Annotated in this window: 30 protein-coding genes and 1 riboswitch; of the genes, 20 read left to right on the top strand and 10 right to left on the bottom strand. The window is 48.9% G+C overall.

Annotated features, from left to right (window positions below):
- The 6 genes from gltB to Q0986_RS15875 all read left to right on the top strand — a co-directional run.
- Window positions 1–2,950, top strand: a 2,950-nt coding sequence (gene gltB / locus Q0986_RS15900) for a glutamate synthase large subunit (RefSeq protein WP_299412411.1), incomplete at its 5' end; no start/stop codon positions are given.
- Complete coding sequence (gene surE, locus Q0986_RS15895; RefSeq protein WP_299412406.1) at window positions 2,950–3,645, top strand: 5'/3'-nucleotidase SurE; 696 nt, start codon at window positions 2,950–2,952, stop codon at window positions 3,643–3,645. The genes gltB and surE, both read left to right, overlap by 1 nt.
- Before the next feature lie 119 nt (window positions 3,646–3,764).
- Entirely contained in the window at window positions 3,765–4,091 is a 327-nt protein-coding gene (locus Q0986_RS15890; RefSeq protein ID WP_299412403.1) for a hypothetical protein, read from the top strand.
- A gap of 79 nt (window positions 4,092–4,170) precedes the next feature.
- A complete protein-coding gene (locus tag Q0986_RS15885) occupies window positions 4,171–5,676 on the top strand; it encodes an AAA family ATPase (RefSeq protein ID WP_299412400.1) in 1,506 nt (501 codons plus the stop codon).
- A 126-nt stretch (window positions 5,677–5,802) separates the two neighbouring features.
- Entirely contained in the window at window positions 5,803–6,156 is a 354-nt protein-coding gene (locus Q0986_RS15880) for a DUF1257 domain-containing protein (protein ID WP_010473055.1), read from the top strand.
- A 159-nt stretch (window positions 6,157–6,315) separates the two neighbouring features.
- Complete coding sequence (locus Q0986_RS15875) at window positions 6,316–8,730, top strand: sucrose synthase (protein WP_299412391.1); 2,415 nt, start codon at window positions 6,316–6,318, stop codon at window positions 8,728–8,730.
- 80 nt (window positions 8,731–8,810) lie between these two features.
- On the opposite strand, the gene Q0986_RS15870 is transcribed toward Q0986_RS15875, so the two are convergent.
- A complete protein-coding gene (locus Q0986_RS15870; protein WP_299412386.1) occupies window positions 8,811–9,440 on the bottom strand; it encodes a V4R domain-containing protein in 630 nt (209 codons plus the stop codon).
- A gap of 538 nt (window positions 9,441–9,978) precedes the next feature.
- Between Q0986_RS15870 and Q0986_RS15865 the strand changes: the two genes are divergently transcribed.
- From Q0986_RS15865 to cobW, 3 genes are all read left to right on the top strand, one after another.
- Complete coding sequence (locus Q0986_RS15865) at window positions 9,979–13,017, top strand: hybrid sensor histidine kinase/response regulator (protein WP_299412382.1); 3,039 nt, start codon at window positions 9,979–9,981, stop codon at window positions 13,015–13,017.
- 53 nt (window positions 13,018–13,070) lie between these two features.
- Window positions 13,071–13,212, top strand: a riboswitch (cobalamin riboswitch).
- Window positions 13,213–13,324: 112 nt separating this feature from the next.
- Window positions 13,325–13,909, top strand: coding sequence for a HupE/UreJ family protein (locus Q0986_RS15860; RefSeq protein WP_366918603.1), 585 nt, complete (start codon window positions 13,325–13,327; stop codon window positions 13,907–13,909).
- Window positions 13,910–13,936: 27 nt separating this feature from the next.
- Window positions 13,937–15,010 carry a cobalamin biosynthesis protein CobW gene (cobW, locus tag Q0986_RS15855; protein ID WP_299412376.1) on the top strand — a complete coding sequence of 358 codons (1,074 nt, stop codon included), beginning with the start codon at window positions 13,937–13,939 and terminating at the stop codon, window positions 15,008–15,010.
- A gap of 5 nt (window positions 15,011–15,015) precedes the next feature.
- Here cobW and Q0986_RS15850 read toward each other — a convergent pair whose 3' ends face one another.
- Both Q0986_RS15850 and Q0986_RS15845 read right to left on the bottom strand, forming a co-directional pair.
- A complete protein-coding gene (locus Q0986_RS15850) occupies window positions 15,016–16,050 on the bottom strand; it encodes a type II secretion system protein J (RefSeq protein WP_299412373.1) in 1,035 nt (344 codons plus the stop codon).
- Complete coding sequence (locus tag Q0986_RS15845) at window positions 16,047–16,958, bottom strand: type II secretion system protein (RefSeq protein WP_299412369.1); 912 nt, start codon at window positions 16,956–16,958, stop codon at window positions 16,047–16,049. Before Q0986_RS15845 ends, Q0986_RS15850 begins: the two co-directional genes overlap by 4 nt.
- A 466-nt stretch (window positions 16,959–17,424) precedes the next feature.
- Between Q0986_RS15845 and Q0986_RS15840 the strand changes: the two genes are divergently transcribed.
- Window positions 17,425–18,642, top strand: a complete 1,218-nt coding sequence (locus Q0986_RS15840; RefSeq protein WP_299412366.1) for a DUF790 family protein — start codon at window positions 17,425–17,427, stop codon at window positions 18,640–18,642.
- A 15-nt stretch (window positions 18,643–18,657) separates the two neighbouring features.
- On the opposite strand, the gene Q0986_RS15835 is transcribed toward Q0986_RS15840, so the two are convergent.
- Window positions 18,658–19,167 (bottom strand): PH domain-containing protein, encoded by a 510-nt coding sequence (locus Q0986_RS15835; protein ID WP_299412362.1) that lies wholly within the window; start codon window positions 19,165–19,167, stop codon window positions 18,658–18,660.
- A gap of 208 nt (window positions 19,168–19,375) precedes the next feature.
- On the opposite strand from Q0986_RS15835, the gene Q0986_RS15830 reads away from it, so the two are divergent.
- Window positions 19,376–20,140: an SDR family oxidoreductase gene (locus Q0986_RS15830; RefSeq protein ID WP_299412358.1), complete on the top strand. Its 765-nt coding sequence runs from the start codon at window positions 19,376–19,378 to the stop codon at window positions 20,138–20,140.
- A 107-nt stretch (window positions 20,141–20,247) separates the two neighbouring features.
- Here the strand turns inward: Q0986_RS15830 and Q0986_RS15825 are convergent, their stop codons facing one another.
- Window positions 20,248–22,536, bottom strand: coding sequence for a GAF domain-containing protein (locus Q0986_RS15825; protein ID WP_299412356.1), 2,289 nt, complete (start codon window positions 22,534–22,536; stop codon window positions 20,248–20,250).
- Window positions 22,537–23,239: 703 nt separating this feature from the next.
- Between Q0986_RS15825 and Q0986_RS15820 the strand changes: the two genes are divergently transcribed.
- From Q0986_RS15820 to cheB, 8 genes are all read left to right on the top strand, one after another.
- Window positions 23,240–24,628 (top strand): CheR family methyltransferase, encoded by a 1,389-nt coding sequence (locus Q0986_RS15820; protein WP_299412352.1) that lies wholly within the window; start codon window positions 23,240–23,242, stop codon window positions 24,626–24,628.
- A 1,093-nt stretch (window positions 24,629–25,721) separates the two neighbouring features.
- On the top strand, window positions 25,722–26,876 hold the full coding sequence (locus Q0986_RS15815) for a response regulator (protein WP_299412348.1): 1,155 nt from the start codon (window positions 25,722–25,724) through the stop codon (window positions 26,874–26,876).
- A gap of 65 nt (window positions 26,877–26,941) precedes the next feature.
- A complete protein-coding gene (locus tag Q0986_RS15810; RefSeq protein WP_299412344.1) occupies window positions 26,942–28,042 on the top strand; it encodes a chemotaxis protein CheW in 1,101 nt (366 codons plus the stop codon).
- Window positions 28,043–28,142: 100 nt separating this feature from the next.
- The gene (locus Q0986_RS15805; protein ID WP_299412341.1) at window positions 28,143–29,498 is read left to right on the top strand and encodes a methyl-accepting chemotaxis protein; all 1,356 of its coding nucleotides are present in this window, start codon (window positions 28,143–28,145) and stop codon (window positions 29,496–29,498) included.
- A 90-nt stretch (window positions 29,499–29,588) separates the two neighbouring features.
- Window positions 29,589–32,087, top strand: coding sequence for a hybrid sensor histidine kinase/response regulator (locus Q0986_RS15800; RefSeq protein WP_299412338.1), 2,499 nt, complete (start codon window positions 29,589–29,591; stop codon window positions 32,085–32,087).
- A 2-nt stretch (window positions 32,088–32,089) separates the two neighbouring features.
- Window positions 32,090–32,503: a response regulator gene (locus tag Q0986_RS15795; RefSeq protein ID WP_299412334.1), complete on the top strand. Its 414-nt coding sequence runs from the start codon at window positions 32,090–32,092 to the stop codon at window positions 32,501–32,503.
- A gap of 246 nt (window positions 32,504–32,749) precedes the next feature.
- Window positions 32,750–33,166, top strand: coding sequence for a response regulator (locus Q0986_RS15790; protein WP_299412330.1), 417 nt, complete (start codon window positions 32,750–32,752; stop codon window positions 33,164–33,166).
- Between the two features lie 88 nt (window positions 33,167–33,254).
- Entirely contained in the window at window positions 33,255–34,289 is a 1,035-nt protein-coding gene (gene cheB / locus Q0986_RS15785; protein WP_299412328.1) for a chemotaxis-specific protein-glutamate methyltransferase CheB, read from the top strand.
- Between the two features lie 23 nt (window positions 34,290–34,312).
- Here the strand turns inward: cheB and Q0986_RS15780 are convergent, their stop codons facing one another.
- The 3 genes from Q0986_RS15780 to Q0986_RS15770 form a co-directional block, all read right to left on the bottom strand.
- Complete coding sequence (locus tag Q0986_RS15780) at window positions 34,313–35,524, bottom strand: glycosyltransferase family 4 protein (RefSeq protein WP_299412325.1); 1,212 nt, start codon at window positions 35,522–35,524, stop codon at window positions 34,313–34,315.
- Window positions 35,524–36,444, bottom strand: a complete 921-nt coding sequence (locus tag Q0986_RS15775) for a TIGR01777 family oxidoreductase (RefSeq protein WP_299412322.1) — start codon at window positions 36,442–36,444, stop codon at window positions 35,524–35,526. The genes Q0986_RS15780 and Q0986_RS15775 overlap by 1 nt, the downstream gene beginning before the upstream one ends.
- A 96-nt stretch (window positions 36,445–36,540) precedes the next feature.
- A complete protein-coding gene (locus tag Q0986_RS15770; RefSeq protein WP_299412319.1) occupies window positions 36,541–36,867 on the bottom strand; it encodes a hypothetical protein in 327 nt (108 codons plus the stop codon).
- 194 nt (window positions 36,868–37,061) lie between these two features.
- On the opposite strand from Q0986_RS15770, the gene Q0986_RS15765 reads away from it, so the two are divergent.
- Window positions 37,062–37,796, top strand: a complete 735-nt coding sequence (locus tag Q0986_RS15765) for an ATP-grasp domain-containing protein (protein WP_299412315.1) — start codon at window positions 37,062–37,064, stop codon at window positions 37,794–37,796.
- Here Q0986_RS15765 and Q0986_RS15760 read toward each other — a convergent pair.
- Both Q0986_RS15760 and Q0986_RS15755 read right to left on the bottom strand, forming a co-directional pair.
- On the bottom strand, window positions 37,793–38,377 hold the full coding sequence (locus tag Q0986_RS15760; protein ID WP_299412312.1) for an Npun_F5749 family FMN-dependent PPOX-type flavoprotein: 585 nt from the start codon (window positions 38,375–38,377) through the stop codon (window positions 37,793–37,795). The genes Q0986_RS15765 and Q0986_RS15760 overlap by 4 nt on opposite strands.
- A 134-nt stretch (window positions 38,378–38,511) precedes the next feature.
- Entirely contained in the window at window positions 38,512–41,106 is a 2,595-nt protein-coding gene (locus tag Q0986_RS15755) for a CHAT domain-containing protein (protein WP_299412309.1), read from the bottom strand.
- Window positions 41,107–41,663: the final 557 nt, after the last annotated feature.

Below are 41,663 nucleotides of genomic sequence, written 5' to 3'. Positions count from 1 at the left end.
CGCCCGCTTAATTAAGCTCAATTCTCCGGTGATTAATGAAACGGAGTTGAGTGAGATTCGCGACTCTGACTTTGGAGTGCAAACCCTCTCCACCTTATTCCCCCTCAGCAGTGGCCCGGAAGGCTTAGCCACCGCCGTCCAGTCCCTCTGTGAACAGGCCACCGCCGCCGTCCAATCGGGGCAACAAATTCTAGTGATTAGCGATCGCCAGACGCCCACGGGAGAAACCACCTGGCTTAATGCCGACTATAGCTATATCCCGCCATTGCTAGCGGTGGGGGCAATCCACCAGCATTTGGTCAAACAAGAAATTCGCCTGCAGGCTTCCCTGGTCGTGGAAACGGCTCAGTGCTGGAGTACCCATCACTTTGCCTGTTTGATTGGGTTTGGGGCAGCGGCCATTTGTCCCTACTTGGCTCTAGAATCCGTGCGTCACTGGTGGTCCGATCAGCGTACTCAAAGACTGATGGAGCGGGGCAAAATCCCGGCCATGACCATCGGTGGTGCCCAAAGCAACTATCGCAAAGCTGTGGAAGCAGGCTTGTTGAAGATTCTTTCCAAGATGGGGATTTCCCTGATTTCTAGCTATCAGGGGGCGCAGATTTTTGAAGGAATTGGGATTGGCCCGGAACTGCTAGAGTTAGGGTTTGCAGGCACCACCTCTCGGGTGGGGGGACTGACCATTGCTGAACTAGCCCAAGAGACGATGGCCTTCCACCAGAAAGCCTTCCCTGATCTGGATTTGAAAAAGTTAGAAAACTTTGGCTTTATCCAGTTTCGTCCGGGGGGTGAATACCATATGAACAACCCGGATATGTCCAAGGCCCTGCATAAAGCCGTGGCCGATAAGGACTATGACCATTACCAGTTTTATAAGCAGCAGTTGCTTAGTCGGCCTGTGACGGCCCTGCGGGATTTACTGGATTTTAAGAGCGATCGCACCGCCATACCCCTCACGGAGGTAGAGCCGGTAGAGGATATCGTTAAGCGCTTCTGCACAGGCGGCATGTCCCTAGGGGCCTTGTCCCGCGAAGCCCATGAGGTGTTGGCGATTGCCATGAACCGCATGGGAGCCAAGTCCAATTCCGGTGAAGGTGGCGAGGATACGGTGCGATTTAAGGTGCTCTCTGATGTAGATGCTAATGGTAAGTCGGCTGTGCTCCCCCATTTACAAGGACTTCGCAATGGCGATACAGCCAGCTCCGGGATTAAACAGGTAGCCTCGGGGCGGTTTGGGGTCACCCCGGAATATCTAATGAATGCCCAGCAAATTGAAATCAAGCTGGCCCAAGGCGCAAAACCTGGGGAGGGAGGACAGCTTCCAGGCAAGAAAGTCAGCCCCTATATTGCTATGCTGCGTCGATCCAAACCTGGGGTTACCCTGATTTCGCCTCCACCCCACCACGATATTTACTCCATTGAAGATCTGGCCCAGTTGATTTTCGATCTGCATCAGATCAATCCCCAAGCCAAAGTCTCCGTCAAACTCGTGGCAGAAATCGGCATTGGCACGATTGCGGCTGGGGTAGCTAAGGCCAATGCCGACGTCATCCAAATCTCCGGTCATGATGGCGGCACCGGAGCCTCGCCTTTGAGTTCAATTAAACATGCAGGTAGCCCCTGGGAACTGGGGCTAACGGAAGTCCATCGAGCTTTGATGGTGAATCAATTGCGCGATCGCGTTATTTTGCGATCCGATGGGGGTCTAAAAACGGGATGGGATGTGCTGATGGCGGCCCTGATGGGAGCAGAGGAATACGGCTTTGGCTCCATTGCCATGATTGCCGAAGGCTGTATTATGGCCCGCATCTGCCATACCAATAACTGTCCCGTGGGGGTTGCCACTCAGCAAGAAAAACTGCGCCAGCGTTTCACAGGTATTCCTGAGCATGTGGTTAACTTTTTCTACTTTATTGCCGAAGAAGTGCGTTCTCTTCTGGCCCATTTGGGGTATCACTCCCTCAATGAAGTGATTGGTCGAGCTGATCTGTTGCAGGTGCGAGAGGATGCTCAACTCACCAAAACCTCGCAGCTTAATTTGGATTGTCTAACCCAGCTTCCCGATACTCGTACAGATCGCAGTTGGCTGAATCATGGTCCTGTTCATACCAATGGACCTGTTTTAGATGACGAGCTATTGGAAGATGCTGATATTCAGCAGGCGATTCAAAATCAAATAGCTGTGGCTAAAACTGTGAAAGTTGTGAATACGGATCGAAGCGTGGGGGCGCGGATTGCGGGTGTGATCGCAAAACAGTACGGCAATACCGGATTTACCGGCCAGCTCAATCTCACCTTTGCAGGCAGTGCGGGCCAAAGCTTTGGGGCCTTTACCTTGCCCAATATGACTCTTAACTTAGTGGGAGAAGCCAATGACTATGTGGGTAAGGGGATGCACGGCGGTGAAATCACCATTAAACCTTCCCCAGAAGCCACCTATGCGGCTGCGGATAATGTAATTATTGGCAACACCTGTCTCTATGGCGCGACGGGAGGCATCCTCTATGCCAACGGTAAAGCGGGCGAACGATTTGCCGTGCGCAATTCCCAGGGCCAAGCGGTGATTGAAGGATCTGGCGACCACTGCTGTGAATATATGACGGGCGGTGTCGTGGTTGTTCTGGGAGAGACGGGGCGTAATGTGGGTGCGGGTATGACCGGAGGACTGGCCTACTTCCTAGATGAAGACGGCAGTTTCCCCACTAAGGTCAACCCAGAGATTGTTCAAATTCAGCGAGTCAATACGGAAGCGGGTGCCGAACAGTTAAAGGCTCTCATCCAAACCCATGTGGACCATACGGGTAGCCCCAAAGGTCAAGACATCTTAGATCGCTGGTCTGAATACCTACCGCAGTTCTGGCAGGTGGTTCCCCCTTCAGAGGCAGAGCGAGCAGAAGTGAGTCAAACCATTACTTCTGAGAAACAATTAACTTCACTCCCCACATCTTAATGACTTGGATTCTAACCAATGATGATGGGATTGATGCGCCAGGCTTAGCGGCTTTACAACAAGCGGCACCTCAATCTGCGATCGTGATCGCCCCTCAAGCTCACCACTCGGGCTGTGGCCATCAAGTAACAACAGCTAAACCCATTACGATAGAGGATCGCTCGATCACAACGACAGAGGCTCAATCTCGCTTTGGCATTGCTGGCACTCCCGTAGATTGCGTGCGGGTCGCCCTCCAGCATTTATGTCCCTCTCTGACTTGGGTCTTGTCAGGCATTAATGCAGGCGGCAACTTAGGATCAGATGTATATATTTCAGGCACAGTAGCAGCTGTACGAGAAGCTGCCCTACATCAGATTCCGGGTATTGCCATTTCTCAATATCATCGGCAGGACTATCCGATTGATTGGCAACGGTCGACCCATTGGGCTCAGCAAGTGATCCAATATTTGTTAGATATCCCCCTGCCTGCTCAGGCATTTTGGAACGTCAACTTCCCCCACCTTCCTCCTACTGCCCCTGATCCAGATATCATTCAATGCCCCCTATCTAAAAAGCCCTTACCGGTTGCCTACCGCCAGGAGAGGGATTCATTGGTGTACACCGGAAATTATCATCATCGCGATCGCGAATCCGGCAGCGATGTGGATGTCTGCTTCAGTGGACATATCGCTGTTTCTCAAATTCAGCTGTGAGTAGTCGGTTTATGTATTTATGTAACGTAATTGACGTCATGACAGCTTGACAGCTTGACAGCTTTAGGCATAATCCTTATGCTGTAATTCAATACCCGGGTATCCATTTACTAAGTCATATGCAAGATAAACAAAAGGTTACTCTTTACCTGCCACCCGATCTGCACCGTCAGCTCAAAATTCGAGCCGCCATCGATGCAGAGCCTATGTCAGCACTTGCTGAGCGGGCCATTGGTTTTTACCTGGGTCACCCTGAGGTGGTTGAACAGACTGAAGCATCTGCTTATGGGGCGACCCATCAAGTTTATGCCTGCCCCGAATGCACCACTGCTGTGGTTTTGCGTGCAGGTGAGATGATTTCGCTGAAGGAGCAGCCTGCAACGTTAAGTGATGATGGACTGAAGGTTCAACCTGCAGCTGAAGAACTTGTGGGAGCGAGTGTCTAAATTTTTAGCCTAGGCTTTAGCTGTCTGTCCAACTTCATGCATCCTCTGTATTCACCCCTTGCATTGGGAGACAAAGGTCATGAAAGAAGAGCTAAGCATACTGATTCAAGCTCAATATCCTTTGATCTACCTCGTTACCCCTGAGGAAGAGCGGGCGGAGCAGGCAATCGCGACGATTGCCAAAATGCAGCCAGAACGGAAGGTATTTGTCTGGACGGTCACCCGTGGCACGGTTGAATACGGTCAACCTCGTGGCTCAACTCAGCACAGTACCGTTTCTCCGCAAATGGCTATTCAGTCCGCGATTGGGGAACGTGAAAATTCCATTTTTATCTTTAAGGATCTGCATCCGTTTCTGGAAAATACTGAGGTGTTGCGGTGGTTGCGAGATGCGATCGCAAGCTTCAAAAACACCCATAAAACCATCATTCTAATGTCTCCGGTCCATCAGGTTCCGGTGGAATTGGAAAAAGAGATGGTTGTTTTGGATTATCCACTGCCGGGGTTAGCAGAACTACAAGAGGTCCTCGATCAGCAGTTGTCGTTTACAGGACAACCGCTCACCACCCAAGCCCGCGAAAAACTACTGAAGGCAGCGCTAGGGTTAACGAAAGACGAAGTCGAGAAGGTCTATCGCAAAGCAAAAGTTACCGCTGGTCAGCTCACCGAGGCGGAAGTCAATATCGTCCTGTCCGATAAAAAGCAGCTGATTCGCCGCAACGGCATCCTTGAATATATCGAATGCGATCAAACTATTGACTCCGTGGGGGGGTTAGAAGAGTTAAAGCATTGGTTAACCCAACGCTCAGAAGCCTTTACCGAACGGGCACGGGAGTATGGGCTACCTCAACCCAAGGGCATGTTGATTCTAGGGGTTCCCGGATGTGGAAAATCTCTTATTGCCAAGACCACCTCACAGTTATGGGGACTCCCTCTCCTTCGTCTAGATATGGGACGAGTGTACGACGGATCCACAGTGGGTCGTTCAGAAGCAAATCTTCGCAGTGCGTTAAAAACCGCTGAATCCATTTCTCCGGCCATCCTCTTTATTGATGAGATGGATAAAGCCTTTGCGGGTGGAGCGGGTTCTGCCGATTCTGATGGGGGCACATCCAGTCGGATTTTCGGATCTTTTCTAACCTGGATGCAGGAAAAAACCTCTCCAGTTTTTGTGATGGCCACTGCCAACCGGGTTGAGCGCTTGCCAGGTGAGTTCCTCCGCAAAGGCCGATTTGACGAGATCTTCTTTGTCGATCTGCCCAATCAACAAGAACGTCAACAAATTTTCCATATCCACCTCTCGCAACGCCGTCGAGATATTTCCCGGTTTGACTTAGCAGAATTGGCGAGTGTTTGTGATGGCTTTTCTGGTGCCGAGATTGAACAGGTTGTGATCGCGGCCATGTACGAAGCCTTTGCCCAGAATCGCGAATTTACCCAACTCGATATTATTGCGGCCAGCCGCTCAACTCTACCCCTCTCCAAGACAATGACCGAGCAGGTAATGGCCTTACGGGACTGGGCCCGGCAAAGAGCCCGCCCCGCAGCAGCCTCAGTCGCAGAATATCAGCGACTGGAGTTCTAAAAGTTTTCTCCTGTTCCCAGCAGGAGGAACCGCTAGCTATACGCTAGTTCATCCAACCGCAATTCTGTCAGCGTTGCGGTTTATCCCAACCAAACGTTGTTATCTCAATTCCTGGAGGAACATCCAATGTCACACTTTAGCACTCTCCGCACTAAGATCACTGAAGCTGAGATTCTTAAGTCCTCTCTGAAGGATCTCGGTATTGAAGTTAAAACCAATGCCGATGTGCGGGGCTATAATGGCCAGCGTGTTCGGGCAGATATCGTTGCCGTTTTAGACGGTGAATATGATTTGGGTTGGTCCCATAATACTGACGGCTCCTTTGATTTGATTGCCGATCTTTGGGGCGTTGCCAAAAAGCACAATCAAACAGAACTGATTAATTCCATCAACCAAAAGTACGCCGTCAATAAAACGCTGTCAGAAATTAAGCGGCCTGAACTGCAAAATGCTAACGTTAAGCTCGTTTTGCATCGTTAATTTTGCTGCGCGTTCCCAAAGAATCCTTAAGGCTGACCTCAGGGTCAGCTTTTTTTATATCTCAGAATGTTTAACATTCGTAACCCCTTGCAACTCCATTGATACGTCTGGAACCATCAGACTTAATATATTCCTAGGTCCCATGTCCGGAGCATCTATATGTCTCAGTTGATTCAAGCGGTCTTAAATAGTGATGAAAGAACGGATTTGCGACAGTTTGCCAGTGAAGTTCATAATCAATCCGAACGCTATCTACTCCGCAACGATATTCTGAGCGTATTTGACACCTTCTGCGAGAAATACGAGAAAACCCCTGCGTTCCAACTGTCTTCGCGTCTACAAAAACTGATTTATTACACGCAGGAAATCATCGTTGAGGATGAGAATCTCTATCTGATTATTCGTCCCAAAATTGCCTCAGAAGAAGCCTACCGTTTAGATCCAAGAGAATTGGTCTATGAGCAAATCCAGATTGCCGAGCTATTGGACCTACGCGATCGGTTTGTCGGTCACTATCATCCTCAAGAGGGAGATATTCTCGAAATTGACTTTCGCCCCTTCTACGACTATTCCCCTGTTATCCGAGATCCGAAAAATATTGGCCGAGGCGTTCAGTATCTCAATCGATACTTATCTAGCAAGCTATTTGAAGGACCTCAACAATGGCTGTCCTCTCTTTTTGAATTTCTCAGACTCCATTCCCATAACAGTACTCAACTGCTGATCAACCAGAGAATTCAGAGTTCAGAACAGCTCTCTGAGCGGGTCAAGCAAGCCATTGGCTTAGTGGGAGGACTGCCGCCTGAGCAGCCCTATTCTGAATTTAGATTTGACTTTCAAGAATTGGGGTTTGAACCGGGTTGGGGGAACACCGCCGCCCGGGTTTTAGAAACCTTAGAAATGCTGGATGAGCTGCTTGATTCTCCTGATGATCAGGTGTTAGAAGCTTTTATCTCCCGTATTCCCATGATCTTTAAGATTGTGCTGGTCTCTATTCATGGCTACTTTGGTCAAGAAGGGGTGTTGGGTAGACCTGATACTGGCGGACAAGTCGTCTACGTCTTGGATCAAGCCAAAAGTTTGGAAAAGCAGCTGCAAGAAGATTTGCAGCTAGCAGGCTTAGATGTGCAACCGAAGCTAATTATCCTGACTCGGCTGATTCCCAATAGCGAAGGAACCCTCTGCAATCAACGGTTAGAGAAAGTGCATGCTACGGATAATGTTTGGATTTTGCGCGTTCCCTTCCGAGAGCTGAATCCCAAATACACCCAAAACTGGATTTCTCGGTTTGAAATTTGGCCCTACTTAGAGACTTATGCCATCGATGCTGAGCGGGAATTACTCGCTGAATTCCGGGGGTTGCCGGATTTGATTGTTGGCAACTATACAGACGGCAACTTAGTGGCTTTTCTTCTCTCTCGTCGATTGGGCGTGACCCAATGCAATGTCGCCCATGCCTTGGAGAAATCGAAATACCTATTTAGTAACCTGTATTGGCAGGATCTAGAAGAGCAGTATCACTTTTCCATGCAGTTTACGGCTGATCTGATTGCCATGAATGCGGCGAATTTCATTGTTACTAGCACCTATCAAGAAATTGCAGGCCGTCCCGATACCATCGGTCAGTACGAAAGCTATCGCTCTTTTACCATGCCTGATCTGTATCATGTCGTGTATGGAGCAGAGTTATTCAGTCCTAAGTTTAATGTTGTTCCTCCCGGCGTTAATGAAAGTGTCTATTTTCCCTTCACACGGCATCAGGAGAGGACACCAGGGGATATAGATCGACTGGAAGAGTTGCTGTTTACCCTCGAAGACCCTGAACAAGTCTTTGGTCACTTAGCAGATCCAGAAAAACCGCCACTGTTTTCGATGGCCCGCTTGGATCGGATCAAAAATTTAACGGGCTTGGCAGAATGCTTTGGCCAACATCCTCAACTTCAAGAGCATTACAATCTTATTCTAGTGGCTGGAAAGCTAAGAACCAGTGATTCCGTTGATCACGAAGAAATCAACGAAATTGAGCGCTTATACCGAATTATTGATCAATACAATTTGCATGGGAAAATTCGTTGGTTAGGGGTTCGTTTTCCTAAGCAGGACTCGGGTGAAGTTTATCGGGTCATTGCCGATCACAAAGGTATCTTTGTCCAACCTGCCCTCTTTGAAGCCTTTGGGTTAACGGTCCTAGAAGCCATGATTTCTGGACTTCCCACCTTTGCCACCCGGTTTGGTGGACCGTTAGAAATCCTTCGGGATGGCATCGATGGTTTTTATATCAACCCAACCCATAATGAAGAAATTGCCGCTAAATTGCTAGAGTTCGCCAAGGAATGTGCAACCAATCCAGACTATTGGCAACAAATTTCAGAACAAGCCATTGAGCGGGTCTATACTACCTACACCTGGAAAATCCATACCAGCCGCTTACTTTCTCTCGCCAAAATATATGGTTTTTGGAACTACACTTCTAGGGAAAATAGAGAGGATATGCTCCGATATATTGAGACTATTTTTTATCTGTTATACAAACCCATGGCGAAAAAGCTATTAGCTAAACATATGGGTTCCTGAACAACAGGCAGAGCCTTGTCATCATCGCTTAGCCCATCAGTCTGTTGCACCTATATGGCCATGCCCAAATAGCCAGCAGTTTAGTGGATATCATGGATAGTTTGCCAAAAGGTCGCAGAATTAACGAGACCACTGTGCCCTAGAATAAACGTACAATTTTGATGCCCCTGCTCATGGCATTCCGTTTCAATGGCCTCATATTCCTGGCCGGACAAACGGCTAAAAAATCCCGCTAACACGCCTGCAATCAGTGGGCATACCGGTTTATGTTTCGTTTCTTTGGTGCGATGGATTTTTGTGTTGGTAAATGTCACAAAAAAATAATCTCTTTGTGCTTGGCTTAACGCTAAGTTGACGTTTCCATATTCAGACAAATAGGCATGAGCCCACCACATTTCTAAGATCTCCCGCCAATCCAAATCAAGGAGACAGAAACTTCCCGACTCACAAGCCAAATAAAACGCTTTAAATTCCCTTTCCCCGAGCTCTCTGCCGATCTGATAGATCTCTTGGGCAGGAAAGTGTCTAACCACATTATTCAACATGTTTAGTGGGTTAGTAGGTATTTCCCAATTCTGATGTGAAGCCTCACTATCCACAGAAAAACAACGCTGTATTGTAGCAATAGGAGGCAGTAGATCGATAGAAGCTTTATCCGTTTGGGGTAAGGTAAATTCGTTAAGTGGACTTTTTAACTTGGCATGTATCATGATTGCAAGGAAAGATAATACGAATGTGAAAAGTAGAATTAATTATTAGTATGTCAAGCCCAGGTTTTTGATCATGTCTGTCAACATGTCTAAGTTGTCTGGCATCAGGTTTTTGTTTGGCAATTCTTGAAACATTATGCCCAATTCAAGATAAATCTTCCTAATTAAATCTTACGCGCTAGCAATCATTAGACTGCTTGAGTCGAAAATGTGCATCAGATTTAATTGGGGTCTGGCCCTCCAATCGATTCGTAAAAGATCGAGGGAGAACTTGTCAGGGTAACGGTTCCTTGTCTAAGAACTGAGCCTTCGGTTGTTCAGTCTAGGACAGAGAGGGGAACGCTAAAGGAGCAGGATAGAGTATTTCCATCCCTGATGGAATCGCTATAGAAAATGGTTTCTATAGCTAGATAAAGGCTTTAGAGCTAGTGACTCATTAAAAATAATTTTTGGCTTGCGACTATTTTCTAGACAAAGTAAAAACATGCAATTCCTAAATCCATCAAAGTTGAGCATTCTTGATGGCCTGAGACCTATTATGAGGCTCTTTCATTCTCGACTCATACGACAGATTGTTATCTGGGGGTTAGGAAGCATTATTGTGGTTGAAATTATGCTGTTGGTACCGTCCTACTTTCAGCAGCAGGAGACACAACTCACCCAATTAGAAGCACAAGGGTTCACGGTTGTGGTTTCGCCCTTGTCAAAATTATCTTCCTCAACACAGTCTCAGGAGCAGTTGCTGGAGAGCGCTGAGCAATTAGTTGCAGAATCAAATGTGCTTGGGGGCCATATTTATTATGCAGATGGCACCCTTGTCGGGACCTTTGGAACGGTACCTCAGCTCCCCCATACGGTCTTCAAGCAAAAAACGGTGACTCGTGTTTGGGATGCACAACAGTCGGTGTATGACATTGTCTGGCCTCAGCAGTCCCTGGCCGGTGACTATAGCTTTATCCTGCGGCTGGATGGACGAAACATCAAGGCTGCGACTCAAGCCTATGTGTTGCAGAAAGCCGAGGTGATTTTACTGTTTGGCATCACAATTCTGATGATGGTCTTACTGATTCTAGGGCAAACCATTGTCATCCCTATTCGTCGCCTACTCAATGATCTACAGGCAGTGGAAGGGGCGATGTCTGATGACCCCTATGAGGTGCAGCTGCCTCACGGTTGCGATCGCACCAGCGAACTCGAAGCAGTGATCACCGCTTTTAACATCGTTCTCCAGCGAGCTGCCGTGAATATTGGCCAACTGAAAGGCAGCATGATTACCCTGCTGGAGGCCCGTCAACAGGAACTCGAACAGACCGTGACTGATCTGGAGATAGCCAAAGAGGAGGCTGAAGCTGCGAATCGGGCCAAGAGTCAATTTTTGGCCAACATGAGCCATGAAATTAGGACCCCGATGAATGCTGTAATTGGCATGACCGGGTTGTTATTACATACCCCTTTAGAATCTCAACAGCAGGACTTTATCGAAACCATTCGTAGTAGTGGTAATACCCTCTTAGCGCTCATTGATGACATCCTAGATTTCTCCAAAATTGAGGCCGGCAAACTGGATCTAGAAACACAACCGTTTGAACTCAGAACCTGCATTGAAGAAGCGCTGCTGATTGTGGCTTCAAAGGCCGCGGAAAAGAATCTGGAGTTGGCCTATTTAATCAATCCCCCAACGCCCACAGCCATTCTGGGAGATATCACCCGGCTCCGGCAAATCTTGGTGAATCTGCTCAATAATGCCATTAAGTTCACCCAAGAGGGAGAAGTCGTTATCTATGTATCGGCCACCTCCATCAATCACTCCCCCGATCAAGCTGCATCAGACTCAGATATCCCCGTGATTGCGGGGGCAACCCAGTATGAGATCCAATTTGATGTCAAAGATACAGGCATGGGCATCCCAGGCGACAAACTTGAGCACCTATTTGATTCCTTTGCCCAAGTCGATGCTTCTACAACCCGGAAATTTGGCGGCACGGGATTGGGATTAGCCATTTGCCAACAGCTGAGTGAGTTGATGGGGGGCAAAATATGGGTCAACAGCGAAATAGGGCACGGCTCGACCTTCTCTTTCACCCTCTTTGCCTCCGAAATTCCAAATTATGTGAGTCCCCAAATCGGATCAGAGGGGCAACTCGCAGGCAAACAGCTCTTAATTGTGGATGACAATGCCACTAATCGCGACATCTTATCTTTACAAGCTCAATCCTGGGGCATGCTCACCTGTGCAGTGAAGTCGGGGGTTAAAGCCTTGGAATGGTTACAGAGAGGGGTGCACTTTGACCTTGCCATTATAGATATACAAATGCCTGAAATGGATGGCTTGACGCTGATCGAGAAGATTCGGGAACAGCCCAATGGCCAGTCACTTCCCTTAGTGGCCTTAAGTTCCCTTGGGCAAAACGATATTCGTGCTCGCACAGGAGACCTCTATCTTTCAGCTATTTTGAACAAGCCTGTCCCACAAACCCAGTTGCAAACGATTCTTGCTCAGGTTCTGGAAAATCCAGGGATTAAGGTTGCGCTAACCGCAGACCTGCAAGTGTGCCCCACCAACCTAGGCGAGCAACATCCCCTGCGGATTCTCTTAGCAGAGGATATGGTTGTGAATCAAAAGGTAGCCTTATTAACCTTGAAGCAGCTCGGCTATCGAGCCGATATTGCCAATAATGGCCGAGAAGTGATCGAAGCACTTGAACGGCAATCCTATGATGTGGTGCTTATGGACATGCAAATGCCAGAGATGGATGGCCTTACTGCTACCCGAAAAGTCTGCCAACGATGGTCTCCAGAAGAGCGCCCCCACATTATTGCGATGACGGCCAATGCGATGCGCGGCGATCGGGAAATGTGCTTGGATGCCGGTATGGATGCTTATATTACTAAGCCCATTCGCAGTCACGAACTAAGAGACGTCCTTCGTCGCTGCCAACCCATGGTAGAGGAGAAGCTTTCCCCTGCAGCCCATCTCGTTACAAACGCTTCTCCAACAGGCGCAGTCCAAGAGGCCGTTTTAGCGTCCCAAGCCTCGCCAAGATTAGCCGAAAGCCTGTTTGCAGCCGATCACCGTTGGACCTCTGATACCAGCCCCCCCCTGCCTGAGATGAATGCATCGATTGCAACAGCCCCAACGACGAAGCTGCAGGATCAGCCTGTCCCATCTTCTCCTCCCCCTATCACTACTATGGAGCGATCCAAAATGCCTGATACTCCGATTGATCCCACCATTATCGACCCTACCGTTTTAGACAGCTTCCGTCAGCTAGCCGGGGAACAAGCCTCCTTGCTGATTGCTGATTTACTCAATACCTACCTGGAAGATGCTCCCGGACGGGTCAACAAAATGCACCAAGCGTTGCAAAACAATAAGCCAGATGATTTAATGGATGCCGCTCATGCCTTGAAATCAGCGAGCGCTAATCTGGGAGCCAAACAGCTTTCTGGTCTTTGCGCTCAAGCAGAAGCCCTGGGCAGGGCAGGGTCCCTTGAGGGGGCTCAAGACATCGTTACTCAAATTACCCAAGCCTATGAGCGGGTCCGCACTGCGTTTATAGCAGAAATGGCAGCGTGAGTATCACCAGGGAACTTTCACAAATAGGTGACCGATAGTTGGGTCAGACGTGATACGCTAAGGGTCACATCGGTTTTAGTGGGGAACAGCCACTAAAAAAATGGGGAAAGTTTGGTGTAAGTCCAGCACTGTCCCGCAGCTGTAAGCAGGTAACCCCTGTGAGTCAGAACGCCCGCCGATGCAGTTCCACGGTAAACGCTTCTGCGAGGTACAGAGAGTGGCAAAACAGATTGGCCTGTCCAGATTGAAGTCTGGGGAATTACTATTAAAACGCAGCCTAGGGGTAAGTCTGCTAGCAGGCTTGGGAGTGATCAGCTCCAGCATTGCAGCCCAAGCCCACCACCCCTTTGGCGGTCAAACGCCCGCTACATTCCTAGAAGGCTTCTTATCTGGGTTAGGACATCCCGTGATTGGCATTGATCATTTGGTATTTGTGATCGCTGTGGGGTTAACCGCTGCCATCCTCCGTCAAGGGATTTGGGTACCCCTGGCATTTGTGGGCACAGCTCTAGTTGGCACAGGTGTTCACCTTCAGAGTTGGAATTTACCAGCTCCTGAAGTCTTTATCTCTGCCTCTATCCTCCTTTTCGGTGGGCTGTTGGCCCTTCGGCACAGCCCCAATCCTTGGCTTGCTGCCGGATCAGCTGCAGTTGCAGGTCTATTTCATGGCTATGCCTATGGTGAAGCGGTGGTCGGAGCAGAAATGGCACCGCTTCTAGCTTATTTGATCGGGTTTTCAGTCATTCAACTGATGATTGCCGCTTCAGCCTATCGGTGTGGCCGAGCCTTCAATCCGATTCCCTCCGAACCGTCTATTCTGCCCTTACGATTTGCTGGATTTGCGATCGCAGGTATGGGTTTGGCCTTTCTAAGCTCCGTCCTCCTGGGCTAATCGTCAACATTCACGTTTCTTGATTCCATGCATAAAATTCCAGTGACAGTCGTCACCGGCTTCTTGGGGGCCGGTAAAACGACGCTCATTCGTCATTTACTCCAAAACAACCAAGGCCGCCGAATTGCCGTTATGGTAAATGAGTTTGGCGAGGTGGGCATTGATGGTGATCTCCTTCGCACCTGCCAGGTTTGCGATGAAGAAGAGGATGCTAGCAATATCCTAGAGCTGACCAACGGCTGTCTGTGTTGCACCGTCCAAGAGGAGTTCCTGCCCACCATGCAAACCCTCTTGCAGCGCCGCGATCAAATTGATTGCATTGTGATCGAAACCTCAGGGTTAGCCTTGCCCAAACCTCTAATTCAAGCCTTTCGCTGGCCAGAAATCCGTACTGGAGCAACAGTCGATGGCGTAGTTACCGTGGTGGATTGTGAAGCGATCGCCTCCGGCACCTTAGTGGGAGATCTCGATGCGCTGGAAGCCCAACGGCAAGCGGATGATAGCCTCGACCATGAAACGCCCATTGAAGAACTCTTTGAAGATCAACTGGCCTGTGCCGACCTCGTTTTACTGACCAAAGGGGATTGTGTAGACTCCCACAGCCAACAACGGGTCAAGAATTGGTTGCAGCAAACCCTTCCCAGTGGTGTCAAAGTCTTGCCCTGTCACGGGGGGCAAGTCAGTTCTGATCTGCTGTTAGGATTTAATGCTGCAGTGGAAGAGCATTTGGACACTCGCCCCAGCCACCATGACCATGAAGCCGATCATGAGCATGACGAGACGATTAATGCGGTTCAAATTAGGGTGGATCAGACCTTCGATCCTACAGTCCTGATCGCGCAGCTTCAGCAACTGGTCCAATCCCATGAAATCTTCCGCATTAAAGGCTTTGTCGCGGTGCCCAATAAATCGATGCGCTTGGTGATTCATGGGGTAGGTCAGCGCTTTGATTCCTTTTATGATCGACCGTGGCAACCTCAAGAACCCCGTCACACCCAGCTAGTCTTGATTGGTGAGGACTTACAGCAAGCCGAAATTGAGTCTGCTGTGCTTGCCGTGGCAACCCATGAGTCTCATTCTGCGGCGATGGCTGCGCCTTAACCAGCCTATTTCGTTACACAAACTGCATTACTCTCTGGACTGGTCACCACTCCCGTCGTGGCGGTAACGGTATAGCAATGCTGTTCGCCACTACTCCCTGACAAAGCCACAGCAGTGGATTCGTTTGTGCCACTATACACCTGCAATTCATTGGTGATCACCTGCTGCTTCACCACAAAAGTCGTTGAGTTGGCCTGTCCTAACCATGTCCAGGACAGATCGATCGTATCTGTGCCAGCCTGTCGCGTTCCCGTCAACACCGGAATCGGCTGCGTATTACCCAAGCGAGAGGTGGCCGTGCTACTCAATCGATGCAGTTCGACCGCTGAAATATAACTCCGCATCAGGATATCGACTTGGTCACCGATCACGCAGGTTTGAAAACCAGCCGTCCCCGTCAGCATGCCTGGCGCAGAACAGGGGGGCGATGCAGCGGTTTGATCTGCGATCGCATCCACTAACGTATCGCTAGAAATCGGATTACTACAGGGATCGATGCTGCCATCTAGTTTAGGAACCCGACCATAGCGAAAAATAGAGTTAGGGGGTAACCAATCTTGACGACTGGCCCGAATATCATAGATAACGCGATCATAGCTAGCGGGTTGGGGAGGCGGAGATCCAGCGTTTGGTCCCCCGGCTGGGCAAACCGTTGGAATTTGAGTATCAATGGGAATTTCTAAGTAAAGAACTAACGTGCCATAAGCCCCTAAGTCCGATAAGTTTATTCCCGCATCTGTCACTACAGCTGCCAGTGCCGATGAATCAGAGGCAATCACACGATTAGTCTGATTAATGCGATTCGCTCGTCTGACTTCATTGCTGATAAAATCAAAGGCCCGACTCAAGTCATATCGTCTAGCGGCAACAGCTGCAGTCCGCTTGTTGGCTCGAACTGCAGTAATAATCCCAAACCCCACTAAACTCATAACTAAGCTGGTCAGAATAGCGGCCGTCAGTAACTCCACTAAGGTAAACCCTTTATTTCGAGTCGGTTGGACTTTGGGGAACCACCGCTCAAGCTGTTGCTTGACATTCATTGTTGGTTCCAGCCCTCGGCGGTACAGCGGCCAGAATGGGTAATGGCCACAGGAGTGGTTTCGCCAATATAAGTCCCCACTCTGGTTAAACCCAAGGTGTTGGATATCGCAATACAGTGTTTCGGCGTCTGCTGATCATCGGGGAAAAAAAACACAATCTTACCCGTTGGATCGGTCGGTGTTTTTCCCCCACTTTCAATGGAGAACACCGGATTGCCCAGAACACCATATTGGATTGGAATATCAAAGGAAGAGGGCATTTGGGAAGGTGCGGACTTAGGAGACGGTGAGGGTGAGGGGGTGCCAGAAGGTGAAGATGGAGGAGAAGGCAAGAGCGTAATCGAAGGGGAGGACAGGGGAGAAGCTGCAACCCACACTGCGCCTTTTCTCATCCAACTGATATCATGCGGTTTACAATTCCCCCTATCGAGCCGAGAGGGGACAGTTTTACAAACGGCAATGATTTTAACAACCACCGTGGCCTTGGCTGGATGCCTGTCTTGATGATTCGATAGGAATGTCACCCTCGACGACGGCTCAGGATCAGAGGGGAGGTGCGCCGCAGTATCGAATTGCCCTGGCTGTTGACTGGACGGGCTAGAACCTGAGCGATTATCTGTCAAATTGGTCGCAACGGCCACTTCAGACGCTAAGGTGCGATTGCCCGTTTTTAAACATGAGCCCTTGACTTCCCCTTCCACAAAATTCAGCGTAACGGTACAGATTTTGTTCCCACGGATCGCTTCTCGTTGCGTTTCGTTCAGAGCTGTTTGCACTTCGGCTACGGTCTGCTTAAGTTTGGCTTGATTCAGCATTCTCACCACACTGGGCATTGCCAGACTAGCCACAATGCCCAAAATGACGACGATAGCCATTTTCTCTGCCAGGGTAAATCCTGACATCGACATGAATCTGAGCGAAGATCGTTTTAATCGTTTGGCTGACATCTTGCACCAAGAGTATGGGATATAAGAAAAACTTGCTGCTGTATCTCTCCTGGACTGTCATCAATACAATCAACCAAAAGCGCTGCTCCTTTTGACTTTACACAGACTGAGAAGGCCAGAAAATTCTAGGCGTTCTCACTTCGAAGCCTGTAGTCCCCCCGGATTGGCGGCAGTTTTACCCACCAGCGAACAACCTACCACTCCTTCAAGATACAAGGGTGCGCGGCCATCTCCAATATAGGTATGCCTTGCCCACATCCAAGGGCTAGTCTGTCCTCTGATGCTGAGTCCCGAAACCTTGAACAGAGGCGCGATCGCCCATGAGGTTCCCTAAATGCCTCTCAACTGATAAGGTTTTGGGTAGACAACACCCTGCAACGGGACGAAACGTCCCCGCCCAGGAGGTCCATAACAGGGATGAGAGAAGATGCTACCTTCCGATTTGCTGATGCATCGCTATCAAGGGGAAGCGATTGTGCCCAAACGGCTGGTGGTGAATGCTGCGAATCTTGCGATCGCACAAGAAGCGATTACCTGTTTTACCGCTGCCTGCAACCATACGAGGGGGGAACTCAACCAGCGACTGCAAGACCTAGAAGGGGATGGCACCGATTACCGGATTAAACGCGGACTGGCTCATCTGTTGTCCAGCAGCTTTTGCACCTTTGAGGTGATCAGTCCTCTAGATCCACCCTCCTTGCGTCAGCGGGTCTTTATGCTGGCCGCCCAGACCGTTCCTAGTCCAACCGCCACGACACAGACATTGGAACGCTTGGCCGTTAATCTGAGCCAAGAGTTAGATCGAGAGGTGAGTGCGACTCAAATCCAGGCCGGATTATATGCAGATCGCCCAGACAATCAGATCTTAACCACCTTTGAAGCACCCACACCAGAGGCATTACTGCATCGCTACAACTTGTCCCAGGTGCAGGGACTCTTTTATAAAGCCACCCACATTACGATCAATGCCCACCGCAATGATCCGGGCGAATATAAGCTCCTGTTTCGATATCTCAAACTCTTTAGTCTGATGGCCTATATCGAAGGCGATGCCGATCAAGGCTTTACCCTCAAAATTGATGGCCCTGCTAGTGTCTTTAGTGCCAGTACCCGGTATGGTTTGGCCTTGGCAAAGCTCCTGCCCGCCCTATTGCATGTGACCCGCTGGAGTCTAACCGCAACGCTAACCCACAAAGATAGTTACACCCAGCAACAGCGCACCCGTCGGTTCACCCTAGATTCGGATTGCGGGCTAGTCAGCCACTACCCCCCTGGCAAACCCTATGACAGTATGTTGGAAGCGAGCTTTGCTGAGCGTTGGCAAAAGACCAAAACCGACTGGAAATTGGAACGAGAAATTGATCTAATTCCGATCCCCGGAAGCGTTATGATTCCTGATTTTCGCTTAGTGCATCCCGATGGCCGTACTGTTTTGCTGGAAATTGTGGGGTATTGGCGACCCGAATATCTGAAAAAGAAATTCTCCCAGGTGCGCCAAGCGGATCGCAGCGATTTGATTTTAGCGATTTCTGAACGGCTCAATCTCGACAAAGCCGGTGTCAATTTTCGCGATACGCCTGCCCAACTGGTGTGGTTCAAAGATAAATTGTCTCCCAAGGCAGTGTTGCAAGTGTTGGAAGACTAGGCCCTACACACTGGCTTACTCCATGCCTTTCATAGCCTTTAACTGATTGACAAAGGCCAGCGGTTTCTCTGGGGTAATCACAATCGCTTTGCGATCGAACTTGAGGACCACACAATGACGTATATCTGTAGCTAACGCCCGATAAGGCCCCAGGCGTTTGTTACGAAAGGACCCTGAAAAACTAAACAGCCCGCCATTGCCAAAGGTTTTAATCGAACCCTCCATGGCATTGGAGTCGGCTTCGACGGTCGTTAGTTCTTGCAATGGAATTGGCGTTGTCCAGACCAGGCGTTTCACCAGCAAAGCATCTGGTGTGAGAACATATCCGCGCACGGTAAAGAGAGCGGTCACTATCAAGATTCCTAGCGGAATGATGACCATACTTAGGATCCAAATCCAGTTGCCTTTTGGCCCCGTCAACAGACCGATTAAAGCGATCCCAATTAATAACACGCTGGTTACACTTGAGATGATCTTGAGCGACATTCCCCAGGGGGCTGAGTAGGTTGTAGTCGCGACATCCATGGCTTTTCCCTCTACCGAGTCATTCTCGTAAACCTAAACTTAATCTAATACCTAAAAAACAGGGTGCCCTATGCCCCGATTATAGCCAAACTCCTGATTATCACTGATGATACGGTCAATCGATGAAGAACAAATCAGGATTCTGCTTTCAAAGAAAATCAAGTCTGATAAAGTCAAGAAAGAAGACCCTAATCAGTATGCAAACGCTATGGCAATCAAGAAGGTATTGGTTTCTGGAGCCACAGGACAAACGGGCTCGATTGTGGTGCATAAATTACGCGATCGCACCGATGAATTCGACGTCATCAGCTTTGTCCGCTCCGAAGCGAAAGCCAAGGAAAAGCTCGGATCGTTAGCGGGGATGGTCGTGGGTGATGTGACCGACCGAGCCAGTATTGATCGGGCGATCGCAGGATGCGATGCGGTGGTGATCCTATCGAGTTCTGCTCCCGTGATGAAAGGACCTCCTCAACCGGGCCAACGCCCCGAGTTTGAGTTTCCAGCGGGAGCCTATCCAGAAGATATTGACTATAACGGTCATAAAAATTTGATTGATGCGGCAGCGGCAGCCGGGGTCAAACAGATTGTCCACGTCGGCTCCATGGGAGGCACCAATGAGAATCACTATCTCAATACCATGGGCGGAGGCAATATCCTGATTTGGAAACGGCGAGCAGAACAGTATCTGATTGACTCGGGTATCACCTACACCATCGTTCGTGCAGGTGGATTGATTGATGAGCCTGGGGGAAAACGCGAAATTATCGTGGGCAAAGACGACTCTTTCTTTATCCCAGAGCGCAAGATGCCTCACAAGCTGCCCCGTGCCGATGTGGCTGAAGTGGTTATTCAGGCACTACGGGAACCGAATGCCCAAAACAAAGCCTTTGACATGGTGACTCGCGAGGAAGGAGAAGCTCCTCCCACATCTGATTTTGCAGCCCTCTTTGCTCAAACCACACCGGGTTTGTAGCCTGAGAGATTCTCACCCGTTGCCCCATTCTCAAGCACTGAGGACATTTGGAACTAACGCTTTGCCTGTGGAACTAACGCTTTGCTATGGATCTTCGTTTCCGAGAATCAGGTGTTGGGTTCTGTCGGTTGAGTCGCAACAATTGTCTCTAGGTCCTGAATCAAGGTTTGCATCGCTTGGGCTTGCGTCAACAGACGTTGTAAAACCTGAGTTAATGTAAAAGCCTGACGACTGGCATCGGTAGAGGTTTGGATATGTTCACCCATCCACTGAGTGATATCTACAGCCTGTGTGTTGAGTTGAGTCACTGCTGCATCAAGGCTAGCGGATAGCTGTTCAGAAATAAGGGACGGAGAATCACGCCCCACCCCCGTCACCAGAGGGGCTAAAAGGGCGGTTTCCTGTTGGATGCCACTCTGCAAGGACTCCATTAACGGTTTCATTTGGATCATATTGTCATCCAGCTTTTGTGCAACATTGCGCATATTTATGGCCACACTGGACAAATCAGGAGGGGGAACTTGCGTGGCCTTAGCAGCGATATTCATCGCCTGCAGATGAATTTGGGAGGATAATTGGCTGACCAATGTTCGCATGCGAGCCAACTGCTGTATCGAAATCTCTAATTGCTGAAGCTGAGTAACGGCAGCCTGAGCCGTTGTTTGGATTGGATGGTGGGGACCACCATATTGATGGAGGTGATCTTGCGCCCGGTCCACTTGCGCCAGAAGCTGGTGACTCTGAGATTGGACTTGTCGTGTGCTCGCACTAACGTTTTGAGCCAGGTCGATAAGGGTTTGTAACTGCGTATAGACGGATTGGGCGGTTTCTAAATGTTGGCGGGTCTCCTGTACCCAAGTGCTAATGGTGGGTTGACTAACCTGGAGATACTCCAAAAGTTGACTGTGCAGCCTCTGCAGTTGCTGACTGTCGGTATGGGACAGGGTGATATTTGTATTCCAAGCCTGCTCTGTTTGCGTCAGGACGTTGGCTTGCGCCAAGGCATAGCCGACTTGGGTACCAATTTGAGTGAATAAGTCTATTTCAGTAGGCTGCCACGATCTAGGGCCAGAACATTGATGGGCAATCAGTAAGCCAAATAAATCTTCTCCTGTGAGAATAGGAACCACCAAATTGGCATACACACCATAGGTTTTGAGCTGTTGCAGATGACAATCCGTTAAGCCCGCCTCATGGACATTACTAAGCGCTTGAACCCGTCCAGCCCGATATTTTTCAATATAGCCTTCGGCAAAACAGGGATCCGAAATTTTGGCCCACAGCATTTTGGGAATGCCGGGTTGCGTTGCCTCTGCGGCAACGGTTCCATAGCCATGTTCATCAATGCTATAGACAATAACGCGATCTGCTCTGAGGACTTTTCGACTCTCTTGGACGGTGGTGGTTAGGATCTCTTCTGTCTGTAATGACCCTCGGATCTGCTGTGTAAGTTGCATTAGCAACCGCAATTGATTGACTTGACCGTCCAGCTGACTCATGGTTCGAGTCTGGTCTAAGGCATACCCCACTTGTGAGGCTAATTGTCTAAATAATTCAATTTCAGATGGATTCCAATCTCTGGGCCTGGCACATTGATGGGCAATTAATAGTCCATATAGCTCTTCTTTCTGGAGAATAGGAGCAACGATATTGGCTTTAACGGCAAATCGTTCTAATAGGCCGATGTGACAGTCGTTCAGGCCGACGTTGTAGATATTATCGATCGCACGAACTCGCCCCTGGCGATACTGCTCCTGATAGCCCTCACTAAAACAAGGATCATGGAGTGCTGACCATTGTAATTTGGGATAGCCAGGAGCGACGGACTCTGCCACAAAGGTCCCATCACCATCAGGGTTTAAGGCAAAGATGGTGACACGATCCGTTTGCAAGATATGGCGAACCTCTTCTACAGCTGTCTTTAATAAGTCTTCTGCTGATAATGCTACGTGCAGTTGCCCGATAAATTGCATCAACAGTTCTGCTCGGGCGGCTTCATGCTCCTGAGAATGCATAAGGCTGGGGATTTGAGCATCAATCAGTTGGATATTGTTGGCTAGGGCCAATAGCGCATCATTATGCTCCCGCTCAATCTCTGAACCCGTCTCTTGTCGGTATAACCGATTCACTAGCTGATTAGAGTCTTGAGCGGCTTTAAGCAGCGGATGCAACTCACGATTGATTAACCATATGGCAAGGCTCCCCGCCAGCAATGCCATTGCACCGGTCCCCATCAATAAAAGGGGGATGCGATGCTTGAGCGTGACCTGAGCGTCATTGACTGACTGGGTGGGGCTAGAGGTACTGAGCTGTTGGTGGAGTGTTTCACTGGTGAAGTAGGTCCCTGTTCCCACAACTAAGATGGGTAGCATACTCAAAGCAATGACCCCAGTCATTAATTTTGCTTTGATAGAGATGGTTTTTCCACGCTGTAACAAGCTCTGCTTTAGTCTTTCCGCCCCTAAAGGTTCCCTTGAAGAGGGGACAGAAGTGATTGGCTCTAGCTGCTCTGACTCAGTTGGGGGGAAAGATGGTGGCGTCACGATGCATACCTCATAGCTGAAAGAAATGGATTCTGTCCCTTCGTCACTCAACTCGTCAATCGAACAACAATCGTTACGTGAAAAGCATGAAAGAGGCCTTGAACACCTATCTCAGGGTATTGAAGATTTAAGCAGTTTGCTGTTGCCTTGAAGACAACCGATCAGCAATTGTAGTCTCTAAAAATCTTTCGTCGCGAGGTCGAAATATTGCCATTCCCATACTTCAGCATACACTGTAACAATATGCTGGGAATGAAGTGCCATACACATCTCCCACTAACATTCGTATAGTTGGAGTCTTCACGCACATTTTCTGGATAAATATTTCAAATCTACGATGTAAATCCTCACGCCTTCCGTTTGTAGGCAATCGACCCAATCCATCGTAGATGTTCGCCAAGACAATCACCGCTACTACCAGATCCTTATCTAGGTTGCAGAGGGTAACGCTGGCCATGTGATCTACATGAATTTGTATGAGTGCCCTTTAGCACTGGGCATTCTAAAGGTATGTGCTTCGATATTGAGTTTCGCTTCACAAAATAAAGATATGTCCATGATCAACTCAGCGCTGAAGCAACAATTTTTAGATTTGATCCAGTCCCAGACGGGGATAAAGTTACGAGAACAGGACTGGGACACCTTAGAAAAGGAAATCGTTGGCCGAGTCCATTCTTTGCAACAGCCAGATGCCCATACGTATTACAAAAGCCTAGTTTTAGCATCTCAAGGCTCAACGCTTTGCTCAGGAGCAGAACTACAAGAGTGGAGCCACTTTTTGGATCTGATTACCATTGGCGAAAGCTATTTCTTTCGGGATCACGACCAATTTTGTGTTTTGCAGGAGCATATCCTACCTGAACTGATTGAACAGCAACGGATGGCTTATGCGACAGGTTTAATTCCCCAACTGGCCCTTCACCTTTGGAGTGCAGGATGTTCCACAGGTGAAGAACCCTATTCCCTTGCCCTTCTCCTACAAAAATTAATTCCTGATTGGTCTCAGTGGCATATCTCAATTTTGGGGACAGACCTCAATCCTGTTGCCATTGATCGGGCACGGCAGGGAGTTTACCGGAACTGGTCTTTTCGACAAACAGATCCGCAGCTGAAGTCCCAGGCCTTCAATCCCGTCCCTACGGGTTGGCAAATCCATGACACGATCCGGCAGCAGTTGACATTTCGCCGTGGCAATTTATTGAGAGATCCATTGCCGCAAGCGATGGTCAACAATTTGCACCTGATTATTTGTCGAAATGTTTTTATCTATTTTGATGCTGCTGCGATCGCACAAGTTTTAGCAAAATTTCATCGCGCCCTACGCCCAGAAGGCTATCTGGTCACAGGCCATGCAGAGCTGTACGCCCAAAACCTCCAGCAATTTCAAACCCTCAGTTTTCCAGGATCAATCGCCTATCAACAGCGCCAAGTCGAGGTTCCTGCTCCACCACCTACACCTTCAGCAGCTTCTCCAGTTTCCCCTATAAAGACCACAGCTCCTGCCACCTCTACCCCGATAGATAGGTCCACCACGGGACTAAGCACCCAATATCGTTTGGCAAAATCTTATGTGCAGCAAGAAGACTGGGAACAAGCCATGCACCATTGCCAGGCTGCATTGGAGATTAATGGAGAAGCAATTGCCCCACTCTATTTAAAGGCTCAAATCGCTCAAGAGCTGGGAGATGACAAACAGGCTAAAGTCATCTACAAGAAAATTATATATTTACAGCCCACTTCAATCCCGGCCTACTTAGAGCTAGGAACCCTTTATCAACAGGCAGCTCAGGGAGTGAGAGCTGCAAAAATGTATAGTGCCGCTCAAGATCTGCTTCAGCAACTCCCGGGTGAAACCTGGATCAATTATCAAGGGCAAATCAGGGCAGATCATTTATTAATGCATCTACGCCAACGCCTATTGACCCTCACCTCAGTGGCTGGATAACAGCTTAAAATTGAGCAAATAACATATAGAAGCGAGTGCTACAAGCCAGAGCTTTTAGGGGGGTGAACTCTATTCAGCACATGGATCGGCATTCAGAGCACGAACATAAATGCCCCTCTTCTTTATGGTGCGTTCCCCTTTTCATCAATTAGCATCATTGCCTACACGACAAAGTTGGCCTCCTCTCAAAGAAGCTGCTATTGGATGCTACTACATTGTGCTGTAGAGGACTCTCCCGACAGCTAAAAATGGAATCGAAGAATTTAATTTTTGTAAAATTAAATTTAATTCTTCACTTTGTTTTTTGTAAATTATTCAGTTTAAGTAAAAAATGACTTCGATGAATTAATTTGGCTGATATAGGCTGATAAAAATCTATTCTAAAGAGATTCACTGTAAAGAAATAACTCACTTTAGTGTAAACAAATATTTCTGTATTTACTTTTGTCAGTCTATAAACAGAGCTTGCTTGTGAGTCTCAAAACTTGCAAAGTTTTGAGCTAGTGTATTTTTCCATTTAATAGCTGTTAGTCAATTATTCAGCTTTACAAGTTATACATCTTTAAGGATCCATAGGGACAAGGGATGCCAGTCTACCAAAGCTTTTTGCCTTGATCCCTTAAAACGTGAAAGATAGCACGATTGCCACTTCTCAAATGCGCAACCACACCCGTGTTAGGAGATAATTTGAGGCTTCTCAGCTCCCTTCTGGGGACATCCTTGTAATTGCCAAAATGTTAAGTCAGATGTAATAATTTTTACATTTACTTACATCGTGAAATTCTTTTTTACAGAATTTTAAAATCAAAAAAAATCATAAAGCTCTTAAATTTTGTGCCTAACTCCTTTTCAGTTGAGGGAACACTAGAAAGTGAGCATCCTTAAAGACAAGATTCTATTTGCATTTACATGGTCAATCATTGTTTCGACCTAAATGTGGTTAAGGCATATTTGACCATCTATATATAGTTTCGATGCTACTTAAGCAATCAGGAAACTCAGCCTAAATTATGTCGTCTGACCTTCGAGCTAATCCAGGTAGCTTAGATGGCAGATCGTAATTAAGGTCCCCCTCACCTTTGGAGAAGCAAGCATGCAACAGTTCAAATCTAAGCAATTAGCTTATTTGATAGCTAACTTTAAGAGCCATAAATTTAGTGGTGCTCTTAAGGTTCAAGTTCAACCTCCTCAATCGACTCCAATGAGGGAACGGGTGATTGTTTTTAACCAAGGATGGATGACCTATGCAGGAGAACACATCGTTTCTGCCTCCGAACTGGCTACAACAATAGGTCATCAGCACAAAGTCCAGGTGATGGACACTGCACTTCGATTAGCCAAGAAACGAATTCAGAATAACTCTATCCAGAACTATTTTGAGCTGCTGGTCCAACTGCAGCTCTTTCAGTGGGCGGATGTGGCAGCATTTATGAAAACTAGGCTCCTCAGCACATTAGAGCAACTCATTCCCTATAGTGGAACCATCATCGAGGATCCTGAACTTGTTTTTGATCTCCGCTATACAAACACTCAGCCAGGATTTCGCTGGTGTGATTTACAACCTATTCTTACCCAACGACAACAGCAATGGGAAGCCCTCTCACCAGTCATCCCATCCATTGATGCAGTCCCTCGGAGTCTAGATCACGACTCTGCCGATCCGACCGTTACTCAGCATTTGCACAAGTGGGTCAATGGGCAGCACTCCATCGCAGATATTGCTACGGCTTCTGAGCAAGATCCGTTGGAACTCGCTCAGCAATATTACCAATGGGCTAAGTCCGGCTGGCTGACCTGCAAGAAATCTGACCCGTTGGCCTCTGCTGTAGCAGATAGTTCACATCAGCAAAGTTCACAAAAGGGCAATTCAGGCCGCCCCATTGTTCTCAGCGTGGATGATAGCCCGGTGGTGCAGACCATGATTAAGCGGGCCATTCAAGATCGCTATCAGGTGGAGCTCGCCAACAATGCCGTTGATGCTCTCAATCTGCTCAACAAAAAGAAGGTGTCTCTAGTGCTGCTAGATGTGACGATGCCAGACATCGACGGTTTAGAACTGTGCCGAACTATTCGTAGCATCAGCAAATTCCACGATCTACCCGTGGTGATGTTAACGGCAAAAGATGGGATATACAACAAACTGAAGGGACAAATGGCGGGATCGACGCACTATCTCACCAAACCCATTACCCAAGACAAACTGCTCGACATCCTCAATCGCTATGCACCTGTCACCGTTCAGGCTTGATATGGGATGGCACGGCCACGATTGACTACTCACTCTAATGATATTTGCGGGGATAGCTTAAACCAATGGAGATCGACAATCAAACTTATCTGATGTTTCGCCATAGTGATGCACTCTATGGCGTTGAAGCTCATCGGGTGCGCGAGATTTTCCAACTGCCGGAACTTACTCTTATTGCAGATGCCCCCAAGGATATTATGGGCAGCCTCAATTGGCGAGGCAAACTGCTCCCCGTGATGCATTTGGATCTGCGGTTAGGGCTACCCCTACAACCTTGCCAGCTCAGTGACACCGTCATTGTTATGGAGTGGCAGGGAATTCAAGTGGGGTTAGTGGTTCAACAGGTGTTGGATGTGCAGTCGGTGACCCCCGCTGCCCAAGAATCTGCCCCCGACTATGGCCGATCGCACCAGATCAACACTGCGTTTGTGGCGGGTATTGCCAAGGTAGGCAGTGAACTGGCGGTTCTGCTCAATCCTGAGACCTTAATTCGGCAACCCGATGAGGTTGCTATGTTGATCTGGGAAGCGGAATTGGATGCCCTCCCAGAGGACTCCCAAGGGACAGATATTGTTCTAGAAACAGAATGGCAAGCGCATGTGGTGGCTGGACACAGCGGCGCTAATTTTTATGACCGATATTGTGCGGCCATCACCCCTGCAGAGCAAGCCCTCTTTCGACAGCGAGCCGATGAGCTGCGACCCCCCTTAGCCGACACCGAGCAGACGGATCATCTGCCCTTAGCGGTCATTGGCCTGGATGAAGATTACTTTGCCCTAGAACTAGACAAGGTGCGTGAGTTTATCAATGTCCAGCACGTCACGCCGATTCCCTGTTGTCCTTCCCACATTGTGGGCAATATCAATCTGCGCGGAGAGGTGATGACCCTGGTGGATATTCGCACCGCTTTGCAGAAAACGCCTTCTACTGCAGTCTCGGCTAAGGCCATTGTTGTGGAAGTTGATGATGTCGTGGCCGGAATTCCGGTAGACGCTGTTTTGGATGTGATGTACCTCCCCCGAACGGGGATTACTGAGGTACCCATGGCGACCAGCCAGCAGGACTATTTTCAAGGTTTTGCCTCCTATCGAGATCAGCACCTGCGCATTCTAGATCTGCCAACGCTATTTGCGGCAGGCGGGTTAGCGGTGGATCAAGGAGGATAATCCTTCGCCAACCGCTGTTTGTTGAATGGGGCCTTGTCCCCATCGATTCTCTTGACTTAATTAACTATTTCGACCCCATTTTCAACCAAGGACTCATTTCATGAAAATTACCCAACAGATTCGTTTAACGATTGCAGCCCTGGCAGTTGTCGGTGTTGGTGCAGCCGTAATTGAACTTTACGGGCTGCAAAAGCCGGTGGAAGATGCCCGAATTCTTAAGGAGGTGGGTTTGCTTCGAGGCGATGCTGAGCACGCCGTGGAACTAGAGGTCTCTGGAGAGAAAAGTGACTCAGAGCTAGCCAAAGTTGACGCTCAGATCAAGGCGTTGATCGAAGGAGATCCCCAAGTCGGACTTCCTAAGGCTAAAGGGGAATTTTTGACCATTATGCAGAAAGTACAGAAGGATTGGGAGATCCTGAAGCAGGACGTGCTGGAGTTCCGAACGAATCCTGCAGCAAAAACACAGCTGAATAAAGACAACGAAATCTTTTACAAAGTCACCACAGAAGCCGTTGATGAGGCAGAGAATATTTTCCAGGAAGATATTGCAGAAGAGCGCTTGGTCATTATCGGTATTCTGATTACAGAATTGCTGCTGGTTGCCTTTGCGTTTGTGATGACCCAACGAGCCACAACAGCATTAAAAGAAACGGTTAACGGGGTGACCGGGAGTTCCTCTCAGATTGCAGCGACTGTGGATGAGCAAGGCCGAATTGTTTCGGATCAAACGGCTTCGGTGAACGAAACCACGACGACCATTGAGGAACTGGGTGCGTCTTCCCTGCAGGCCGCGCAGCAGGCTGATGCCTCCGCTAAAAGTGCCCAACAAGCTCTTGACACCTCTGAAACAGGTCGTCAAACCGTGCAAGAGACCCTGGATGGCATTGCAGGCCTGCGGACTAAGGTGGGTGAAATTGCCGAGAAAATTATGCAGTTAAGTGAAGAGACGGATCAGATTTCTACGATCTCGAAACTGGTGGCTGACGTGGCGGACCAGACGAACATGTTGGCCTTGAACGCAGCGGTGGAAGCGGCACGGGCTGGTGAACAGGGTAAAGGCTTTGCGGTGGTTGCGGGTGAGATTCGGAAATTAGCGGACCAAAGCCGTAACTCCGCCGATAAAATTGGAGCGCTCGTTGGCACGATTCAAAGCTCGATTAACAGCACGGTGATGGTGACCGACGAGGGCAACAAAACGGCTGATGTCGGCATTCAGTTGGCAGAACGAACCATGTCTATGTTCCAAGAGATTGCCACTTCGATTAATGAAGTGTCCATTGCCAGTCAACAGATCGCGCTCAGTTCCAAACAGCAGGCCGTTGGCGTGCAGCAAGCGGTTTCAGCTATGAATGCCATTAATCTGGGTGCCAAGGAAACGGCCACGGTGGTGAGTCAGGTGAAAGCGTCTACAGAAGAACTAACGGATGTGGCCAATCAGTTACAAGTTGCCGTTTAATTCCAGGCGAGGGAAGGGGGAGGTGAGTCTGTTACTGCCTCCCCATCCTGATGCCCTTGAGCCCATCACCCAAAGGACCAGATTACAGCCATGTATATCGAAGATGAGGAACTGCGTCTTCTTTACCGAGATGCCAGTCAAGACCATTTAGACAAATTAGAAGCGGGTGTACTCCACCTGGAACAACATTCAGCCGATACGGAGCGGTTAAAGGAACTGCTCCGTGAGGCCCATTCCCTCAAAGGGGACTCTCGGATGCTGGGAGTCCAAGACGCTGAAACCCTGACTCACCATGTTGAGGAGCTGCTAATCGCAGTGGATAAAGGCGAGTGTATCGTTACGGCAGAGCTGTGCGATCGCCTCTATCAGGGACTCGATGCGATTCGTAAAATTGCCCACGAAGCGGTGACAGGTGATGCTTCAGGGGTCAGTGTCTTCCATACCTTGGCTCAGCTCGCGGGAGAAGAAGAATCGTCCCCCGCTCTATTTGATGAATCCGCAATCGGGGTAGAGACAGAGACAGATCTCAGCGAAGAGAACGCTGCGGATCTGGATGCCTTTGCATCTAATCAACCCTATGTACCGGCTGGATTAGATCTCTCCATGCTGGATCCAGAGCTAGTGGCAGAATTGCAAGGTGTCCCCGTGGCAGCCAATGGCCATGACACCAACGGTCATGACAGCCATGCACTCCTGACCGAAACGAATGGTCATAGCACCAATGGTCATGCACTACCCATTGAAACGAATGGCCATAGCACCAATGGTCATTCCTCTATATCTGAAACGCCAGAACCGTCAGCGCCCCAAGATGCAACGCCCAAGGAGACCGATTCCTATCAGATTGATACTGTCAGAGTGGCTGCGACCAAGCTGGATCTTCTGATTACTCAAGCCAGTGAATTAGCCGTTACCAAACTCCGTATTGCTCGGCGGACAGATGATATAACCCAAATTCTGAATCTTTGGGAAAACTGGTCTCGCGAAAATGCGACTCAGCGGACGCTACTGGATCATTTAGCTCAACAAGTTGAACCAGAGCTGCTATCTCCACTGCAAGAGACCCAACACCGGCACCAAGGTTACTTGGAGCAGTTTGGTGACTTAATCCGGCAACTCCGGGGTACTGCAACGACTGACACCGCCCGTCTAGATACCATTTCTAATTCTCTAGAATCAGGGATCTTGAAACTGCGGATGTTACCTCTCTCTAGTTTATTTGGTCTTTTTCCCCGCCTAGTTCGGGATCTAGCCAAGGATCAGAGTAAAGACATTCATTTCGTTATAGAAGGGGGAGATACGCTCGCAGACAAGCGAATCCTTGAAGAAATGAAGGCTCCGCTCACCCATCTGATTCGGAATGCCATTGATCATGGCATCGAACCCTTGTCTGAACGATTAGCTGCAGGTAAGGCAAATCAAGCCACCTTAGGGCTGCGAGGCTATCAGGTTGGCAGCAGTATTTGTATAGAACTCGTCGATGATGGCCGAGGTTTAGATTTAGACAAAATTAAGTGCACTGCCCTGCGCCGGGGACTCTACAGTGAAGCAGAACTCGACCAGATGTCGCCAGACCAGATTCAATCCTTGATTTTTCAGCCAGGATTTTCGACCCGGACCACGGTCACAGAACTATCGGGTCGCGGGGTTGGCTTAGATGTGGTTCACGCTAATGTAGAACGACTCAAGGGGACTATCCAAGTCTCCTCAACGCCAGGTCAAGGATGTACGTTTCGGCTGATGTTGGGCGCAAGTCTGACCACCACAAATGTCCTGATTGTCTCTGTTGATCAAACGCCCTATGCCATTCCGGTGGAGGCTGTGGATACCATGATTCAGGTTCAGCGCCAGGATATTTATGTGGTTGACGATAGCCCCACGGTGACCTTTGAAGACCAACCTCTTTCATTGGTGTGGTTAGCTGACCTACTCGAACTTCCCACTGCTGCGTCTCCCCCCCAACGATTGGATACCGTAGCCACACATTTCCCTTGTGTCGTGCTGACGGTGGGGACAGAGCGCTTAGGTGTGTTGGTCGACCAGCTTGTAGAGATGCAAGACATTGTTCTTAAGCCGCTCAGCAGGTTGCTACATCGGGTTCGCAATGTGACGGGAGCCACCATTTTAGGCAATGGTGAAATCTGTATGGTGTTGAATCCTCAAGACTTGGTTCGTGCGGTTCGAGGCGAACGTGCTCTATCCGTCAATCTAGAAAACGTCCAAACTAAACCCAAGGTGCTCTTGGTTGAAGACTCTATACCCATTCGGACTCAGGTGCGCCGCATTTTGCAAGGGGCCGGTTATGACGTCACAGCTGCTGTAGATGGTCTGGATGGCTTCGAAAAACTGAGCCTTGATGCCTTTGATGCAGTGGTTTCTGACATTGAGATGCCAAATCTCACAGGCTTAGAACTGACTAGCCGCATTCGTCAACAGGATGAGTATGAAGAACTCCCCATTATTCTCGTGTCCACATTGGCGAAGGAAGAAGATCGGCGGCGCGGTGCCGATGCTGGCGCTAATGCCTACATCACCAAAGGTGATTTTGACCAAACTTTACTATTAGATACCCTAAGGAGATTAATTTAACTATGGCTGCTCCCATTAAAGTTGTACTTGTTGAAGACTCTGCCGTTGCTCTAGAAATTATGCAGCGACTCATTGATTCCTCTTCTGAAGTCGATGTCGTTGGTACTGCCCAAGACGGTGAGCAGGGACTTGATGTGATTGCCCGCACGATGCCAGATGTGATCTGCACTGATTTGACCATGCCTAAAATGGATGGCTTAGAATTCACAAAACGGGTGATGACCGATTTCCCTCGTCCAGTATTAGTGGTCAGTAACTACGTTCACCCGAGTGATGTCGATAATATTTTTAATCTAATGTCAGCAGGGGCGTTAGACTTTTTCCCAAAACCTTCTTCGGGAACCTCGACGGACTACGAAAAATTGAGAGAAGCATTGATTACCAAAATTAAGGTGCTAGCTGCTAAAGCCAAGTAGAGCGACAACCAAAGCTGCTGATATTTGAGCAGGAAAGCGCGGGCTGCCCCCTGCCTATTTGAACGGCAGCTTTCCCTCTAGATCTATCTGAGATTGTAGGGGGCAGACTATATATAACAGCAAGTGCACCTGATCACCGCTGCTTCGACTAAGTGGGGTTTGCCCACGTAAAGCCAATACCGACATCACCAAAGGTGATTTTGACCCAACGTTCTTATTAAATGCCCTAAGGAGATTAATTTAATCATGGCCGCTCCCATTAAAGTTGTACTTGTTGAAGACTCTGCCGTTGCCCTACAGATTATGCAGCGACTCATTGATTCCTCTCCTGAGGTAGATGTCGTTGGCACCGCTCAAGACGGTGAACAGGGACTCAATGTGATTGCCAACACGATGCCAGATGTAATCTGCACTGATTTACAAATGCCTAAAATGGATGGTTTAGAGTTCACAAAGAAGGTGATGTCCGATTTCCCTCGTCCCATTCTAGTGGTGAGTAATGCGGTCCATCCCGGTGATGTGGACAACATCTTTAACTTGATGTCAGCAGGTGCCCTAGACTTTTTCCCGAAGCCTACCTCTGGGACAGCGATGGATTACGAGAAGCTACAAGGCGCTCTGATTACTAAGATCAAGGTTTTAGCAAGTAAGGTTAAGTCCTAACTGGCTGACGAGTCTTCACTCGCTGATAGTTGAAAAAGCATCGCTAGGATCTAGATTCTGGCGATGTTGTTGTTTTATGGCTGTGGCTATGAGCTTATCTCCCATTACTGTGTTTATTGTGGAAAGTGCTGCGATCGCTAGAAAAACGCTCACTGATGTCTTAAGTGCCGACCCCACCATCTCAGTTATTGGGACGGCTAGTAATGGGGTGATTGCCCTAGAACATATTCCTCAACTCCAGCCTGATGTAGTGTGCACCAATCTACAGATGCCTGAGATGAATGGGCAAGAGTTGATTCGTCAGCTCTTGGCTGTTTCTCCACGCCCCGTTTTGGTGGTCAGTCAAACCGTCCAGCCGACGGAAACTCAGACCATTAATCAAGTGTTGCAGGCGGGGGCAGTCGACGTGCTATCTCCACCTAAGACAGAGCAGTGGTCGGCGGGTGAGAGACGAGCTCTGTTAGAAAAAATTAAAGTGTTGGCTGGCGTCAAAGTGTTGACTCGGCCCCTCGAACCCTCAGTACCGGGCGTCTCACCTCCTCCAAGCAACCAACATTGTTCTCATCTGCAAGCGCTGGCGATTGGAGCCTCGACAGGTGGGCCACGGGCCATTCATCAAATTCTCAGCCGTCTGCCGTCTGATTTTCCCCTTCCTATTTTTTGTACGCAACATATTTCTGCTGGCTTTTTGCCAGGGCTGATTAGCTGGCAAGATGCCATGTGTTCCCTGCATGTTAAAGCTGCTGTGGCAGGAGAGGTGCCGGTTCCAGGAACCGTCTACTTTGCCCCTGATCACTATCATCTGACGCTGGATGCTAGAGGACGCTGTTATTACTCGACGGCACCTGCTGTCCAGCGACATTGCCCCTCGATTACGGTAATGTTTGACTCCTTGGCTCAATACTATGGAGCAGGGGTTTTGGGTGTGCTGCTAACGGGGATGGGGCAAGATGGTTCTGCGGGCCTGCAGCGAATTGCCGAAGCAGGAGGGCTAACCATTGCGCAAGATGAAACCAGTAGCGTGGTTTTTGGCATGCCGAAGGTGGCTATCGATTTAGGGGCCGCAGCGCAAGTTCTACCCGTTGATCACATTGCACCGTATATTCTTGAATACCTGAGTTGACTGGGCTGATTTGATGGGGACCCTTAGCGAGTTAACCAGTCTAGGTGCTGGGGCAACAGCTTTGCCAAGTCATAGGTATTCTGAATGGTCTGACGAGCATTGGCTCGGAGTTCTGCCATACCATCGGGGTGATCGAGGACCTCGATAATGCGATCGCACACCTGTTGCGGCGAGAAAAAGTCCACCAGCAGACCATTTTTCCCTTCTTTAATCACCTCCGTGACTGGGGCCGTATCAGAAGCCACGAGTAAGCAGCCCGCAGACATCGCTTCCAACATTGACCAAGACAGCACAAAGGGTCTGGTGAGATAAACGTGCACCGAAGACGCTTGTAAGACCTGCAAGTACTGGCTATAGGGCAACCGACCCGTAAAATGCAGACGGGATAAATCTAGAGATAAGGTCTCTAGCATCTGCTGCTTGTAAGTCTTGCCATTCGGTAGGTTCTTGCCATAGGCCACCCGGTCGGCCCCCACCACCACCGCATGACAGTTGGGTCGTTTTTCCTGGAGCAGAGCAATGGCTTCCATAAACTGCGGAAACCCCCGATAGGGTTCCATGCCCCGGGCCACATAGGTGATGATCTCATCCACCGCCGATAAATCTAGATTGATATCGGGCAAAACCAGCTTGGCCCCTGGTTTAGGCTGGAAAAACTCGGTGTCAATGCCGTCATGCAAAACCTTGATCTTGCTATGAAATTCAGGTGGAAACTGGTGACGCTGCCACTGGGTGGGAGAGAGACCATAATCACAGCTCGCTAAGTCCAAGAGAATCGGGGCATTCTTAATCCGAATGCGGGCCTCTGCATCGGCATCGAGCGGATCGGCAGGGTCAAAATCCGCATCGGTGCCGTGGGCATGGTAAAACCACTCAAAAAAACAGCAGAACTTGGCCTTTGGGAAAATATCCTTGACAAATAATCCGGGTCCCCAGCCGGAATGGGCATAGACGACATCGGGGGCAAACCCCTGCGATCGCAGCTGCTGAGCCACACGATAAACAGCTTGTCCTTCCAACACCGCACTTTCTAGGGGACGCACGTAGTGGTGCGTCTCAGGTCGGACGGTGCGAGATGTCTCGTAGAGAATTTTATGCACCCCTTGCAACTGCCCCTCCGCCCTAGCAGTGCCGTACACGACCTGATGTTTCGGGCTCTTGGCTAACGCCATCGCTAAATGCCGAAACTGAGCCGGAAAGTTGGGGTGGAGAAACAGAATTCGTTGGAGAGCCATCAGGTCAAAATCTGTTGGAGGGCCGAGTCAATGGTCTCATATTTATATTGAAATCCATCCGCCTGCGTTTTCTGGGGCTGAACATTTTGTCCTTCCAGCACTAGCTGGGCGGCTTCTCCCAACAGCAGCTCTAGCGCAATATCGGGGACGGGGAGCCAGGACGGGCGATTGAGCACTTTCCCCAAAGACTCACATAGTTCCGTCATTCGCACCGGATTCGGGGCCGTGGCATTGTAGACGCCTGATTTATTAGCATCCGTTAATGCCGTCAGGATCAAGTTCACTAAGTCATCCCGATGCACCCAAGAGAACCACTGTTTGCCACTGCCGATGGGACCACCGGCAAACATCTGAAAGGGAGGCAGCATTTTGGCTAAGGCCCCACCCATTCCGAGGACAATCCCAATTCGGAAAATAACTAACCGGGTCCCGGTATCAGTCGCGGTGTTGGCTGCGTTCTCCCAGGCTTGGCACACCTCTGCTAAGAAGTCATCACCAGGACGGCTCGATTCATCAAAGGTGGCCGTTTCGCTGGCGCCATAAAAACCAATGGCCGATGCATTCACCAGCACTGATGGCGGGTCATCTGCCGCCGCGATCGCCTCGACAATTTTCTGGGTCCCTACGGCGCGACTATTGATAATTTCTTGCTTGCGGCTGGGGGTCCAGCGATCGCCCACGAGGGGTTCTCCCGCTAGATTGACGACGCCCTGCCAACCCGACAGCGCCTTTTGCCAGTCACCTGACCCTTGGGGGTCATAACCTTGAATTTGGACGTTAGGAAATTTTGGGGCGGGGAAAAGCTGAGCCGCTTTATCGGGACTTCGGACCAATGCTAAGACCTGATGGCCTTCTTCTTGCAACCGTTCAATGAGGCGTTGGCCTACAAATCCAGTTGCTCCTGTTACGACTACTTTCATGGGGATGTCAGCTGCATGTTCCCTCTGATCATACAGAAGGCTTGCCCTGAGAACACAGGTTAGGCGAGTCTTGACCGTCCCAAAATGCGCTGGTGATTAGTGCCCTAACCGATTCCGCTCAATCCAGTGCATGGCAACACTGAAGGATTCGGCATTAAAGGTTTTACCGGAACGAGGATCGGCCACATGCCACCATTCTTCACCGTTGGCCGTGACCCGACGCTCTACGCTGAGTTGCGATCGAGAAGCTATTTCTTTCGTTATATATTGCCAAAGCTGGGTAACCCTTCGCTGCCGAGAAGCGGATGATGGAGTATTGCGCCAATATGATTCGAGTTGAGTGCGCTCATTGGCTAGTAGCTCCAGCAAATGATGATCGTGATTAGCTGCAGCAATATCTATTCGATTCTGTAAGTTTGCCATTATATTAGATTGCTGCCGGGGAAAAATAGGATTATCTACTATTTTTTTAGGTATATCGGTATTCATGAGCTACTTTATTTCTCATAGCGCCTACTGTTAAGATAAGTGATTTTTTTGTATCAACCAATACATTTTTGCAAATCAATAAACTACTTTACCTCGCCTTAATTTAAGTGAATAAAGAATTGTTTACGATGCAACCAACGCTAATTTTGACTCCCCGCTATACAGAGGATGCTCAAGCTTTATGGCGGGCAGCGATTGCACTGGGTTGGGATGTGGAACGGATCACTCGTTGGGAGATGCCTGCACATGTACTGGATGTTGAAGAGCCTGTGTTCTATCTGGAAGCATTGATGGCTCCACTGCTAGCTGAACAATTTCAACGTCGTTTACTAGAGCCACCCATCGATTGGTTGCCAAAACTACCAGAGCAATATCGTCAGCGTTCCATTCGTTTGAGTACCTTGGAACAGGCTAGACAACTGGATACGGCTGCATTTATCAAGCCACCCAACGATAAAAGTTTTCCTGCCCAGGTGTATACAGGTTTAGAACTACCGGATGGATACCCTAACGAGACTCCTGTTTTAATCTCTGAAATTGTCCAGTGGGAGAAGGAGTTTCGCTGCTTTATTCTGAATCGGACATTGAAAACCTTCTCGGTTTATCTTCGTAAGGGAGTACTACAGCGGGATAATCACTTTGCCCATACCCCTGAAGAAGAAGAGACACTGCTCGCATTTGTCAGCGAGATTTTAGCAGATAAGACGATTGACCTGCCCCAGGCGGCTGTGGTTGATGTGGGTGTGATTTGCGATCGCAGTTGGGCAGTCGTCGAACAAAATGCAGCTTGGGGAGCTGGAATCTATGGTTGTGACCCGACCCAAGTTTTAGAGGTTCTGAGATATGCAGCCGTCTCGGCCTAAGGATTAAGGGTTTGCTGCTGCCAAGTATCGTCAGACTGAAGGGTATAGCGACACCGATGGTGAGGCTGTTCCCGCAGCTCCAAGTGATCGACGTCCTGTGGGGTGAGTAATAGCAAGCAAAAGGCTTCTAAGGGAATAGAGAGATCCGTTGATTCTTGAGCAACTACTTCAGACCTATTTTTAGGGTGTCCTGGAGGGGACCATGCGAATTGAGATCGTGCCCCCTCAGACAACGCCAACCAAGCCCCCTCTCGCAAACGCAGAAGATCAGAATCCTCCTCTGTTGCTGCCACCACCCTCAATTTCCCAGAGATCCGAAACTGCTCACGGGTTTTTGGGAAATACCAACATAATTCCCCCCAAGGATTCTCCGCAATTTGTTCCACCTTCTTGCTGCGCCGATCCGTTACGAATTTCAGCGTATTGCTGTCCGCTAAAAAACCGCGAAATACTACCGTGCGATTGGCAGGGCGATGATTTGCTTGCACCGTGGCCAACTGGGTGTAACGGGCATAGACCAACGCCCGATTCCGATGCAAGGCTCGACTCAAAGCCGATCGCCAAGGGGCTAGTTTAGGCATCCTCCTCCTTTGACTGCTTAGACTAATGTGCCAGTATTCACTCCACGATCGCTACCATCACCCTTGGCTCATCCCCTTAGACAAAAGGACTGCTATTGTTGGCGAGGAGCTGTGAACTGTACTGGGTCATTAATTTAAGTCCAGTTACCAATTAAGATAAATGGTGCCCAGAACGCAGGGTGAGAAGATTGTTCGTCTGTTACCAAGAGGGTAAGTTGAGCTTTCTGCAAAGCGGTTGCCTTGGTAGTATTTGGCTTCAAGAGTTCCCGATAAAATTGTTCTACCAAACGTGCAGTCGCTTGATCATAAATTGGCCAAAGGGAAGCAACCGCACTCTTGGCACCCGCCTGGAGGGCGACTCCCGCTAATCCTAAGGCCGCACGGTCATCCCCTACAGCTGTCTCACAAGCCGTTAACATTAGGAGTTCAATGGGTTCTCTAGCATTGGAAGTGCTACGTAGTAAGGTGTCGAGTTCCTCGATAGAGAGAACCTCATTATTCCCTGTAATCAAAAACGTATCTTGAGGTTCTGGGCCGAATTCAGCATGAGTCGCGATATGAACAATTGAATATGTGTCAGTCTGTAATTCCTGTTGTAAGCGATCTCGGGTAAATTTCTGGTTGAGCAATGATTGAGTTTTTGGAAATAGTGCTTGAATATTGGAAATTTCTTCATTGACATAGGCTAAAGCAGGGTAATCCTGTTGATTGATGGTCGCTTCCTCTGTTAGTCCCAGCGCTAAGGTTTTAAAATTATTGCGAGTTAGCGTTGGAGGAGTCGTGAGGTTGAAGAAGGGAGTTGTAGCGACAGCATACTTTTGAATCAAAAACTGCTGGCCATCATGTAGTGCTGCCATAGGGATGCTACGGAAGATCCCATCTTGGACGAATACTAAGGTTTCAATATCCTGGGATTGTAAGACACCTTCAAAGGGGCGAATAAGCCAGTCATAAAGTTTCTGGGCAGGTTGCGAGTCATAGGAATCAGACTGGTTTTCTAAGCCTGAACGGTAGTGATTTGCTGCCTGTCGTAACGCCATATCAGGCACTTCGATCCAATGGATCTGTCTTTGCCGATCTGGGAGCGTTAAAATGACCGCCGTGCGATCGCCTAACATCAGTGTGCTAATAACGGCAGTCGCTTGATCCTGGCTAATTTGTTCTACAGTCACCTCTGGCAGAGCTGTGATCGCACATTCATCCCCAAAATAATTTTGTAGTTCTGCAAGTTTTAGGGCATCGACCGTGCTGAGAACTTTGGCAATATTGTCTTTGGGAATCGTTCCTTTTCGGTCTCTAGCAGCAGTGAGTCGAGGGAATTGCTCAGTATCTAGACGGAGTTGGGCTAGCTCTCGGTAAAGGGGTTCTACGGTATCGCGGAAGTCAAACTGAAGATCGCGATCGGCCACCACAATATCGGTGCGAATACCATCAAGGGTGGCAATGGCTTGCTCATAAGCTGCGATCGCAGCCTGATCTTGACCACTTTTGTTGAGGATGCGTCCTGTTTGCCATTCCCAGAGATACAGGCTGTCTGCCATGTTGAGATCTTCAGCGGCCCAGCGAGCTTTCTGAGTCAGATCTAGCGCTTGAGCATAGGCTTGACGACATTCATAAAGATGTCCTAGTTTTCCGAGAGCAAAAGACTCAGACCGACGATCACTCAGACTTTGAGCAATCGTTATGGCCTCATTTAATAAAGTCTTGACCTGGGGGTCATAGTCTTCGCTTGGGCAGAAGGTTTGCGAGAAGAGCAGATCGGATTGGGGCTCAGGTTGAATTAGATTCGCGAGGTTGATAGCTGCAAACACTTTGTTCCGTGAATTGGGCAGGGTCGGTAAGATCTGGCGAGCCTGCTGGTGGGCCTCTATTCCAAGAGTATTTTCATTGGCTCGATAGTGCAAAGGAATAACATTTAGAAGCGCCCGCAGCTGATTCAGCGGTTCATTGGTGGGCATCGACAAACTGGTTTGAAAATATTGAAGTCCAGCTTGATCATCAGTGCGAGCCTCTATCGTTAAGGTATTGGCTTCGTCGTTTTCTCCGATAGCCTGGAGTGACTGAGCCCGTCGATATTTGAGCAAGGCTCGACTGATATGGGCATTGCCAAGATTGTTTAAGGTAGCAGCTTGATAGGACGGATTGTCAAGGGTTTGAGCGATGGCTAATCCTTTCTCAAACCAAGTAATCGCAGTTTTATAATTTCCGCGCAGGCGATGAGCATTGCCCAAGCTTCCCAAGGCTGCAACTTCCCCTTCGGTATCCTTGAGAGAACGGGCAATCCCTAAGGCGCTATCAGCAACACAATCGTTAGCACTTGGTTCAGGAGTGCAGAGTAAAGCAATCGCCTGACGATGCTGCCCGAGTTGGCTATAGGTTTGAGCCTGCTCCGTCTGTAGGCGTCCTATTTTAGTTCTATCATCTCGTTGGCGATAGAACGCTACCGTTTGCTGCCAAGTATTGAGTGCCAGATCGAACTGTCCTGTCTGTTGATAAGCCCGCGCTAAATTCTCTTGCATTAAAGCTGCATTATCCAAGTCATTCTGTTTTTGGTAAAGGGCCAAAGCACTGGTCCAGGACTCAATCGCCCTACGATAGTCACCCGACTGGTAATGAAGGGCACCTTGCTTGGCTTGCTGTGGGGCATTGGTGGCATCAGCGTCTTGCGTGAGGGCAATCAATTGGGGGCTTGCACTAGAGAAGGGGGGATTGGCAATGATACAACCCAACAAACTGCTAAAAAACAGCAAGAAGCAGACAAGACGAAATACAAATCTGCGATAAAAACGGCACACAGGCAGACTCCTGTTTTTTTAAAAAATAATAGTTTTCCTATCAGAATAAGAATATTTATTCACCACATATTAAAATCGCTTTCCTAAATACTAAAAGTAATATGTTGAAGGAATCTGGGTTCTAACTCCTTCAATGTCGGCGTAGTCAAGGCAGGTTGGCCACCACTTATAACAAGGCTCTAGGGGATCTACCGGTTTAGCTTTCTCAACATTTGGAATGACTTTTGAGCTTTATGATCAGGAATTATTCTACCGAAGAGGTGAATCGATTAATTGTGAATAAATGTTGTCGCTAGTGAGGCAAAAGAAGTGACACAACGAATCCGACAGCAGTGCTATTTTCCTTATTGGTTTAGGTTTGACAGTCTCTGGAAAACCGTTTCTGTCTGCATGCTAGTGCAGCCTGGCTGAAATAACCATTCAGCTTATCTATCGTCAGTGAACCCTGCAAATTTCCAATTGAAGGGCTTGGCCATCGTGCGGTTAAAGTA

This window comes from Acaryochloris sp. IP29b_bin.148, from assembly GCF_028285565.1.
Classification (GTDB): Bacteria; Cyanobacteriota; Cyanobacteriia; order Thermosynechococcales; family Thermosynechococcaceae; genus Acaryochloris.
This window is presented reverse-complemented; position numbering and strand designations above follow the sequence as displayed.

Coding starts and splice junctions, on each gene's coding strand:
- surE (WP_299412406.1), top strand. CDS start 2,950: ATGACTTGGATTCTAACCAATGATGATGGGATTGATGCGCCAGGCTTA.
- Q0986_RS15890 (WP_299412403.1), top strand. CDS start 3,765: ATGCAAGATAAACAAAAGGTTACTCTTTACCTGCCACCCGATCTGCAC.
- Q0986_RS15885 (WP_299412400.1), top strand. CDS start 4,171: ATGAAAGAAGAGCTAAGCATACTGATTCAAGCTCAATATCCTTTGATC.
- Q0986_RS15880 (WP_010473055.1), top strand. CDS start 5,803: ATGTCACACTTTAGCACTCTCCGCACTAAGATCACTGAAGCTGAGATT.
- Q0986_RS15875 (WP_299412391.1), top strand. CDS start 6,316: ATGTCTCAGTTGATTCAAGCGGTCTTAAATAGTGATGAAAGAACGGAT.
- Q0986_RS15870 (WP_299412386.1), bottom strand. CDS start 9,440: ATGATACATGCCAAGTTAAAAAGTCCACTTAACGAATTTACCTTACCC.
- Q0986_RS15865 (WP_299412382.1), top strand. CDS start 9,979: ATGAGGCTCTTTCATTCTCGACTCATACGACAGATTGTTATCTGGGGG.
- cobW (WP_299412376.1), top strand. CDS start 13,937: ATGCATAAAATTCCAGTGACAGTCGTCACCGGCTTCTTGGGGGCCGGT.
- Q0986_RS15850 (WP_299412373.1), bottom strand. CDS start 16,050: ATGAATGTCAAGCAACAGCTTGAGCGGTGGTTCCCCAAAGTCCAACCG.
- Q0986_RS15845 (WP_299412369.1), bottom strand. CDS start 16,958: ATGTCGATGTCAGGATTTACCCTGGCAGAGAAAATGGCTATCGTCGTC.
- Q0986_RS15840 (WP_299412366.1), top strand. CDS start 17,425: ATGCTACCTTCCGATTTGCTGATGCATCGCTATCAAGGGGAAGCGATT.
- Q0986_RS15835 (WP_299412362.1), bottom strand. CDS start 19,167: ATGGATGTCGCGACTACAACCTACTCAGCCCCCTGGGGAATGTCGCTC.
- Q0986_RS15830 (WP_299412358.1), top strand. CDS start 19,376: ATGGCAATCAAGAAGGTATTGGTTTCTGGAGCCACAGGACAAACGGGC.
- Q0986_RS15825 (WP_299412356.1), bottom strand. CDS start 22,536: ATGACTGGGGTCATTGCTTTGAGTATGCTACCCATCTTAGTTGTGGGA.
- Q0986_RS15820 (WP_299412352.1), top strand. CDS start 23,240: ATGATCAACTCAGCGCTGAAGCAACAATTTTTAGATTTGATCCAGTCC.
- Q0986_RS15815 (WP_299412348.1), top strand. CDS start 25,722: ATGCAACAGTTCAAATCTAAGCAATTAGCTTATTTGATAGCTAACTTT.
- Q0986_RS15810 (WP_299412344.1), top strand. CDS start 26,942: ATGGAGATCGACAATCAAACTTATCTGATGTTTCGCCATAGTGATGCA.
- Q0986_RS15805 (WP_299412341.1), top strand. CDS start 28,143: ATGAAAATTACCCAACAGATTCGTTTAACGATTGCAGCCCTGGCAGTT.
- Q0986_RS15800 (WP_299412338.1), top strand. CDS start 29,589: ATGTATATCGAAGATGAGGAACTGCGTCTTCTTTACCGAGATGCCAGT.
- Q0986_RS15795 (WP_299412334.1), top strand. CDS start 32,090: ATGGCTGCTCCCATTAAAGTTGTACTTGTTGAAGACTCTGCCGTTGCT.
- Q0986_RS15790 (WP_299412330.1), top strand. CDS start 32,750: ATGGCCGCTCCCATTAAAGTTGTACTTGTTGAAGACTCTGCCGTTGCC.
- cheB (WP_299412328.1), top strand. CDS start 33,255: ATGAGCTTATCTCCCATTACTGTGTTTATTGTGGAAAGTGCTGCGATC.
- Q0986_RS15780 (WP_299412325.1), bottom strand. CDS start 35,524: ATGGCTCTCCAACGAATTCTGTTTCTCCACCCCAACTTTCCGGCTCAG.
- Q0986_RS15775 (WP_299412322.1), bottom strand. CDS start 36,444: ATGAAAGTAGTCGTAACAGGAGCAACTGGATTTGTAGGCCAACGCCTC.
- Q0986_RS15770 (WP_299412319.1), bottom strand. CDS start 36,867: ATGGCAAACTTACAGAATCGAATAGATATTGCTGCAGCTAATCACGAT.
- Q0986_RS15765 (WP_299412315.1), top strand. CDS start 37,062: ATGCAACCAACGCTAATTTTGACTCCCCGCTATACAGAGGATGCTCAA.
- Q0986_RS15760 (WP_299412312.1), bottom strand. CDS start 38,377: ATGCCTAAACTAGCCCCTTGGCGATCGGCTTTGAGTCGAGCCTTGCAT.